Origin of the sequence: Geobacter anodireducens, assembly GCA_001628815.1 — a bacterium.
GTDB lineage: Bacteria > Desulfobacterota > Desulfuromonadia > Geobacterales > Geobacteraceae > Geobacter > Geobacter anodireducens.
On record CP014963.1, the window covers coordinates 3,345,245 to 3,402,915 of the forward strand.

General features: G+C 61.9%; 42 protein-coding genes, 2 tRNA genes, 10 pseudogenes and 3 other annotated features (2 of these 57 running past the window's edge). Of the genes and pseudogenes, 34 read left to right on the plus strand and 20 right to left on the minus strand.

The genetic code is table 11. The annotated features are described in order from the left end of the window. Positions 1–671 (plus strand): annotated as a pseudogene (locus A2G06_15370) (tRNA threonylcarbamoyladenosine dehydratase) (it extends 96 nt beyond the left edge of the window). Between the two features lie 88 nt (positions 672–759). Then, positions 760–1,257, plus strand: a complete 498-nt coding sequence (locus A2G06_15375; GenBank protein ID ANA41390.1) for a ferritin — start codon at positions 760–762, stop codon at positions 1,255–1,257. A gap of 117 nt (positions 1,258–1,374) precedes the next feature. On the opposite strand, the gene A2G06_15380 is transcribed toward A2G06_15375, so the two are convergent. Both A2G06_15380 and hppA read right to left on the minus strand, forming a co-directional pair. Further along, positions 1,375–1,575 (minus strand): hypothetical protein, encoded by a 201-nt coding sequence (locus A2G06_15380; protein ID ANA41391.1) that lies wholly within the window; start codon positions 1,573–1,575, stop codon positions 1,375–1,377. Positions 1,576–1,740: 165 nt separating this feature from the next. After that, positions 1,741–3,783 carry a sodium-translocating pyrophosphatase gene (gene hppA / locus A2G06_15385; protein ANA41392.1) on the minus strand — a complete coding sequence of 681 codons (2,043 nt, stop codon included), beginning with the start codon at positions 3,781–3,783 and terminating at the stop codon, positions 1,741–1,743. A 238-nt stretch (positions 3,784–4,021) separates the two neighbouring features. Between hppA and A2G06_15390 the strand changes: the two genes are divergently transcribed. The 28 genes and pseudogenes from A2G06_15390 to A2G06_15525 all read left to right on the plus strand — a co-directional run bounded on the left by A2G06_15390 (position 4,022) and on the right by A2G06_15525 (position 36,144). After that, the gene (locus A2G06_15390) at positions 4,022–4,462 is read left to right on the plus strand and encodes a transcriptional repressor (protein ANA41393.1); all 441 of its coding nucleotides are present in this window, start codon (positions 4,022–4,024) and stop codon (positions 4,460–4,462) included. A 28-nt stretch (positions 4,463–4,490) separates the two neighbouring features. Continuing rightward, positions 4,491–4,601, plus strand: a complete 111-nt coding sequence (locus A2G06_15395; protein ID ANA41394.1) for a rubredoxin — start codon at positions 4,491–4,493, stop codon at positions 4,599–4,601. Between the two features lie 58 nt (positions 4,602–4,659). Continuing rightward, complete coding sequence (locus A2G06_15400) at positions 4,660–5,112, plus strand: ferritin (GenBank protein ANA41395.1); 453 nt, start codon at positions 4,660–4,662, stop codon at positions 5,110–5,112. A 128-nt stretch (positions 5,113–5,240) separates the two neighbouring features. Next, entirely contained in the window at positions 5,241–6,455 is a 1,215-nt protein-coding gene (locus A2G06_15405; protein ANA41396.1) for an MBL fold metallo-hydrolase, read from the plus strand. Positions 6,456–6,560: 105 nt separating this feature from the next. Next, positions 6,561–7,819, plus strand: a pseudogene (locus A2G06_15410) (hypothetical protein). Positions 7,820–7,887: 68 nt separating this feature from the next. Next, positions 7,888–9,273, plus strand: a complete 1,386-nt coding sequence (locus A2G06_15415; protein ANA41397.1) for a glycolate oxidase subunit GlcD — start codon at positions 7,888–7,890, stop codon at positions 9,271–9,273. A 97-nt stretch (positions 9,274–9,370) separates the two neighbouring features. Then, entirely contained in the window at positions 9,371–10,657 is a 1,287-nt protein-coding gene (locus tag A2G06_15420; protein ID ANA41398.1) for a lactate dehydrogenase, read from the plus strand. A 310-nt stretch (positions 10,658–10,967) separates the two neighbouring features. After that, a complete protein-coding gene (locus A2G06_15425; GenBank protein ID ANA41399.1) occupies positions 10,968–11,531 on the plus strand; it encodes a Cro/Cl family transcriptional regulator in 564 nt (187 codons plus the stop codon). Positions 11,532–11,756: 225 nt separating this feature from the next. Continuing rightward, positions 11,757–13,481 (plus strand): acetyl-CoA carboxylase carboxyltransferase subunit, encoded by a 1,725-nt coding sequence (locus A2G06_15430; GenBank protein ANA41400.1) that lies wholly within the window; start codon positions 11,757–11,759, stop codon positions 13,479–13,481. Between the two features lie 164 nt (positions 13,482–13,645). Then, positions 13,646–16,522: pseudogene (locus tag A2G06_15435) on the plus strand (biotin carboxylase). Positions 16,523–16,723: 201 nt separating this feature from the next. Further along, the gene (locus tag A2G06_15440; GenBank protein ID ANA41401.1) at positions 16,724–17,359 is read left to right on the plus strand and encodes a thymidylate kinase; all 636 of its coding nucleotides are present in this window, start codon (positions 16,724–16,726) and stop codon (positions 17,357–17,359) included. Positions 17,360–17,474: 115 nt separating this feature from the next. Beyond that, a pseudogene (locus tag A2G06_15445) lies at positions 17,475–19,132 on the plus strand (methylmalonyl-CoA mutase). Positions 19,133–19,186: 54 nt separating this feature from the next. Further along, positions 19,187–19,591, plus strand: a complete 405-nt coding sequence (locus tag A2G06_15450; GenBank protein ID ANA41402.1) for a methylmalonyl-CoA epimerase — start codon at positions 19,187–19,189, stop codon at positions 19,589–19,591. Positions 19,592–20,068: 477 nt separating this feature from the next. Beyond that, positions 20,069–21,390 (plus strand): annotated as a pseudogene (locus A2G06_15455) (hypothetical protein). 110 nt (positions 21,391–21,500) lie between these two features. Beyond that, on the plus strand, positions 21,501–21,788 hold the full coding sequence (locus A2G06_15460; protein ANA41403.1) for a hypothetical protein: 288 nt from the start codon (positions 21,501–21,503) through the stop codon (positions 21,786–21,788). 178 nt (positions 21,789–21,966) lie between these two features. Beyond that, positions 21,967–23,483 (plus strand): annotated as a pseudogene (locus A2G06_15465) (hypothetical protein). Positions 23,484–23,642: 159 nt separating this feature from the next. Next, complete coding sequence (locus tag A2G06_15470; protein ANA41404.1) at positions 23,643–24,959, plus strand: ATP phosphoribosyltransferase regulatory subunit; 1,317 nt, start codon at positions 23,643–23,645, stop codon at positions 24,957–24,959. Further along, positions 24,960–26,260: pseudogene (locus A2G06_15475) on the plus strand (adenylosuccinate synthase). A 51-nt stretch (positions 26,261–26,311) separates the two neighbouring features. Further along, positions 26,312–26,387: transfer RNA gene (locus tag A2G06_15480), tRNA-Lys, on the plus strand. Between the two features lie 50 nt (positions 26,388–26,437). Further along, a tRNA-Glu gene (locus A2G06_15485) sits at positions 26,438–26,515 on the plus strand. A gap of 360 nt (positions 26,516–26,875) precedes the next feature. Then, positions 26,876–27,070 (plus strand) — a binding site (cobalamin riboswitch). Between the two features lie 175 nt (positions 27,071–27,245). After that, positions 27,246–29,273, plus strand: coding sequence for an anaerobic ribonucleoside triphosphate reductase (locus A2G06_15490; protein ID ANA41405.1), 2,028 nt, complete (start codon positions 27,246–27,248; stop codon positions 29,271–29,273). A gap of 301 nt (positions 29,274–29,574) precedes the next feature. After that, complete coding sequence (locus tag A2G06_15495) at positions 29,575–30,168, plus strand: anaerobic ribonucleoside-triphosphate reductase activating protein (GenBank protein ID ANA41406.1); 594 nt, start codon at positions 29,575–29,577, stop codon at positions 30,166–30,168. A 197-nt stretch (positions 30,169–30,365) separates the two neighbouring features. Then, positions 30,366–31,349: an ADP-L-glycero-D-mannoheptose-6-epimerase gene (locus A2G06_15500; protein ID ANA41407.1), complete on the plus strand. Its 984-nt coding sequence runs from the start codon at positions 30,366–30,368 to the stop codon at positions 31,347–31,349. 203 nt (positions 31,350–31,552) lie between these two features. After that, positions 31,553–31,745, plus strand: a binding site (cobalamin riboswitch). Between the two features lie 169 nt (positions 31,746–31,914). After that, positions 31,915–32,092: a binding site (cobalamin riboswitch), on the plus strand. A 15-nt stretch (positions 32,093–32,107) separates the two neighbouring features. Further along, positions 32,108–33,511, plus strand: coding sequence for a hypothetical protein (locus A2G06_15505; GenBank protein ID ANA41713.1), 1,404 nt, complete (start codon positions 32,108–32,110; stop codon positions 33,509–33,511). Positions 33,512–33,564: 53 nt separating this feature from the next. Beyond that, a complete protein-coding gene (locus tag A2G06_15510; protein ID ANA41408.1) occupies positions 33,565–34,236 on the plus strand; it encodes a cobalamin biosynthesis protein CbiM in 672 nt (223 codons plus the stop codon). Next, complete coding sequence (locus A2G06_15515; GenBank protein ANA41409.1) at positions 34,233–34,562, plus strand: cobalt ABC transporter substrate-binding protein CbiN; 330 nt, start codon at positions 34,233–34,235, stop codon at positions 34,560–34,562. Before A2G06_15510 ends, A2G06_15515 begins: the two co-directional genes overlap by 4 nt. After that, positions 34,562–35,302: a cobalt ECF transporter T component CbiQ gene (locus A2G06_15520; GenBank protein ANA41714.1), complete on the plus strand. Its 741-nt coding sequence runs from the start codon at positions 34,562–34,564 to the stop codon at positions 35,300–35,302. Before A2G06_15515 ends, A2G06_15520 begins: the two co-directional genes overlap by 1 nt. Then, positions 35,299–36,144 (plus strand): cobalt ABC transporter ATP-binding protein, encoded by an 846-nt coding sequence (locus A2G06_15525; protein ID ANA41410.1) that lies wholly within the window; start codon positions 35,299–35,301, stop codon positions 36,142–36,144. Before A2G06_15520 ends, A2G06_15525 begins: the two co-directional genes overlap by 4 nt. 37 nt (positions 36,145–36,181) lie before the next feature. Here A2G06_15525 and A2G06_15530 read toward each other — a convergent pair whose 3' ends face one another. From A2G06_15530 to A2G06_15555, 6 genes and pseudogenes are all read right to left on the minus strand, one after another. Next, a complete protein-coding gene (locus A2G06_15530; GenBank protein ID ANA41411.1) occupies positions 36,182–37,000 on the minus strand; it encodes an ATPase in 819 nt (272 codons plus the stop codon). 8 nt (positions 37,001–37,008) lie between these two features. Further along, positions 37,009–37,194, minus strand: a complete 186-nt coding sequence (locus A2G06_15535) for a hypothetical protein (protein ANA41412.1) — start codon at positions 37,192–37,194, stop codon at positions 37,009–37,011. Beyond that, a pseudogene (locus A2G06_15540) lies at positions 37,187–38,148 on the minus strand (ferrochelatase). The gene A2G06_15535 and the pseudogene A2G06_15540 overlap by 8 nt, the downstream one beginning before the upstream one ends. Positions 38,149–38,240: 92 nt before the next feature. After that, on the minus strand, positions 38,241–39,860 hold the full coding sequence (locus tag A2G06_15545) for a thiolase (GenBank protein ID ANA41413.1): 1,620 nt from the start codon (positions 39,858–39,860) through the stop codon (positions 38,241–38,243). A gap of 137 nt (positions 39,861–39,997) precedes the next feature. Further along, complete coding sequence (locus A2G06_15550) at positions 39,998–41,014, minus strand: hypothetical protein (protein ID ANA41414.1); 1,017 nt, start codon at positions 41,012–41,014, stop codon at positions 39,998–40,000. Positions 41,015–41,103: 89 nt separating this feature from the next. After that, positions 41,104–42,347, minus strand: a pseudogene (locus A2G06_15555) (MFS transporter). Between the two features lie 128 nt (positions 42,348–42,475). Between A2G06_15555 and A2G06_15560 the strand changes: the two are divergent. The 3 genes from A2G06_15560 (at position 42,476) to A2G06_15570 (ending at position 45,122) form a co-directional block, all read left to right on the plus strand. Continuing rightward, the gene (locus tag A2G06_15560) at positions 42,476–43,195 is read left to right on the plus strand and encodes a cytochrome C biogenesis protein ResC (GenBank protein ID ANA41415.1); all 720 of its coding nucleotides are present in this window, start codon (positions 42,476–42,478) and stop codon (positions 43,193–43,195) included. Between the two features lie 18 nt (positions 43,196–43,213). Then, positions 43,214–43,918 carry a cytochrome C biogenesis protein ResB gene (locus A2G06_15565; GenBank protein ANA41416.1) on the plus strand — a complete coding sequence of 235 codons (705 nt, stop codon included), beginning with the start codon at positions 43,214–43,216 and terminating at the stop codon, positions 43,916–43,918. 94 nt (positions 43,919–44,012) lie between these two features. Beyond that, positions 44,013–45,122, plus strand: a complete 1,110-nt coding sequence (locus A2G06_15570; protein ANA41417.1) for a hypothetical protein — start codon at positions 44,013–44,015, stop codon at positions 45,120–45,122. A gap of 143 nt (positions 45,123–45,265) precedes the next feature. Here the strand turns inward: A2G06_15570 and A2G06_15575 are convergent, their stop codons facing one another. The 3 genes from A2G06_15575 to A2G06_15585 form a co-directional block, all read right to left on the minus strand. Further along, positions 45,266–46,669 (minus strand): hypothetical protein, encoded by a 1,404-nt coding sequence (locus A2G06_15575; protein ANA41418.1) that lies wholly within the window; start codon positions 46,667–46,669, stop codon positions 45,266–45,268. Positions 46,670–46,799: 130 nt separating this feature from the next. Further along, positions 46,800–47,324 (minus strand): acetyltransferase, encoded by a 525-nt coding sequence (locus tag A2G06_15580; protein ID ANA41419.1) that lies wholly within the window; start codon positions 47,322–47,324, stop codon positions 46,800–46,802. 105 nt (positions 47,325–47,429) lie between these two features. After that, positions 47,430–48,041, minus strand: a complete 612-nt coding sequence (locus A2G06_15585; GenBank protein ANA41420.1) for a TetR family transcriptional regulator — start codon at positions 48,039–48,041, stop codon at positions 47,430–47,432. A 232-nt stretch (positions 48,042–48,273) separates the two neighbouring features. Here A2G06_15585 and A2G06_15590 point away from each other — a divergent pair, with 232 nt between their 5' ends. Continuing rightward, complete coding sequence (locus tag A2G06_15590; protein ANA41421.1) at positions 48,274–49,836, plus strand: acetyl-CoA hydrolase; 1,563 nt, start codon at positions 48,274–48,276, stop codon at positions 49,834–49,836. Between the two features lie 219 nt (positions 49,837–50,055). Here the strand turns inward: A2G06_15590 and A2G06_15595 are convergent, their stop codons facing one another. The 9 genes and pseudogenes from A2G06_15595 to A2G06_15635 form a co-directional block, all read right to left on the minus strand. Beyond that, positions 50,056–50,787, minus strand: a complete 732-nt coding sequence (locus A2G06_15595) for a cupin (GenBank protein ANA41422.1) — start codon at positions 50,785–50,787, stop codon at positions 50,056–50,058. 256 nt (positions 50,788–51,043) lie between these two features. Then, the gene (locus tag A2G06_15600) at positions 51,044–51,499 is read right to left on the minus strand and encodes a hypothetical protein (protein ANA41423.1); all 456 of its coding nucleotides are present in this window, start codon (positions 51,497–51,499) and stop codon (positions 51,044–51,046) included. 20 nt (positions 51,500–51,519) lie between these two features. Further along, a complete protein-coding gene (locus A2G06_15605) occupies positions 51,520–52,002 on the minus strand; it encodes a transcription elongation factor GreAB (protein ID ANA41424.1) in 483 nt (160 codons plus the stop codon). A 248-nt stretch (positions 52,003–52,250) separates the two neighbouring features. Continuing rightward, positions 52,251–53,888 carry an ABC transporter ATP-binding protein gene (locus A2G06_15610; GenBank protein ID ANA41425.1) on the minus strand — a complete coding sequence of 546 codons (1,638 nt, stop codon included), beginning with the start codon at positions 53,886–53,888 and terminating at the stop codon, positions 52,251–52,253. Positions 53,889–54,009: 121 nt separating this feature from the next. Continuing rightward, positions 54,010–54,834 (minus strand): annotated as a pseudogene (locus A2G06_15615) (cell filamentation protein Fic). 55 nt (positions 54,835–54,889) lie between these two features. Next, on the minus strand, positions 54,890–55,252 hold the full coding sequence (locus A2G06_15620) for a hypothetical protein (GenBank protein ID ANA41426.1): 363 nt from the start codon (positions 55,250–55,252) through the stop codon (positions 54,890–54,892). Continuing rightward, on the minus strand, positions 55,249–55,536 hold the full coding sequence (locus tag A2G06_15625) for a hypothetical protein (GenBank protein ID ANA41427.1): 288 nt from the start codon (positions 55,534–55,536) through the stop codon (positions 55,249–55,251). Before A2G06_15625 ends, A2G06_15620 begins: the two co-directional genes overlap by 4 nt. A 121-nt stretch (positions 55,537–55,657) precedes the next feature. Continuing rightward, on the minus strand, positions 55,658–56,890 hold the full coding sequence (locus A2G06_15630) for an LL-diaminopimelate aminotransferase (protein ANA41428.1): 1,233 nt from the start codon (positions 56,888–56,890) through the stop codon (positions 55,658–55,660). Positions 56,891–57,045: 155 nt separating this feature from the next. After that, positions 57,046–57,671, minus strand: the 3' portion of a protein-coding gene (locus A2G06_15635; protein ID ANA41429.1) for a 4-hydroxy-tetrahydrodipicolinate reductase. 175 nt of this gene lie beyond the right edge of the window; the window shows 626 of its 801 coding nt (coding positions 176–801); the start codon falls outside the window, past its right edge — the gene reads right to left on this strand; the stop codon is at positions 57,046–57,048.

The following is a 57,671-nucleotide window of genomic DNA, read 5'->3' on the forward strand; positions in this document are numbered from 1 at the left end:
GGGTCGGCAGCTTCGCGGCAGAGGCCCTCTGCCGTGCCGGGATCGGCCGGCTGGTCCTCGTCGATTTCGACGATATCTGCCTCACCAACGTCAACCGGCAGCTCCACGCCCTGGACGGGACCGTGGGGCGCGCCAAGGTGCAGGTCATGGCCGAACGCCTCCGCCTCATCAATCCCCGGACGGACATTGTCCCCCACAAGGACTTCTACGAGGCGGGGAACAGCGACTTCCTCCTTTCGGGGGGTCATGACTACGTGGTGGACGCCATCGACCACATCACGAGCAAGCTCCACCTGATCAGAAGCTGCAAGGAGCGGGGGCTGCCCATCGTCTCAAGCATGGGGGCCGCCAACAAGCTCGACCCCACCAGGATCCGGGCGGCGGATATTGCCCAGACGAGCACCTGCCGCATGGCCAAGGTGGTGCGAAAGCTCCTCCGCAAGCAGGGGATCACAAACGGTGTCAAAGTGGTCTACTCCACCGAAGAGTATCGCGAACAGGCCATGCCTGATGCCGGGTGCAGATCCGACTGCATCTGCCCCAACAAAGAGGAACAACGGTTCTCCTGTGAGCACCGCCGGACGATCCTCGGCAGCATCTCCTTCATCCCCAGCATATTCGGACTCACCATGGCCGGCATCGTGGTGAACGACCTGCTGGAGCCCCGTTGAAAATTGCGTTGACCGGTTGAACGGCGCATAACTGCCGCTATACTGTGTTTACACAATCGATATGATGGGATGAAAGGAGGAATACTTCATGGGCAAGGAATATTCGGTACAGGAAGCTCTTAAGCTGGCAATCAAGGGTGAAAAGGACAGCATGGACTTCTACCGCAAGGCAGCGACCGTTACCAAGAATGAACGGGCCAGGAAAGTCTTCGACCTGCTCGCCAATGAAGAAGTCGGCCACCTCAAGGCATTCTTCGACCACTACAAGGGGGGCGATTTCGGCGACATCGCTGCCTACATGGCCCAGCCGGTCGACACCAAGAATCCGACCTACATGGCGCTCGTGAAGGCCATCGATGAGGAAACCCACGAGCAGAAAGCGCTCGAAATAGCCCTGAAAGAAGAGAAGGCCTGCATCGACCAGTACACCGTCCTTGCCAAGGACATTATCGATCCCCTGGTCAAGGGAATTTTCCAACAGGTCATCAAGGAGACGGAAAAGCATCTGGCGCTGATCGAGGAGGAGTATCGGCACGTCATGACCATGGTCCACGAGTCGGACCAGGACACATACGTGCGGGAATAATCGGAAAACTCACGGGATTTCTTCACCCCCATGAACAAGAGCGGCCCAGCGTCAGGGGCCGCTCTTTTCGCGTCATGGAGTCGTGCGGGCCGAGCTCACGGCTCAGCGGAGCGGGCCTCAGCCGCCGCCAATGGAACAGGCGTGGCCGACCGCCGGCGCACCGCCGGCCGAGCTGCCCACGGCGGGGGCGGAGATGAGTTTTCTGACCCGGTCGGAACCGCACGCAGGGCAGGATGTCTCGCGCTCGCCCGTGCCCATCTTCTGGAGCAGGGAAAACGTCCCGCCACAGTCCTCACAGCGATATTCGTATATCGGCATCTGCAACCTCCTATCTGCTCTATTTATATTCAAAATGTCATATATTGCGTGGTTTAATCAATGCGATTCTGGCCCTGCCACGGGACGAATAACCGGCGCGCTGGACGGAAAAAGGGCGGCCCCTTCAGAGGCCGCCCTTTTTTCAGCAGAAGATAGTGCCGCTCGTTAGCCCATCTTGGCCAGAAGCGGCACAATGAGAAGCGACACGATGTTGATGATCTTGATCATGGGGTTGACGGCCGGGCCGGCGGTATCCTTGTAGGGGTCGCCCACGGTGTCGCCCGTGACGGCAGCCTTGTGGGCTTCACCACCCTTGCCGCCGTGATAGCCGTCCTCGATGTACTTTTTGGCGTTGTCCCAGGCACCGCCGCCGGTGGTCATGGAAATGGCGACGAAAATGCCCGTGACGATGGTGCCGACGATCACGCCCCCCAGGGCCTTGGGGCCGAGGGTAAAGCCGATGATGACCGGTGCGGCGATGGGAATGATGCCCGGGATCACCATTTCCTTGAGGGCGCTCTTGGTGACGATGTCGACGCAGGCGGCATAGTCGGGCTTGCCGGTGCCTTCCATGATCCCCTTGATCTCGCGGAACTGGCGGCGGACCTCTTCAACGACCGAGCCGCCGGCCTTGCCGACCGCCTCCATGCAGAGGGCGGCAAAGTAGTAGGGCAGCATGCCGCCCAGGAAGAGACCAACGATGATGTAGGGGTCGGCCAGGCTGAACTCGATGTTCTGCCCCGCCAGCTTCAGCTCGTCCACGTAGGAGGTGAAGAGAATGACCGCGGCCAGACCGGCGGAACCGATGGCGTAGCCCTTGGTGACGGCCTTGGTGGTGTTGCCCACGGCGTCCAGGGGGTCGGTGACGGCGCGGACCGAATCGTCCAGTTCGGCCATCTCGGCGATGCCGCCGGCGTTATCGGTGATGGGGCCGTAGGCGTCCATGGCAACGACGATACCCGTCAGCGACAGCATGGACACGGCGGCAATGGCGATGCCGTACACGCCGGCGCACTGGAACGCCACGATGATGCCGGCGGCGATGACGATGATCGGCATGGCCGTGGACTTCATGGAAACGCCGAGGCCTGCGATGATGTTGGTGGCGTGGCCCGTGGTGGAGGCCTGGGCAATGTGCTTCACCGGGGCGTACTCGGTGGCGGTGTAGTATTCGGTGATCCAGAAGATGGCACCGGTGACCACCAGGCCGACGATGGCGGAGATGAAGATGCTGGTGGCGGAGTAGCCCGTGGGGTTCCCTTCGGGGAACATCTGAACCGTGACGAAGTAGAAGGCGATACAGGCGATGACGCCGGAGGCGATCAGACCCTTGTAGAGGGCGGGCATGATCTTCTGGCTGGCGCCGAGCTTGACGAAGAAGGTGCCGATGATGGAGGCGATGATGGAGATGCCGCCGAGGATCAGCGGATAGGTCACCGCGCCGGAGAAGTTGTTGAAGGCAATGGCGCCCAGCAGCATGGCGGCGATGAGGGTAACGGCATAGGTTTCGAACAGGTCGGCGGCCATGCCGGCGCAGTCGCCCACGTTGTCGCCCACGTTGTCGGCGATGACCGCCGGGTTGCGCGGATCGTCCTCGGGAATGCCGGCTTCAACCTTGCCAACCAGGTCGGCACCCACGTCGGCCCCTTTGGTGAAAATACCGCCGCCGAGACGGGCGAAGATCGAGATCAGGGAGCCGCCGAAGCCGAGGCCCACCAGTTGGCTCACGATATCCTTGACCGGAGCGCCGGGCATCAGTTGCTGCAGCACCAGATAGTAACCGGCCACACCCAGGAGCCCGAGGCCGACCACCAGCATGCCGGTGATTGCCCCGCCCTTGAAGGCCACGTTGAGAGCCTTGTGGATGCCGGACTTGGCGGCTTCAGTGGTCCGGATATTGGCGCGGACCGAAACGAACATGCCGATGAAGCCGGTCAGGCCGGAGAAAACGGCGCCGATGGCGAAACCGACCGCGGTTTTCATCCCCAGCGTGGCGAACAGGGCAATGAACATGACCACGCCGACCACGGCGATGATGGTGTACTGGCGCTTCATGTAAGCGCCGGCACCCTCCTGGACCGCTGCGGCGATCTGGCGCATCCGCTCGTTCCCCTGGGGGAGCCCCAGGATCCACTGGGCCGAGGCGAGGCCGTAGACAACGGCCGCCGCAGCACAGGCCAAGGCGAAATAGACTGCATACTGTTCCATGAACCAACCTCCTATGATAGATAGCCGAACAGGCCGTGTTTCCGCAAAAAAAGCCCCGCGTCCGCAGAGCGAAAAACGAAAAATTGTTATAGGAAACCATGCGAATTGTCAATGTTAAAATGCCTTATGCGCCCCCTGTGGCGGCAATAGTGCAAAGAGGCTTGTTGACTCGTGCAAAGCCTGATAGTATTGAACAATTATTGACGTAGACTCCCAAATGCAATAAAATACCAATCACATGGAACAGAAAATTCAATTCAAAGAATCAAAGCTTCAGGCCCTCGAAACGGGGTGCCGCCAAAACGGGTTCGCCATGACCGTCCAGCGCCGGGTCATCATGGAGGCACTGGCGGAACGGACCGACCACCCCACGGCCGATCAATTGTATGATACGGTCAAGGGCCGTCTGCGCGGCATCTCCCGGACAACGGTGTATCGTGTCCTGGAGACCCTGGTGGGCATCGGGGTCGCGCAAAAGATCAGCAATCCGGAGGCAAAGGCCCGATTCGATGCAGACACCGAGCGTCACCATCACGCGGTCTGTTCCCGGTGCCAGCGGGTAAGCGACATTCACGACCCCCAGCTCAACGCGCTTCCGATGCCGACCGGCGAGATCGGGGGGTTCACCATCACCGACTACTCCATCAACTTCAGCGGGCTGTGCGCCGACTGTCGTTAGATCAGTCTCTGACAAAAGGAGGGATTTCATGAAAAAATGGCGTTGCGTTGTCTGCGACTACATCCACGAAGGCCCCGAACCGCCCGACACCTGTCCCGTGTGCGGCGTCGGTCCTGATCAATTCGAAGAAATAACCTGAGAAGACCCGGTTTCACTGCATGACATCAAGGATCCGTTGCGCCAGGGAGGGTTGATAGATGGAGTTCGCAACACTGGAAGACATTATCCGCTTCGCCGTTCAACGGGAAGAAACCGCCTACCGCCTGTACAAGACGGCGGCAGAGAAGGCCACAAGCATAGCGGCACGCAAGATGTTCGAAGAGATGGCCCATGAGGAGGCGGGTCACAAGCACGCCTTTGAGAACCTGAACATCGAAGGTGCCGAGCGCTACACCTTTGCAGAACGGCCTGACATGAAGCTGGCCGAGTACATGGTCGACCTTCCGTTCAGGGAGGACATGGACTACCCGGAGATTCTCCGCTATGCCATGAAGACCGAGGAATCGGCCTACAAACTCTACATGGCCGCGTCCGAAATGACCGACGACCCGAAACTCAAGCGGATGCTCATGGTGCTCGCCGATGTGGAAAAGGGCCACAAGCTGAAGGTCGAAGCCCTGTACGACGAGAAAGTACTCACCGAGATGTAGCAGGAACCGGCGGCCTGGATGCAGAGACGCCTCCACGCCCCTCCGGCCCTCCCCCTTTGGTGAGGGCCGTTCATGTTTCAAGAGCACGGAATCATCACTCCCAACCGACACAGAAGGAGGTTACGCCAGTGAAAGCTGTTGAAATAAGACAAGGTGTGTTCTGGGTGGGCGCCGTTGACTGGGCGGTGCGCGACTTCCACGGTTATGAAACCCCGCGCGGCACCACCTACAACAACTTCCTCATCATGGACGAGGAAATCACCCTCATCGATACGGTGAAGTACGATTTCGCCGACCTGACCATCAAGAACATCGCCGGAATTGTCGATCCGGCACGGATCAAGAACATCATCATCAACCACATCGAAAACGACCACGCGTCCAGCCTTGACCGGATCATGGCCCTGGCTCCCCAGGCGACAATCTACATATCCGAAAAGGGTCGTAAAGGCCTTGAGCGGTTCTTCGACCTTTCAAACTGGAGCGTCAAAACGGTCAAGACCGGCGACACCCTCTCCATCGGCTCCCGCACCCTGGAGTTCCTGGAAACCCCCATGCTCCACTGGCCCGACTCCATGGTGACCTATTCGCGCCAGGACCGTATCCTGTTCACCCAGGATGCGTTCGGCCAGCACGTGGCCTCGGCCAGCCGGTTCGACGACGAATTCGAGAAGAGCGATTCGGCCGCTGAACTCGAAGACGCCGTCGTCGACTACTACGCCAACATCCTGATGCCTTTCGGCCAGATGATCAAAACCAAGATAGCGGAAATCCAGGCAAAGGGATTCGACATCGACATCATCGCACCGGACCACGGCCTCATCTGGCGTGCCAACCCGGGCAAGGTCCTCAATATGTACCTGGACATGGCCAATGGAAAAGCGAACGAATCGGTCGCCATCATCTACGACACCATGTGGCAGAGCACCGAGAAGATGGCGGTCCCCATTGCCGAGGGAATCAGGGCCGAAGGGCTCGACTGCCGCGTCGTAAAGCTGCGGGCCACCCCCATGAGCGTCGCCATCAAGGAGTTCTGGAAATCGCGCGGCGCCCTCATCGGCTCGCCGACCCTGAACAACATCCTCTACCCCTCCGTGGCCGAATTCCTGACCCACCTGCGGGGACTGCGGCCCAAGAACCGGCTCGTGGGCGCCTTCGGCAGCTACGGTTGGGGCGGAGGCGCGGTGCGGGACGCCTATGAAGAATTCAAGAAAATGGGACTGCAGGCCGTCGAGCCGGGATACCAGATACCCTATCGTCCTTCCCGGGCCGACGAGGAGGGCGCCTTCGAATTCGGTCGCACCTTTGCCCGGCAGGTCATCGAGTACCACAAGGGATTCTGACCCCCGTGGCCCCGTAAATTCGCACCGGAACGGGCGCGGCCCCGCGTGCCCCGCCTGTTCCGGCTTTCTTGCGCTTTGCTGCACGAACCTGTATCATCGAACCCCATGGACCTGAAGTACGGCGACACTTCATTCCCCCTGGCAATCCCCCCCGAGCGTCTCATGGGCGTCATCCGCCCGTCGGCGCCCGACCCGGACGGCGACCCGGCAGCCATCATCTCCGAAGCCCTGGACCGCTGCGCCGACACCATCGCCACCTTCAGGCCGGGCGAACGTGTCGTCATCGTCACCTCGGACATCACCCGCTACACCGGGAGCGAGATCTACCTCCCGCTCCTGGTGGAGCGTCTTGCGGCCGCAGGTATCCGGGAGCGCGACATGGAAATCGTCGTGGCCCTCGGCATCCACCGCAAGCAGATGAAACACGAACATCGGCGGATCGCGGGCCCCCTCTACGGCCGGATTCGCATCACGGACCACGAGTGTGACGACCCCGGCAAGCTCGTCATGGTCGGCCGCACATCCACCGGCATCGACGTGGTGGTGAACCGCACGGTGGCGGAGGCCGACCGGGTGATCCTCACCGGAGCCATCGGCTTCCACTACTTTGCCGGCTTCGGCGGAGGACGCAAGAGCATCCTGCCAGGCGTGGCAGGCCGTGCCAGTTGCATGGCGAGCCATTTCGCCGTTCTGAATCCCGGCGAAGGCACCGGCAGAAACCCTCTGGCCACCACCGGCAACCTGGAAGGCAACCCGGTCCACCGGGCCATGGTCGAGGCCTGTGCCATGGTGGCCCCCGAATTCATCCTGAACACGGTCCTGTCCCCCGCCAAGCGAATCATCGCCGCCTTTGCCGGCCACTGGCGCGAGGCACACGAAGAGGGGTGCCGTTTCTATGCCGAACGGTTCTCCTTTCCCCTGGAGAAGCAGGCTGACCTGGTGGTCGTTTCCTGCGGCGGCTACCCCAAGGACATCAACGTCATCCAGTCCCACAAGTCCATGGAGTACGGCTGTCAGGCCCTCCGCAGGGGAGGCGTCATGATCCTGCTGGCCCAGTGCCGGGACGGCTACGGCAATGCAACGTTCTTCGACTGGTTCCGGTTCCGGGACTGGATGCCTTTGAAGCGCGGCTGCGAAGCCACTACGAAATCAACGGCCAGACCGCTTACTCGCTGCTGCAAAAGGCCCGAACCTTCAGCATCATCCTGGTTTCTGACCTTCCCCCGGAGGAGGTGCGGGCCATGGGAATGACCCCCGCCAGGACCCTCGACGAGGCCATGGCAACGGCGACGGGCCTGCTCCCGGCCGACTATGCCGCCTACGTCATCCCCGAGGGGGGGACGGTGCTGCCGATAACGATGTAGGGGCAAACCTCGTGTTTGCCCGATCTTGGGCGATCACAAGGATCGCCCCTACAAAGGACATTGCAACAATGATTGATTCCCGCATCATTCAAGAATTGAAACTAATCGTCGGCACCGACAACGTGGCGACCGACCGCCAGGATCTGCTCTGCTACGGCTATGACGCCACCCAGATGGAATTTCTCCCCGACGCCGTGGTCCACCCGGGCTCGCCGGAGGAGATCGCCGCCATCCTGAAGCTGGCCAATGCGGAGCGCTTTCCGGTCTTTCCCCGGGGCGCCGGCAGCGGCTTCACCGGCGGCGCGCTCCCCAAGGGGGGCGGCATCGTCCTGGTCGTTACCCGGCTGAACCGCATCCTCCGCATCGACACCGAGAACCTGGTCGCCGAGGTGGAGCCGGGTGTCGTCACGGAGCAGTTCCAACAGGAGGTGGAAAAGCTGGGGCTCTTCTACCCCCCCGATCCGGCCTCCCTCAAGTTTTCCACCTTGGGCGGCAACGTGGCCGAGAACGCCGGCGGCCCCCGCTGCGTCAAGTACGGCGTCACCCGCGACTTCGTCATGGGTCTGGAAGTGGTGCTTCCCACCGGCGAGATCATCCGCACCGGCGGCGAAACCTACAAGGGAGTGGTCGGATACGACCTGACCCGCCTCCTGTGCGGCAGCGAGGGAACCCTCGGGATCATCACCAAGATCATCTTCAAGCTGTTGCCGCTGCCCGAGGCCAAGAAGACCATGCTGACCATCTTCGATTCCATCGACGGCGCGGCAAAGGCGGTCTCCACGATAATCGGCAACAAGATCATTCCCACGACCCTCGAGTTCATGGACCACGCCACCCTTCAGTGCGTGGAGAAGCGCTTCAATCTGGGGATTCCGGCAGAGGGGCGGGCGGTGCTCCTGATCGAGGTGGACGGAGACCGGGACCTGATCGAAAAGCAGGCGGCACGCATCCAGGACCTGATCAGGCCCCTGGGCCTCGTGGAATGCAAGATCGCCCGGGACGCGGCCGAATCCGAGGCCCTCTGGAAGGTGCGGCGCCTGGTGTCGCCATCGTTGCGGGACGTGAATCCGGACAAGTTCAACGAGGACATCGTGGTCCCGCGCTCGAAAGTACCGGACGTCATCCGCGCCATCGACAGGATCCGGCAGAAGTACGACATTCCCATCGTCAACTTCGGCCATGCGGGCGACGGCAACATCCACGTCAACGTCATGGTCGACAAATCCGTGGCCGGGCAGGAGGAAAAGGCCCATCAAGCCATCGGTGAAATCTTCCAGGCCGCCCTGGACCTGAACGGTACCATGTCCGGCGAACACGGTGTTGGCCTGGCCAAGCAGCCTTACATCCACCTGGAGCTGAAGCCGGCCCAGGTGGCGGCCATGCAGGCCGTCAAGAAGGCTTTGGACCCGAACGACATCCTCAATCCTGGGAAGATGTTCCCGAGAGAAGATTGAAGGATAAATTCTTCTTTTCAACACAGAGCAACAGAGAAACCTTTTTCCCGAACATAGCTCAGTTGCTCGGCTGCTCTGTGTTTCATAAGGGCTTTTTATGATTCAGAAGGACTCAAACGTGTCTGCCTTGCAGCGAGTCGAAAACGAATTGAAGAAATGCGTCAAGTGCGGCGCCTGCCGCGCCCATTGCCCGGCCTTTGCAGCCTGGCAGCGTGAGCCGGCCGTGGCCCGCGGCAAGGTGGCCGTTGCCCAGCACATCCTCAAGGGGGACGTGGGGCTGGACGACCAGACCTACGCGATCATGTCCAAGTGCCTGCTCTGCGGCAGTTGCGTGGAAAAGTGCCCCAATGACGTGCCCACCGACGAGATCGTCGTCACCGCCCGGGAAGTCCTGGCCCGGCGCCGCGGGCTCACCACCTTCCACAAGGCCGTGGGGCAGGTCATTAAGAACCGCCGGCTGATGTCCTTCGGAGCCCTTGCCGCCGCAATCCTGGGGCCGCTCTTTTTCCGCAAGGTCCCCCAGACCTCGGGGCTGCGGCTCCGTTTCCCCCTTCCCTTTGTGGGAAACCGTCGCCACATTCCCCAGATCGCCCGCAAGCCCTTCATGGACCGCCATCCGGAGGTCATTCAGGGCGAGCCGGGCAAACCCCGCGTTGTCTTCTACGTGGGCTGCATGACCAACTTCGTCTACACCGAAGTGGGCGAGGCAGCCCTGGCCCTGTTCCGCCACCTGGGATGCACCGTCATCATCCCCAAGGGACAGGGATGCTGTGGTCTTCCGGGCATGTCCGGCGGCGACCTGGACACTGTCCGCGGCCTTGCCGAACAGAACCTGGCGGCCCTCGAGAAGTATGAGGCCGACTATGTCATGACTGCCTGCGCCACCTGCGGCGGGGCGCTCCACAAATTCTACCCCGCCCTCATCGGCAAGCGGCACCCGGAGCTGGCAACGCGGATCAGGGCCATTGCCGACAAAACGGTCGACGCGGCCCAACTCCTCCAGCAGCTCGGGCTGCATCCGGAGGAAACGGGGGTGGGCGAGCGCCTGAAGATCACCTACCACGACCCCTGCCACCTGCGGACCAGGAACATCACCCGCCAGCCCCGCGAACTACTGAAAGGCTCTCCCGGGGTCGAACTCGCGGAGATGGAGGGTGCCGACAAATGTTGCGGACTTGGCGGCACCTTCAATGTCTATCACTATGACGCGTCCCTGAAGATCAATGAGGGAAAGAGCGCGGCCATCGAAAAGACCGGTGCCGACGCGGTCGTCACCGGTTGTCCCGGCTGCATGATGCAGCTCTCCGACGGGCTCAAGCAGCGGGGTAACCGCACCCGTGTCATGCATACCCTTGAAGTGCTCGCCCGGGCGCTCGGAAAGTAATCGATTCAGGGGAGCGGGGGTGCACGCCCCGCTCCCCTATCCACATGCTCCCGAAAAAATCGTTCTAGTTCTCCCAATGCCCCGTTGAGACGCTCTCCCTCCCCCCCGTGCCATCGCTCACCCGCCATAAACTCTTAAGCCAAGATAAAAATTCTTTTATTGACATTACACGGTTGATTGAGGTATTACACAATCGAATAAAAACCAGTTCTATTTCTTAAAACACAACGGCGTAAAATAAAAACAAGGAACCGGTGCGCCGACACCGCTTCCGTCTGCCGACGACGTTGTGGGTGTTCCGGAGAGGTGGATGACCGAGTATAATATCGGGGCAAAAATCAAAAAGCTCCGTCTCGCCAAAAAGCTGACGCTCCAGGCGGTGGCGCGCGAAACCGGTTTTTCCCCGGCCCTCATCTCCCAAATCGAGAACAACAACGTTTCTCCGCCCATTGCCACCCTTTCGAAGATCGCCAAGTTCTTCGATGTGAAGATCAGCCTTTTCTTCTCAGAGGATGAGGAGGAGCACCGCTACGAAGTGGTGCGCCGGGGTGAACGCAAGGTCATCCCGCGCGTTATCTCCCGGGCCGGAACCAGCCAGGGCTACTCCTACGAATCACTCTCCTTCCGCAAGCAAAACAAAAAAATGGAGCCGTTTCTGCTGACGGTCACTGAAAAGGCCGCAGAAGAAAACACCTACAGCCATGACGGCGAGGAGTTTCTGTTCGTCATGAAGGGAACGGCTGAGCTTTTGCTTGAGGATGAGCGCGTCGTCCTGGAAGAGGGTGACTGCGTCTACTTTGATTCCTCCCTGAAACATCGCCTCCTTTCCAAGGACGGCAGTGAAGTACAGGTCCTCGCCGTAGTCACCCGTTGAACGGGTACCATCCGAACAGGTTCATGGGGCCGGTCCGCTACACGTGCCCCTTTTTTTATACAACTCACCGTATACGGCAGATGCATTTACGGGTCACGGCCCGCACGGGACGGGTACCCCGGGCTACTTATGTTGGAATCCATTACGCAGAGGAGGATGTGTGAATGAAGTGTGAAGCACGGCAGTCGCATGCAGCTAAATCCACGTACCGGAAGGATTGCGGAGATGTCCATGAAAGCAACTAAACCGTCATTGAACAACCCCTTTGACCCGCCCGAGAAAGTGGAGTTCACCATCCCGGGGGAGATTTCACGCACGACCGGTCCCTATGAAGAAGCCATGAAGGAAGGGTACGACCTGATCCAGCGCCCTATCAAATCGGTCAGCATCGATCAGATCGAAAAGCAGCACTTCAAAAAGCGGATGACCGTATGGGAGCGGATCAAGGTGCTCACCGACAAGGAGCCCAACGTCCTCTACCAGAACTGGGGCAAAAACCTGGACGGCGCCTCGCTGGTAACCGCCATCCTCAACATCGGCGGCCGTGATGTGGCGGTATACGGCCACGACTTTACCGTACGCGCCGGTTCCATCGACGCCACCAACGGCAGCAAACTGGCCCGTCTCTTCAACATGGCCGGCGAAAAGGGGATTCCCCTCATCGGCATGAACGACTCCGCAGGCGCCTTCGTCCCGGCCGGAGTCGGCGGTCTCGACGGCTACGCCGAGGCGTTCACGGCGCTGCGCAAGATCAGCGGCGTAGTCCCCTCCATCATGTGCATGTTCGGCTTTAATGCCGGCGGCGGCTCCTACCTGCCGCGGCAGGGGAGCTTCGTCATCCAGCCCGCCGACACCTTCTTCGGCCTCACCGGGCCCGGCGTCGTCAAATCGGTTCTCGGCGAGGACATCACTCCCGATGAGCTCGGCGGTCCCAAGGTCCACGGCAGATCGGGCGTGGCCGACCTGACCGTCTCCGACGAGGTGGCTGCCCTCCGGACAGCGGTCCGGCTCCTGTCCTACATTCCGGACAACAACAGCGTGGGCGCCCCGCTCCAGGAGACCAGCGATCCCCTGAACCGCAAGACCTGGGAGATCAACACCCTCCTGAAAAAGGCCTTCAACTCGCCGACCGGCTTCAACACGCCGTTCGACGTGTCCATCATCATCCAGCAGATCTGCGACCATGGCGACTACTTCGAACTGCAGCCCGAGCGGGCACGGGAGGCGGTAACCGCCTTCGGCCGCCTGGGGGGTCAGGTCGTGGGCTTCGTGGCCAACAACTCGGCCGTGGCCTCGGGTCAGATCGACTGCGACTCGGCGGTGAAGATCGCCCGGTTTGTCCGGTTCTGCAACATCTACAATATTCCCATCATTTTCATGGAGGACACCACCGGCTTCCTGCCGGGCCGCGAGCAGGAAAGCCGCGGCATCGTCCAGGCCGGCCGCTCCATGCTCGACGCCATCGTCGACGTCCGCACCCCGCGGATCCTGCTGATTCTCCGCAACGCCTTCGGCGGTGCCTACGCCTCCTACAACAACTACCCCACAGGCGCAGACCTGGTACTGGCCCTTCCCACAACCCGCCTCGCCGTCATGGGGCCGGCCGGCAAGGAATTCGTCTACAAGGACGAAATCCGCAAGATCCGCGGTGCCGTTGCCGACATGATCAAGAAGGGGGTTGAAGAGCGCACCAAGGCCGGCATGGAGGCCGGAGCCGCCAAAAAAGATGCGGAGAAAGAAGCGGCCGAGTGGCTGAAGGGCCAGGAAACCGCCCTGAACCAGCGATACGAAAAAGAACTGATGAATCCGAAGGAAGGTCTGGCCTTGGGCTCAATCTCCTCCATCGTGATGCCGACCGATCTGCGCCAGGTACTCGGCGAAAACATCGCCTTCCTGATGCGGCACTACAAGCCGTCGCCCATGTGCGGCCCGCAGCGCGAGTTCCACTAAGCCAATAATCACCTTCACCAACATAGAGCAACCGAGGATTACAGAGCCGACAAAAAAGTGCTGACACCCCATCGCTAACCTGTGAAATCTGTTTGATTTTCTCAGTTGCTCAGTTGCTCGGTGCTTCAAAAAGTTTTTTTATCTTAATCTGGAGATAGAAACCAATGACCGACCTGTACAATAACAACCCCCTCATTCACCGGGACCGCCGGCTGAGCACGTCCGTTTCCGAGTGGGTGCGCTCCTTTGCCTGTGAAGACCTGAAGCCGCTCATCGTCTGCCGCGGTCCCATCCGCAAGGAGGCCATGGATGTCTTTGAGGAGATGGGAATCTCCCACTACGGCATCCTCCTCTCCGAGAAGGACTCCATAGTCTACGCCAATGCCCTGGCCCCGGAACTGCGCCAGTTGACCGATTCCAACCGGGTCCACCGAGTGCCCGACTATACCGGCGCCACCAAGGAGGAGCGGGTCGAGCGGATCGGCCAGATCATCCAGATCGCCAAGGACAACGGCTACGACTCCATCTTCGCCGGTTACGGCTTCATGGCCGAAGACGAGGAGTTCGTGGCAGCCATCGAAAACGCCGGTCTCTCCTTCATGGGCCCCAACTCCTGCACCCAGGCGGACGCCGGCAAGAAGGACGAGGCCAAGCGGACCGCCCTGCAGGTAGGGGTCAGCGTTACCCCCGGCATCAACAACGTTACCGCCCGGACCCTGGTCGCGAAGCACCCGACCCGCGAGGCACTCCTGGCCCTGGCAAAGGCCAATGGCCTCGACGTGGATGTCAAGGTACTTGGAGACGCGAAGCTTTCCCTGGAAGAGCTTGCCGACGAGATCCTCTACGCCTCCTACGCCAAGGGGATCGACCTCTACTCCATTGAGGAACTCTCCGCCCAGGTGCAGGTGGAAGTGGAGAACATGTTCCGGGAGTACCCCGGCAGCCGGATCCGCCTCAAGGCCATCGGCGGTGGCGGCGGCAAGGGACAGCGGATTCTCGGCGCCTCCCTCCTCAACATCAAGAAGCCCACCGACGCCCGGATCAAGGAAGCGGCCGCCGAGGCCCCGGGCCTGGTCCGGGAGGTCCTGAACGAGGTCAAGGCCAACGGCGTGGGCGACAACAAAAACGTCCTGATCGAGCTCAACATCGAGCAGACCCGCCATAACGAAATCCAGCTCCTGGGCAATGGCGAGTGGTGCATCTCCATGGGGGGCCGCGACTGCTCCCTCCAGATGCACGAGCAGAAACTCCTGGAAATCTCCGTCACCCAGGAAGGGCTGGCAGCTGCCATCGACAAGGCCAAGAATGCCGGGCGCACCGCCGAGGTGAAGGCCCTGGAGAGCGATCTCAAGGTCCTCAAGCGGATGGAGGAGGATGCCGCCAAATTCGGTGTTGCCGTAGGGCTCGACTCCGCCTCAACCTTCGAGTGCATCGTGGACCGGGACCGCTACTACTTCATGGAGGTGAACACCCGCATCCAGGTGGAGCACCGGGTCTCGGAGCTCTGCTACTCCCTCAAGTTCACCAACCCCAAGGACAAGAACGACTTTTTCATCGTCGAATCCCTGGTTGAGGCCATGGCGCTTCTGGTGCGCCACAAGAAGCGGCTCCCCAAGCCGGAACGGATTCCCCGGTTCGCGCCGGCGCCGAGGCGCGCCTCAACGCCACCGACGCCTCCCTCTCCCCCCACGCCGGCGGCATGATTCGCTACTGGTCGGCCCCCATCGAAGGGGAAATCCGCGATGATCAGGGAATCTGCCTGGTCAACCCCGACACCGGCATGTTCATGCGCTACAAGGTTGCCGGAGCCTACGACTCCAACATCGCCCTCCTCCTCACCAAGGGGGAGGACCGCCTCGACAGCTACCTGAAACTCTCCGAGGTGCTGGGCAAGACCACCCTGCGGGGAACCGACCTGGCCACCAACCTGGAGTTCCACTACGGCCTGGTCAACTGGTTCCTCGGCCAGAACGTCATGGCCAAGCCGACCACCCGCTTCGTGGTTCCCTACCTGACCCTGGTGGGCTTGTTGAAGGAAGAGGCCAACAAGCTCGATACCCTCTTTGCCTTCATCCAGATGAAAAAAGCCTATGCCAAGAAAATGGCCGAGCAGTTCCCCGATGACCCGAAGATCGCCAAGGAGATGTCCGCGATCCTCGATCGCAAGGGGACCCTCGTCACCCGTCCCATGGACCGGCTCCTGGCCGATCCCCACCTCCTCTCGGGGTGGCTCTCCGTCAACCGGAAGAACTTCGCCATGGAAAACGGAAGGTGGTCTGGCACGACAACCCCTTCGTGATCCTGGGGGACACCTACGAGTACCTCAACATGTCCTATGACCCGGCAGCACCGGCCGCCGACGTCATCTGGAGCCACGATAACGACCTGCTCCAGAGGGGGCTGCGTTTTTACACCACCCTGGCCGGGAAGTTCAACCTCGGGCTCCACGAGTTCGATGCCCTCTCGGCCCTCCTGGCCAACGAGAAGCCCCAGGGCGGGTTCTCTGCCGGGGAGTGGCTTGAAATCCAGTCGGCTCACATGGGCTTCGAGGCGGGCCTCGAACTTCTCGGCATGCTCTTCATCATCGCCGAGACCGTGAAGTTCTGGGACTTCAAGGTGGAGGAAGACCTGGAGGTCACCATCCCCGACTACCTGAACGATCCGGAGTTACAGGCCAGGATGAAGAAGGTGCTGGTCCCCCCTCCGGCCACCAAGCCGACGAGGTCGTTGCCATGTGCGGCGGCATGTACTACGGCCAGGAAGCCCCGGGCATGCCCCCCTTCGTAACCGAGGGGATGCATTTCGAGAAGGGGCAGCCCCTCTACATCATCGAAGTCATGAAGATGTTCAACACCGTCCGGGCCACCTTCTCGGGCACCATCGACAAGATCATCATGCAGGGGGCCGACGGCAGCATCGTCCAGAAGGGGCAGCCCCTCTTCAAAGTAACGCCTGACGAGAAATTCGTGGAAGTGAACCCGGAAGAACTGGAGCAGATCAAGCGCGAACGGACCGCAGCCTATCTCAAGGCTGTTCTCTAGGCGCGGGGCGGACTGATACGCAGAGGGCTCCGTGCCACATCCGGAAGCCCTCACCGTACCCGCCGACCCTGCCCGAAAAGGCGGGGTCGGCTTTTATGGGGCGCAGGACGTCAGCGGCACCCTGCGCCACAGAACCCGCAGACAGGGCGTAGCGCAGCACAGCCCCGACGAATACCACTTACCGCCATAGAGGAGGATACCGTGAAAAAAGGGAAACTGATCGTTATCGAGGGAATCAGCGGCTCCGGCCAGCAGGTCAAGGCAGGCATCGTGGCGCTCCACAGCACCCTCGTGGAGAACAAGTACGATGTCGTCGAATGCGCCAATCCCGATTCAGGCCGGGCAAAGGAACTGGGAATCGCCAACCTGCTCAACTGGCCCTTCGGCAGAACCCCCCGGGCCGACTTCTTGTTCGAGAGCGCGGTCCGGACCGAAGTATTCAAGAACGTCGTCGAGCCAGCCCTGGAGCAGGACAAGATAGTTCTCTGCAAGCAATCGAGCATTTCATCCCTGGCAAACGCCTGGGTCAGCGGCTACACCAAGCATTTCGACGTATTGCGCCATATTGACAAGATTTCCAGGGGATTTCTCTTCGAGGACGAGATCTATCCGGATCTGACCATCTTCATCGACGTACCGGCCCAGGAGGCCTTCGAGCGGGTCGAGGACGTCCTTCAGATCCACCACGAAGGGGGTATCGACTACTACAATCAGATGCGCGAGTTCTATCTCAAGGAGATTTCCCGGTGGCGCGGGGTCAGAATCGACGCCTCCGCCGACAGGCATCCTGAAATAATCAATGCCGAAATCTGGGACGTGGTCAAGAAAATCCTCTAGGCCACGCCCGTGCACCACACCGCAGCTCTGACGCCCCGGATGGGGCGTCTCTGCGTACGGTGCCATGACTCTGCAGAAAACTCAGAGACTCCCAACGCATCAGAAGGAGATATCCATGAGCATCAGCGAAAAGAAACAGGCTTGGCAGGATACTGTCGTAGCCAAGAATATTGCCAAGGCGCCCGAGCGGAAGGCCGAGTTCCGGACCACCTCCGGCATCGAGATGGAGCGCTGCTTCACCCCGGCGTTCGAAGACTACCCGGGTTACGGGGAAACCCTCGGCTTCCCGGGCCAGTACCCCTTTACCCGGGGCGTACAGCCCACCATGTACCGGGGGCGTTTCTGGACCATGCGGCAGTACGCCGGCTTCGGCACGGCGAAAGAGTCCAACGAGCGCTACAAATACCTCCTCCAGGCGGGTCAGACCGGTCTTTCCGTCGCCTTCGACCTTCCCACTCAGATGGGCTACGATTCCGATGCCGCCATGGCCGCCGGCGAGGTGGGCAAGGTGGGGGTCGCCATCGACTCCCTGGCCGACATGGAAGTGCTCTTCGACGGCATCCCCCTTGACCAGGTCTCCACCTCCATGACCATCAACTCAACGGCCGCCATCCTCCTTGCCATGTATATTGCCGTGGCCGAGAAACAGGGGGTGCCGGCCGACAAGATTTCCGGCACCATCCAGAACGACATCCTCAAGGAATACATGGCACGCGGCACCTACATCTACCCCCCTCGCGAGTCCATGCGGATCATCACCGACATCTTCGCCTACTGCAAAGACTGCGTTCCCAAATGGAACACCATCTCCATCTCCGGCTACCATATCCGCGAGGCCGGCTCCAGCGCGGTGCAGGAAGTGGCGTTCACCCTGGCCGACGGCATCGCCTACGTGGATGCCGCCATCAAGGCAGGCCTGTCGGTTGATGAATTCGCCCCCCGTCTTGCCTTCTTCTTCAACGCGCACAACAACCTGCTGGAGGAAGTGGCGAAATTCAGGGCCGCCCGTCGCATGTGGGCCACCATCATGAAGGAACGCTTCGGCGCCAAGGACCCCCGGTCCATGATGCTGCGTTTCCACACCCAGACCGCCGGCTGCACCCTCACCGCCCAGCAGCCCGACAACAACATCATGCGGGTCACCATCCAGGCGCTGGCAGCGGTGCTTGGCGGCACCCAGTCGCTCCACACCAACTCCCGCGACGAGGCATTGGCGCTGCCCACCGAGGATTCGGTCCGTATCGCGCTCCGCACCCAGCAGGTCATCGCCTATGAATCGGGCGCCGCCGACTCCATTGACCCGCTGGCCGGCAGTTTCCTCGTGGAATCCCTCACCGACCAGATCGAACGGGCCGCGTTCGACTACATCGAGAAGATCGACCGCCTCGGCGGAGCAGTGGAGGCCATCTCGCGCGGCTTCCAGCAGAAGGAGATCCAGGACTCGGCCTATGCCTACCAGCGTGCCATCGAAACCGATGACATGATCATCGTCGGGGTCAACCGGTTCACCATCCAGAACGAGCCCCAGCCCGAACTCCTCAGAATCAAGGAAGAGGTGGAGATCGCCCAGAGGAAAGCGCTCGCCGAGATGAAAACCAAGCGGGACAGCGCGAAGATCCAGGAGGCTCTCAAGGCCCTCGAAGCCGCTGCGCGGGGCACCGACAACCTGATGCCCCCCATCCTGCAGGCCGTCAAGACCTATGCTACCCTTGGCGAGATTGCGACGTACTGAGGGGTGTCTTCGGTGTGCACCGGGAGACGGTGGTTCTGTAGCTCCATCAAGGGACGGCTCAAACGAGCCGTCCCTTCAGTGAAAAGGACACGCAAATGCTCAGTAAAATCAACCACATCGGCATCGCCGTCAAATCCCTCGACGAAGCAGCCCCCTTTTACCGCGACCATCTCGGCATGGCCTTCACGGGAACCGAAGAAGTGGCAGAGCAGAAGGTCCGGGTTGCCTTCTTCCAGATCGGTGAAACCAAGATCGAACTCCTGGAGCCCACGGCCGAAGACAGCCCCATCGCCAAATTCCTGGAAAAGAACGGCAACGGAATTCATCATATCGCCTATGAGGTGGATGATATTGAAGCGGCCATCGCGAAACTGGTCGCGGACGGAACCCGGATGATCGACAGCGCGCCCCGCGCCGGCGCGCACGGGGCGCGCATCGCCTTTGTTCATCCGAAGAGCAGCGGCGGCGTTCTCACGGAACTGTGCCAGGCAGGGCACTGAGCGTCAACCTGTGGCGGGAGGGTCTGCCGATGCAGTCTGCCACTGAATTTTCTCTTGACTTTTGTCCTGCATTGACTATAGTGGCGTAAATTTTAAAACACCATTTTGTTTCGAGGTGATGGCAACGAAACACGGCTGCAACATGGGAACAGCAGAGAGCTGCGGATGCACGTCCATGAATTACGACTATTTTGGCATTGACAGACAAGCCCTTAATGGGCGATAGTTAATCGGCTTGAGGACCTTGATGCGAATGTATCCGGATAATCGTGCGATCCTGCATATATGTAACAAGAGAAAACCCTTTCCGCGCCTGATGCATCAGGTGGTGTAAAGGGTTTGTCTTTTGGAGGGGGTACCATCGGGATACGTATCCGATACTTGATCTGAAAGGTGGTGATCAACGGGGCTTCTTACGCATTCAAGGCAGGCTTCACCAGCAACCATGCTGTCTTATCACCAATGAAGGAGGCAATGATGAAAAAGAAGATTTTTGCAGTGGCTGCCGCCGGTGCCATGACCGCTGCGACGGCAGTTCCGGCCCTGGCGCTGGAGAACGAGTTCCACGGGATGTTCCGGGTGTTCGGGACCATTTCCAACTATGGTTCCACTAATGCTTCTGGCAGCACCATCGCTGGCGTCCTCACGCCGGACCTGTCCAGCGACGCCCCCACGCGGGGTTACATGGAGCAGCGGGCACGCCTCATGTACATCGCCAAGGCCAACGACGACCTGAAACTGGTCACTCACTTCGAGATCGACTCCCGCTGGGGCGACAACGCGTACAACAGCAACAATACCACCCGCAATAACGGTGGCGCGATCGGCGCCGACCAGACAAACCTGGAAACGAAGAACGTTTACCTGGACTTCAACATTCCGTCCACGCCCCTCAACTTCAAGGTCGGTATCCAGCCCTGGGTCGACTCCTACGGCGGCATACTCGTGAACGCCGACATGGCCGGCGCCTTGGCGACCGCAAAGTACGCCGGGTTCACCAATTCACTCGGCTGGTTCCGGTTCAACGAAGATGCAGGTTCCCTGCCCGGCAAGGCAACCCGCGACTTCATGATCCTCGACACCAAGTACAACCTCTCCAAGGACATCAGAATCGGTGGGTCCTACTACCTCCTCACTGACGACCGCGCTGCCAGCGACAACACCTATACCCACATGATCGGCGTCAACGCCGACATGAAGTTCGATCCGGTGACCGTCGGAGCGTTCGGTATGTACCAGTTCGGCGACACCCCCTCCACTGTCAACAGTGACCTGAGCGCCTTCCTCGTCGGCACTACCGCCAAGGCCAAGGTCGGCATCGGCACCGTAAAGCTTGCCGCCCTCTACGTGTCTGGTGAGCAAAACGCCAACACCGACAGCAGCGCCTTCCAGCCGATCAACTCCGAGAGCAGCTTCTACGCCGCCGACATGCAGATCATGCTCCGCAACAAGTGGAACGTCAACAATGATCGCTCGCTCGTCCAGAACATCTCCAACTTCTACGGCGCCTTTGTCGCTACGACGCCAACATCACCGACAAGCTCTTTGCCAACGTGAACGCAGGCTTCGGCTTCGCCGCACAGACCGCCGGAAAGGGCACTGCCGCTGAACCCGACAGCAGCTATCGCGGCACTGAACTCAACGCCGAAGTCGGCTACAAACTCTTCGACAACATGACCGTCATGGCCCAGGGCGCTTACTTCATCCTCGGCGACTTCTATCAGAAGACGAAGGGTGGCGTCGACAACAATCTGGATGACCCCTATCAGGCACGCCTGATGGTGAACTACGCGTTCTAAGCGATGTGCCGCATCGGGAACTGCTTGTTCCCGATGCAGCGCTTGCAAATTTTCAACTGCCTGCTTTACTGGGCAGTACCAGTTCCATTACTTGAATCGGAGGTTAATTCATGAAAAAGATGGCAATCATGGTTATGGCCGCCTTCATGATGTCGGCCACGGTGCCGGCTCTCGCGGCAGAAATGACCAAGGAAGAGAAGGACATGTGCCTCCTGGCGTCCAAGAACTGCGGCATGGAGGTCGATTCGCTCCAGAAGAAGATCAAGAAGCTTAACGCCGAAATCAAGAAGGGCAAGAAGGTCTACTCGGCCGATGAGATCAAGAAGCTCCAGCAAAAGCTGGATGAGGCCAACAGCCTGCTCGACCAGATCCTCACCGGCACTGGCGGCGGCAACTAAGCCCAGCGCGACATGGCAGTTCCCCGAGGGAGAGGAAACTCTCCCCTCTTTTCGTTCAACGCCTTGCATTGCCTGCATTTTCGCCACTATTGCTTTGACATGGCTGGTGCGGTTTGCAATAATCTGCCGGTCACGGCTTCAGCCTGCGCATCCAATTACAGAGCCTTCGGGGGCCACGATGAAAAAGCTTGCCATTTTTGCCTGTTCCTTGCTGCTGCTCATCCTTGCTGCCGGCATCGCATCCGCAGCCCAGATCAAGGTGTACGTCTCGGAGTTTGCCATAACCGGGGCCGCCAACAAGGATGAACTGAAGACGACCCTTCAGACGCTCCTCGCTTCTCGCCTGAGCGGTGACTCGCTGCTGTCGGTGGATTCTCCGGCCGGGGCCGATGTCCTGGTAAAAGGGAGCTACATCGCCTTCGGCAAAATCTTCAGCATCGATGCAGTGGCACGGGACGCGGGGGGCAGGGTCATCGCCCGCTCCTTCCAGCAGGGCGAGAGCAGGATGAGTTGATCCCCGCAGTGGGCAAGCTCGGGCAAGGACTGGCAACAGAGATCGCTGCCAAGGCGGCCGCCGCACCATCCACGCCGGCGCAGCCCCTGCGCAGCATGCCGGCACCTGTCGCGCAGGACATCGAAAAACCGGAGCAGGCGAGCGGCGGCGACATCGTGCGCACCCCATTGGCCAGCGATATCGTAAAGCCCCAGGATGTTACCAGAACAGCCAGTGGCGGTTGGCTGAGTCAACGGCTCACCGGCGAACTCATGGCCATCGCCCCCGGCAAGCTCATGGCCGATGGCTCCCAGGACTTCTACATTGCCGGCGACAAGTCCCTTCGGCTGTACCGCAAGAGCGACAGCCTCAAGCTCCTGGCCGAGGTAACCTTCGGGGCGCGGGAAAAAGTGCTCGGCATCGATTCGGCCGATCTGGACAAAGACGGTATGCCCGAGGCGTATGTAACCATCATGGACGGCGAATCCCTCGCCTCCCAGGTCTGGGTCGCCGACGGCAACAACCTCAAGCGGGTTGCGGCCAAGCTTCCCTACTATTTCCGCGGCATTGCCCTGGATGGCGGGGAGCGGAAAATCTACGTGCAGCAGATGAGCAGCGACCGGGATTTTTACGGCGACATCTTTGAGCTTGCCACGTCGGGCAAATCCTACGAGGCAAAAAACCCCTTCAAACTTCCCCGGTTCGGATATCTCTATAACTTCAACCGCTTCCGTGACAGCACCGGCGCCGGAAATTGGGTGGTGATCAATGACGATGGCTACCTCATCGTCTATTCCCCGGCCGGCGAAGAGCTATGGCGCAGCAGCGACAAATTCGGCGGCAGCGAAACGTATTTCCTTCGTGAGGACCTGGCCAACGTGCGCACCACAGGCGATCCCAACCGCTGGGTATTCCTGGAGCAGCGCATCACCGTGACCCCGACGGGCGACGTAATCGTCCCCAAGAACGACGGCATGTTCGTGGTCGGCAACAACCGGGCCTACAAGAAGAGTTCCGTCTACTGCTTCGCCTGGAACGGCTCGTCGCTGGACGAAAAGTGGCATACCAAGCAAAGCCAGAACTATTTGCCCGACTACTTCTACGATCACAGCCGGCGGGAGCTGGTCAATCTCGAGATCGTCAAGAAGGAAGGTCTCCTGACCGGCGGCGCCAGCATGGTGGCGGTGCGCAAGGTTGAATGACCGCGTCCGACTGGAATGCACGCTCAAGGGGCCCTGCGGCCCCTTTTCCGCCTGTGGGCGCGGGGATATAATCATTGACATACCCCCGCTCAACTGCTAGGATTTTCGGGTTTTTCGTCCACTTACCCCTCACGGGCCCCTACAGACAGGTCAACACACGTGACTCCGATACCCCCCATAGAAGCCCCCCTTCCCAAGGGGGTGACAGATTTTCTCCCTGAAAAGGCCGACAAGATCGGCTACATCGAGGGCAAAATCCGCAAAGTCTTCGAGCTCTGGGGGTTCCGGCGGATCATCACGCCGCTCCTGGAGTTCGAGGACGTGATTGCAGCCGGCCTCGGCGACGACCTGAAGGCGAAGACATTTCGCTTCGATGACCGCCAAAGCGGCAAACTGATTGCCGTTCCTTCCGACATTACGCCCCAGATCGCCCGCATCGTGGCAACCCGCCTGAGGGGTTATCCCCTGCCCCACCGTATTTGCTACAGCGGGAGGGTGCTGCGCCATGCGGAGCTCCAGTCGGGTCGGAGCCGCGAGATCTTCCAGTCGGGCGTAGAGCTCATCGGCCTCGACTCGCCCGAAGCGGATGCCGAAATGGTTGCCATGGCAGTGGAAGCCCTCAAGGGGCTCGGTTTCGAGGACTTCAAGATCGACCTGGGACACGTGGGATTCATTCGGGGAATCATGACGGCGTCGGGGCTCGAAGTGGCGGTGCGCTGCCGGCTTCAGGAGGCCATCGGCAAGAAGGACCTGTCCGCGGTCAAGTCGATCCTGGCGGAGTCGCCCCTCCCTGATGCGGCAAAGGATGAACTGGCCGCCCTTCCCCGCCTGTTCGGCGGCCGCGAGGTGCTGGACGAAGCCGGGCGCGTGGCGACCAACGACACCTCGCGCCGGGCCCTGGACAACATCTCGCAGGTTCTGGACTTACTCGATATTCATGGAGTTTCAGACCATTTAACCATTGATCTGGGCGAAGTTCGCGGGCTTGACTACCATACCGGCCTCACCTTCGAAGGCTTCGTGACCGGCATGGGCGAGGCCGTCTGCAGCGGCGGCCGCTACGACACGCTCACGGCGCGCTACGGTTTTCCGGCACCGGCCACGGGCTTCACCTTCAACGTACTGGCGCTTCTGTCGGCCCTTGAGAAGAGGCCCGACGTGGAAGCGAGCAAGACCCGGGACATCCTCATCTTCAATCAGCAGGACGACCGGCGCGAGGCGCTCGAAATCGCCCAGCAGTTGCGGCGCCGGGGATATACCACCGCCCGCGACATCATACGCAGAAATCTCGACGATTCGCTCGACTACGCGCGCCGCATGAACATCCTCCGCATGATGGTGGTCGGCGGTGACCAGTGCGGACCGGACGAGGTCTACCTCGTCCGCGTTGCAGACGGACAGGGACAACGGATAAAGAAGGCAGAGGTGTTCAGCGAACGGTTTTCGCTGGACGCCGGACCTGACAAGGAGTCTTAAATGGCTAACGTGGTTGTGGTTGGTGCCCAGTGGGGCGACGAAGGCAAGGGAAAGGTCGTTGACATCTATACCGAGCATGCGGACGACGTGGTCCGTTTCCAGGGGGGAAACAACGCCGGTCACACCCTGGTCGTAGGGGAGGAAAAGGTGGTTCTCCACCTGATCCCCTCGGGCATTCTCCACGAGGGTAAACGGTGCATCATCGGCAACGGCGTGGTTCTCGACCCCGAGGTCTTCATCCAGGAGATCACCCGCCTCAAGGACAAGGGCCGCCTCAAGGACGACAGGGCGCTCCTGGTCAGCGAATCGATCCACATCATCATGCCCTACCACAAGCGGATCGACATCGCCCGCGAAGCCAAGAGCGGCGAAAAGAAAATCGGCACCACCGGCCGGGGGATCGGCCCCACCTATGAGGACAAGATCGGCCGGCGCGGCATCCGGCTCATGGACCTCCTCGATCGCGACGTGTTTGCGCGCAAGCTAAAGGAAAACCTTGAGGAGAAGAACGTCATTCTCGAAAAACTCCTGGGCGACAAGCCTTCACCTTCGAGGAGATTTACGAGCAGTACTGCGGCTATGCCGACATCCTCAGAAACTACGTGGCCGACACGAGCCTCATCCTTTACAACGACAGCAAGGCCGGCAAGAAGCTCCTCTTCGAGGGAGCCCAGGGCACGCTCCTGGACGTGGACCACGGCACCTACCCCTTTGTTACCTCCTCATCCACCTGCGCGGGCGGTGCCTGCACCGGCACTGGCATGAGCCCCCGGGACATCCATGAGATCATCGGCATATCCAAGGCCTATGTCACGCGGGTCGGCAGCGGCCCGTTCCCCACGGAGCTTCTTGACGCCGATGGCGAGAAACTGCGCCAGGTCGGCCATGAATTCGGCGCAACCACCGGACGGCCGCGCCGCTGCGGCTGGTTCGACGCCATGGTGGTCCGCTACGCGGTACGGGTCAACGGCCTCACCGGCGTGGCACTGACAAAGCTCGACGTCCTGAACGATTTCGAGACCATCAAAGTCTGCACCGGCTACACCTTCGAAGGCAAGCCCCTGACCGACCTCCCCGCCAACCTCGCCGTGTTCGAAAAGTGCGAACCGGTCTACGAGGAACTGCCGGGCTGGATGAGCGACATCAGCGGGGCGCGCACCTTCGAGGAACTGCCCGAGAAGGCGAAAAGCTACGTGAAGCGACTCGAGCAACTGATTGGCTGCCCCATCGTCCTCGTCTCCATCGGGCCGCGACGGGACCAGACCATCATCATCAGCAACCCGTTTCTGGATAAAGCATAAAAAATGCTTGACCGGCAACAAGGAGTCTGATAAAAGTTGTCTTCTCTTTGCGAGCCGCTAGCTCAGATGGTAGAGCACCTGACTTTTAATCAGGTGGTCGTTGGTTCGATCCCAACGCGGCTCACCAACCACACACAAAGAACCCGGCCGAACATTCGACCGGGTTCTTTTCCCTTCGTCCCCTTCGTCTAGCCCGGCCCAGGACACCGCCCTTTCACGGCGGCGACGGGGGTTCAAATCCCCCAGGGGACGCCAACATGATGAAAGCCCTTCCACTCCGCGCGGAAGGGCTTTTTTCTTAACTGTAGTCCATGGCGATCCAGCGTCGGCAGCACTCCCAGCTCCACCTTGCACTCCCTTCTCCTGGCAGTTATGCCGTCCTCGTCCAAGGTGCGAAAGGATGACCCTTCATCCGTTGAAAAGCCTGTGGCTAGTGCAAGTTCCGACCTGTTTATCACCAGATGATCATCATACAGCTCCTGACGCCGCAAGGATTCTGAGCGGGCGATACGGTAGCTCGTTGCCCCGCGCGCATGACAGCAACTTACATTATGCCTTGACTCCACATATGGGCCCATGATATTAATCCGACACAACATCTGGTAACCTTATAACAATTGAATAGCCAATCACGGTGCCCGCACGGGCTTGATAGGGAAGAGGGGTGTAGCTCGGTGAACGAGCGATTCCCCCGCGGACCCGCCGCTGTAAGCGAGGACGAAGGGCGACATGCCACTGGCCGAATGGCCGGGAAGGCGCCCGGAGGATGATTCGCAAGCCAGAAGACCTGCCGTCGATTTCAACCACAGTACCTGCCGATTGTTATCGGCAGCAGCTCCCCGGGAACCGGGAGTGCGTGGACTATGGAACAGAAGGGCTTTGAACACGGAAAGTCCGCATGGTGCTTCGGCACGTGCGGACTTTTTTTGTCCCTTCTCGCCTCTTTCACTACTCACCGGACCCCTGGAGCAAGGGAGTCCCCACAATGCACCATACCTCAGTTTCCTCACTTCCCACCGCTGTCATCAAGCGTGACGGAACCCGCGCCTCCTTCGACGAATCCAGGATCCAAGCCGCCATTCTCAAGGCCGGACGAGCCAGTGGTGAACTCGACGGGGACGAGGCCGGGCTCCTCAGCCGACAGGTGATCAAAGTGCTGCGGCACCGTTTCCCCGAAACCCCGCCCCACGTTGAGCACATCCAGGACGTGGTGGAACAGGCCCTGATCTCGGCCAACCACTTCGCCACCATGCGGGCCTATGCGGTCTACCGGGAGCAGCGCACCAAGCTCCGTCAGGACAAGAAAACCGTGGTGGATGTCTCCGCATCGGTCAACGAATACCTGGACCAGTCCGACTGGCGGGTCAGCGCCAACGCCAACCAGGGGTATTCCCTTGGCGGATTGATCCTCAACGTTGCCGGCAAGGTGACGGCCAATTACTGGCTCAATCACGTCTATCCTCCGGAAATCGGCGAGGCCCATCGGGACGGGAGCATCCACATCCACGACCTGGATATGCTCTCCGGCTACTGCGCCGGTTGGTCCCTGCGCATGCTCCTCGCCGAAGGGTTCAACGGCGTACCGGGCAAGGTCGAGGCATCTCCTCCAAAACATATGTCCAGCGCCATCGGACAGATCGTCAACTTTCTCGGCACCCTGCAAAACGAATGGGCCGGCGCCCAGGCCTTCAGCTCCTTCGACACCTACATGGCTCCCTTCATCCGCAAGGACCGGCTCTCCTACGAAGAGGTCAGGCAGCACATCCAGGAACTGATCTTCAACCTGAACGTTCCGTCCCGCTGGGGAACCCAGACCCCCTTCACAAATCTCACCTTCGACTGGACCTGCCCGGAGGACCTGAAGGGTCAGGTGCCGATAATCGGCGGCGCGGAGATGCCCTTCACCTACGGCGAACTGCAGGCGGAAACGGACCTGATCAACCGGGCCTATATCGAAGTGATGACCAGCGGTGATGCAAAGGGCAGGGTCTTCACCTTCCCGATTCCAACCTACAACATTACCCCCGATTTCCCATGGGAAAGCGAGAATGCCGGGTTCTTGTTCGCCATGACCGCCCGTTACGGCCTGCCTTACTTCCAGAACTTCATCAACTCGGAGCTCACGCCCAGCATGGTCCGTTCCATGTGCTGCCGCCTTCAGCTTGACCTGCGGGAACTGCTGAAACGGGGCAATGGCCTCTTCGGCTCTGCCGAGCAGACCGGCTCCATCGGTGTAGCCACCATCAACTGTGCCCGGCTGGGGTACCAGCATCGGGGAGATGAAACGGGACTTTTCAGGCGGCTGGACCAGTTGCTTGAAATCAGTTGCACAAGCCTGGAGATCAAGCGCAAGGTAATCCAGCGCCACATGGATAATGGTCTGTTCCCCTACACCAAGCGCTACCTGGGTACCCTGCGCAATCACTTTTCCACCATCGGGGTCAACGGCATCAATGAGATGATCCGCAATTTCACCTCAGATTCCGAGGATATCGCCACGCCAGCGGGACACGCGCTGGCGGTGCGGTTGCTCGATCACCTGAGGCAGCGGATGGTCGAGTTCCAGGAAGAGACCGGCCATATGTACAACCTGGAGGCCACCCCTGCGGAAGGGACCACCTACCGCTTTGCCCGGGAGGACAAAAAGCGCTTTCCCGGCATTATCCAGGCCGGCACGTCTGATGCGCCTTACTACACCAACTCGTCCCAACTGCCGGCAGGATTCACCGATGACCCGTTCGAGGCGCTGAAGCGCCAGGAAGAGCTGCAGGGCAAGTATACCGGCGGCACAGTGCTGCACCTTTACCTGGCAGAGCGGGTTTCCAGTGCGGAAGCCTGCAAGACGCTGGTTCGGCGTTCGCTGGAGCGGTTCAGGCTGCCGTATCTCACTGTTACCCCAACCTTCTCCATCTGCCCCAGACACGGTTACCTCAGCGGCGAACACCAGTTTTGCCCCCTCTGCGATCAGGACCTGATCCGCAGACGAGCCAACCACCAAGGAGGTTCAGCATGAACAGCCACCAGCAACAGCATACGGACATTCCCCAGGAGCAGCGTCAACCGTGCGAGGTCTGGACCAGGGTGATGGGGTATCATCGCCCGGTCGCCTCCTTCAACACCGGCAAACAGGCTGAATATGCTGAACGCCGGTTTTTCAGGGAGACGGAGGTGACCAAGCCGTAGAGCCTATGATTTCTCGGCTGCGACAACAAAACCCGATAAAACTGCGGCCGTGCGTTCCAGGCGAAGGCTGGCGGCCACGGCGTGCATCGCCCGGGCTGCACCGATCCGATCAGACGTGAACAGGAGCACCCATGCTTGCCATTGGCGGCCTTACCCCCTTTACCACCATCGACTATCCCGGCAAACTGGCGGCGGTGCTCTTCTGCCAGGGCTGCCCCTGGCGTTGCGGCTACTGTCACAACCGCCACCTGTTAACGTGTGGCCAACCTGGAACGGTGCCGTGGGGAGATGTGCTCCGTTTCCTCGAACAGCGGCACGGCCTGCTGGATGCCGTGGTCTTCAGCGGCGGCGAGCCGACCATGCAGCACGGGCTGAGATCGGCTCTTGCCGAAGTACGGCACATGGGCTTTTCAACTGGGCTGCATACGGCCGGGCCTTTCCCCGAGCGTCTCCACTCCTGCCTGCCATATCTGGACTGGGTCGGCATGGATATCAAGGCATCCTTTGACGAGTATCACCTGATAACAGCCATGCCGGGAAGCGGCGACGCCGCCCGACAGAGCGCGGAACTGTTGTGCCGGAGCGGCGTACCACACCAATTCCGCACCACCCTCGATCCGTTCCTCCTGAACGGCGGCAGGATCGAAACGATGCGGCAGCGAGTGAGGGAGAAATGGGGAGAAGAATTGATCGTGCAGCCGTGCCAGGTTCATGCCCGGACCTGAGCTACTGAGCGGCATATCCGCCTGGAGCATCCGGACAGGGACGCAGAGCGTATCGGCTCCTCTTTTCAAGTTAGCCAATAGCCCCCTTGTTCGGCGGGCTCTTCTGTGATATAGACGGTGGCACGATTTCAATATTAGTAACACCAAGCGGAATTTTTCCGCAGGACACCTGTCGACTGACGGAAAGGCACCTTTACATGCTCATCGTAACCGGCGGCGCCGGCATGATAGGCAGCGCCGTTGTCCATGAACTGAATCAACGCGGCCAGGACGATATCCTGGTGGTTGATCATCTCGGTACCGGAAATAAATGGAAAAACCTTCGGGCACTCCGGTTTCGGGATTACCTGGAGAAGGATGTCTTTCTCCGGCAGATTGTCGCAGATGGGGCTTTCGGCGGGGAACGGATCGATGCGATCCTGCACCTGGGGGCCTGTTCCGCCACCACGGAGCGGGACGCCTCCTATCTGATCGAAAACAATTTTGCCTATTCCAAGCAGCTTGCCCTGTATGCGGCGGCGAACGGCATCCGCTTCATCTATGCCTCCAGCGCCGCCACCTACGGTGACGGCAGCCACGGCTTCCTGGACGACGAGACAGCGCTGTGCTCATTGCGGCCACTCAATATGTACGGCTACTCCAAACATCTCTTTGATCTCTGGGCCAGGGCCAACGGGCTGCTGGAGAAGATGGTGGGGTTGAAATACTTCAATGTCTTCGGTCCTAACGAGCATCACAAGGGGGATATGCGCTCACTGGTTCTCAAGGCGTATGAACAGATCCTTGCCACCGGTACGTTGCGTCTCTTCAGGTCCCATCGCTCCGATTACGCCGATGGCGAGCAGCAACGCGACTTCATCTACGTGAAAGACGCCGCCGCCATGACACTGCACTTTCTGGACAAGCCGCACATCAACGGTATCTTCAACATCGGCGGCGGCGAAGCCACCAGTTGGAACCGGCTGGCCGCCGCAATCTTCAACGCACTGAACAGACCACCCCGCATCGAATATATCGATATGCCGGAGGAGATCCGTGACACCTATCAGTACCATACCTGCGCCGACATCAACAGGCTGCGCCAATCCGGTTACGACCGGAAAATAACGCAGCTCGAATCATCCGTAGAGGACTATGTGACAAATTATCTGCTGCCTGGCAAGCACCTCGGCGAGCGGTAACCGTCATGTCGGCCCCTCTTCTGGGCAGAGGCAGCTCCTTTATGGGGACGACGGCATTGGACCTTATGTTGTTCAGCGGCTGAAGCGAGAGAAGCGAGCACCTCCCCGGATAGCCGCGATGGCGGGACATGCGCCTTTAAATCAGATGGTTCGCCACAACTATCTGTGCTACCGGCATAGATCTTTGTGACGAACCCCATGACAACCTAATATCGGATCACGGTGCCCGCAAGGGCTTGATAGGGAAGAGGGGTGTATTTCCGCCAGGAAAGAGTCCCCCGCGGACCCGCCGCTGTAAGCGAGGACAAAGGGCAGCACGTCACTGGTCACATGACCGGGAAGACGCCCGGAGGATGATTCGCGAGCCAGAAGACCTGCCTGATCTCAGCACTCGCCAGTCCCGACGGTAAAGGGAGAGTGGAACCATGAACAGGCTTTGAATACGGAAAGTCCGTCTGCTGCTTCGGCACAGACGGACTTTTTCATTTCAGGGTTCGGGGCAAGCCGGTCTGCCGGATTGTCCGGAAGGGGGGTGGGATAAGAGGCAACATAACTCGAAACCACGTAATCCATTCAGCACCAGGGCCCGGTCAAGGGAAGTGGAGTGCGATTCTCCCGCTGCCCCGCAGCCGTAAAGGGAACGAACGCCCAAAAGAGCCACTGTCAGGAGCAATACTCGATGGGAAGGCGGGCACGTAGGCAGCCCTCAAGCCGGAAGACCTGTCCGGGCCGAACACTATTTCCCGAGGGAGGAAAAGATGAAACGTAACTGGAAAAAACTGATGGCCCGGCTTGCCGTGATGACAGTCGGTCTTGTTTCGCCCGCTTTTGCCCTTAACCCCGACCTTGCCGTGCCGGAACAAGTCGAGATCAAGCACAAGGCCTGCCAGGAGATGTTACGGCTCGCCGCCACGTATCAGGTGGAGGGGCTGTTCTCCAAGGAATTCGAGGCGGGCCAGGTGTGCTACACCCGCACGGACCTGGCGGTGGTGCTGGAGCTGCTGACCGAGAAGCTGGCCGAGAAAGTGGTGAAGGAAGGCTCGGCAGCAGTGGCCAAGGAAGACCTCCTGCTCCTGGCGGAGCTCCAGGACGAACTGCGCGGGGAGATGCTCCTGGCCCGCACCCGCACCTTCCAGCAGCGCCGGGATGACCTGGGCACCAGGCTCACCGCCATCACCAGGAACATCTCCCTCAGCGGGGGACTCGTGGGGGTCCTCCAGGGCTCCATCGGCAACGGGCCCTCCGACCACGCGGATGCGGTCGGCAGGGGAGACCTGGTCTTCAGCTTCACGGTGGGGGAGAACACCATCGCGGTGATCGACGTGGAGGCGACCGGCGGCAACGGAATCGACACCAGGGTGCCCAGCTTCTCGCTGCTGAACGCCGTGGCCGGCAGCACCGGCGATACGGTCCGCTTCCGGGAGGCATGGGTGGAGCATGCCGCCTTTGATGACCGCCTGATCCTCACCGCAGGCAAGATCGACCTGACCAACTACTTTGACGCCAACGGCGTGGCAAACGACGAGAACAGCCAGTTCCTGGCCGGGGCCTTCGTGAACTCGGCGGTCCTGGGTGCGCCCGGCAACGGACCGGGAGCCAGGCTCCAGGCAAAACTGGGCGAATCGCTCACCTTCGGGCTCGGCTACGGCAGCGGCGACACCGACACGGAGGATATGTTCTCACACGGCTACGGCATAGCCGAGCTGGACTACACCATCAAGGTCGGCGAACTGGAAGGGACCTACCGCGTCTATGGCAGCCTGGACGGGGCGCGTGCCGATGGGGAGGTGAAGCTGCAGGAGAAAAACGCCTTCGGGTTCGGGATCAGCGCCGACCAGCAGGTGACCGACAAACTGACCCTGTTCGTGCGCTACGGCCGGCGTGACGGGGACGTCTACGCCACGACGACGGCCTGGAGCGCCGGCGGTCAGTACGCCGGGCTGCTGCCCGAGCGCAAGGACGACGTCCTCGGCGTTGCCTACGGGCAGGTGAAGGCCGTGGGCGCGGACACCCGGGAGAAGCTGGCGGAGCTCTACTACAAGGTCCAGGTGAACGAGCAGATCGGCATCGCGCCTGTGGTTCAGTACCTGATCGATCCCCTGGGGGACAGCAGCAGGGATGACGTGGTGGCCCTGGGTCTGCGCTCGCTGATCAGTTTCTAGACGACGAGGATCGGGCACCACCAGCGAACACACCACTTACAAGGAGACACGTCATGCACATCATGGAAGGATTTCTGCCGGTCAAACACGCCGTTGGCTGGAGCATTGCCTCGGCCCCCTTCGTGGCCTACGGGCTGCGCACCGTCAACAAACGGATCAAGGAGAACCCGGAGCAACGCATGCTGCTGGGGGTGGCCACGGCCTTCACCTTTGTGCTGTCGGCCCTCAAGATGCCCTCGGTCACCGGCAGTTGCTCCCACCCCACCGGCACCGGCCTGGGAGCCGTGCTGTTCGGGCCAGCGGCCATGGCCCCCATCGGCGGCGTGGTGCTGCTGTTCCAGGCCCTGCTGCTGGCCCACGGCGGCCTCACCACCCTGGGGGCCAACATCTTCTCCATGGCCATTGTGGGCCCCTTTACCGCCTTTGCCGTCTACCGCCTCGCCCGGGCGGCACGCCTCCCCTTTGGCGTGGGCATTTTCCTGGCAGCCGCCCTGGGGGACATCCTGACCTATGTCACCACCTCGGTGCAACTGGCCCTGGCCTTTCCCGACCCGGCAGGCGGATTCGCCGCCTCCTTCGTCAAGTTCGCCGGCATCTTCGCCGTGACCCAGATCCCCCTGGCCATCAGCGAGGGGCTGCTGACGGTGATCGTCTCCAATGCCCTGGCCCGCTTCACCCCCCGGGAGTTGCAGGCCCTGAAGGTGGTCGAGGAGGTGCGGGCATGAAACGGTTTCAGAATCTCATCCTGCTGGCCCTGGTGGTTATCCTGGTTGTTCTGCCGCTGTTGTTGGTGAGGGCACCGAAACCGGGACCCGATGGCAAGACCGTGGAAATCTTTACCGGAGCCGATGGCCAGGCAGAGGATATGATTGGAAAAATTGTTCCTGATTACCAGCCGTGGGCTGAACCGCTGCTGGAACCGCCAAGCGGCGAGATAGAATCGCTGCTCTTCGTCCTCCAGGCGGCTCTGGGGGCGGGCTTTATCGGTTACTGGTACGGCAGCGCCGCCACCCGTACCCGACTGCGGCAGGAACAGGATAAACGGGCATGATGCTCCTGGAGCGATATGCCTACACCAATCGCTGGCGGCGGGTCGACCCCGCCGCCAAGGGGCTCTTCTCCCTGTGCGGGCTGACGGCAGTGTTCATGGCAACGGGCCCTGCCGCCGCTGTGCCGGCAGTGGCGCTGGTTGCGACCACCCTGGTCGGGACCGGCATGCCGCTGAAGAGCTACCTGCGGGTGGCTGCCCCGGCCCTGCTCTTCCTCGCGACCAGCGCCCTGACCCTGCTCGTGTCCCTGCGCCCGGGCGGTCCGTCCGGGATTGTCCTGTCCCTGGTCCCGGCGGAGCTGCCCCACGCGGCCCTGGTCTGCACCCGCTCCCTGGGAGGGCTGGCTGCCCTGCTCTTCCTGGCCCTGACCACGCCGATGAACGACATCATCGCCCTGCTGCGTCGTCTGAAAACCCCGGAGGTACTGCTGGACCTGATGACCCTCTGCTACCGGATGCTGTTCGTCCTGTCCGAGGCAATGCACGACATGCACACGGCCCAGGCGGCCCGCCTGGGGCACGCCGGGCCGCGGCGGACCCTCCGCTCCCTGGGCATCCTGGCGGCCAACCTGACGGTGCAGGTCTGGCAGCGCTCCCTTGCCCTGCACCACGGGGCCCTGGCCCGCACCAGCGATGGCCCCTTGCGTTTTCTGGAGCCGGAGTATCCCCACAGCCGCGCCAGCCTGGCCACCGCGGCCCTGGGGGGCGGCGGGCTAATCGTGCTGGCGGTGGTGACCATATGAGACAGCCTACACCGGAACCGATTCTGGAACTGAGGAATGTCAGCTTCCGCTATCCGGACGCCAGTCCGGGACTGGACGACTGCTCCCTGCCGTTCCGGCGCGGCAGCCGCACCGTGCTGCTGGGCCCCAACGGCGCCGGCAAGACCACCCTGTTTCTGCACTGCAACGGCATCCTGCGCCCCTGCCGCGGCCAGGTGCTGTTCGACGGCTCGCCTCTGGACTACGACCGCACGGGGCTGCGGGAGCTGCGCTCCCGGGTGGGGCTGGTATTCCAGAACCCGGACAGCCAGCTCTTTTCCGCCAGCGTGCGGGAAGATGTCTCATTCGGCCCCATGAACCTGGGGCTGGCGAGGCACGAAGTCCGGAAGCGGGTGGAGCGGGCACTGGAAGCGGTGGGCATGACCGGCTGCGCTGACAAGCCGGTGCACAACCTGAGCTACGGTCAGAAGAAACGGGTCTGCATCGCCGGGGTCCTGGCCATGGAACCCCAAGTGATGCTCTTGGACGAGCCGACCGCCGGGCTGGATCTGCGGATGCAGGGCGAGTTGCTGGAGGTGCTGGCCCGGCTGCACGCCGGGGGGATGACCATTGTCATGGCCACTCACGACCTGGACCTGGCCTGTGCCTGGGCCGACGAGGCCTGCCTGCTGGACAACGGCCGGTTGATGACCCGGTTTGACGTGGACCACTTCCCGCAGCAGACGGGACTGCTGGAGCAGCACGGCCTGGGCGTCCCCCAGGTGGCCCTGCTCCATCCCCTGCTGATCAAGCGAAACGTGCTGCCGTCCGGAGGGCCGGCGCCCCGCTCCTGTGCCGAACTGGCGCGGATGCTGGAGGAATGATCTCCACGGGGTCGCACCCATTCTTGCCGCACCGGTGTTATTTCAGGTAGCGCAACGCCTCATCCCCAAGGACACGTTCCACGGCGAGGGGGAGCAGTTCCACCGGGTCCCGCTCGGTTGCGGCCACCATCTTGAGGGCATAGCGGGCGATATTGATGCCGTCCCTGACCGAGTAGAGTTCGTCTGCCGCGTGGGCGCGCTGGAGAAAATCGACGACATACGCAAGGATGCGGCTCGGAGCGAAGGGAAGGTTTTCCTTGAGGATCAGGAGTTCCTCGTCGGCCTCGGGGAAGTCGATGAATATCTGGGGCTGGAGGCGCGAATGGATGTATTCGGGAACTTCGAAGGTCGAGGAATCCTCGTTCATGGTCACCACGATCCGGAAATCCCGGTGGGCCGGCACCCGCAGGCCGGTGACGATCGACTCCACGTAGCGCCGGTCGTCGAGCAGCGGGGCCAGCGACGCCCATGCCTTCTCGCTCATGCGGTTTCCCTCGTCGAGGATGAGAACCCCGCCCTTGAGCATGGCCGACACCAGGGAGGACGCGGCATACTGGATCTTCCCGTCGGGGCCGATGACCGGCGTGATGATCAGGTCTTCGGGCCGGGTGTCCATGGTTGCCTGAAAGAGGTACACCGGCCGGCCCAGGCGCCGGGCGGCCGCATAGGCCAGCGTGGTTTTTCCCACCCCCGGCTTGCCGATCAGGCGCGGATTGAAGGGGATGTCCTTCTCGTCGATCACCATCCAGGCGGCGAGCAGTTGTTTCAGGAGTTCATCCTGACCGACCCAGCGCAGCGTCAATTCCACGGGGCCGGCGAGCGAAAGGGATATGCCGTCGATCGTTGTCTGTTCCATGGGTGTGTTCACCTGTCAATAACGTACATCATGGCAAGTTTGGCCCGGTTCTCCAGGCAGAGGGAGCAGAGGGAGCCGGCATCGTTCCAGAGTTCGGCCGCAAGCCATTCGCCAGCCTCCTCGTACGGAGACTGCTGTGCGCCCGGAGCGAATGACTCACCGCAAACCGTGCAGGTTTTCATTGCTTCATCCATGGTCTTCCGTCGCCTTTCGCACCAGATCCGCCAGACAGGAGATAAACGTGGGCGACGCGTTGAGGGAAGGGCTCCGCCGGAACCGGGAATAGCCCAGCTTGTGCGCCTCCTGGGCATACTCGATGTCGATCTCGTGAAGGGTTTCGATATGGTCCGAGACAAAGGAAAGCGGAACGATGAGCAGGTTTTTCACCTGATGGGCCGCCAGGTGCTCAAGCATCTCGTCGGTTGAGGCTCCAGCCACTTGACCGGCCCCGCCCGGGACTGGAAGGCCAGGTGGTGGGTGACCCCCTCGAACCGCTCCATGACGAGACGTACCGTCTCCCGGATGTGGTCCAGGTAGGGGTCGCCCTCGTCGATGAAGGATTGGGGGAGCGAGTGGGCCGAGAACAGGATCTGCACCTCGGCCAGGGGGTGGAAGTCGTCAAGCCCCTCCTGGACTTTCTCAGCCAGGGCGTCGATGTAGAGGGGGTGGTCGAAGAACCGGTCCACGTACGTCATCTGGAACTGCACGCCCGATTGAGACAGCACCCGCTTCAGCTCGTTCACGCTCGACCCGGTGGTGGCGCGGGAGTAGTGGGGGTAGAGGGAAAGCGCGATCACCCGCGAAATCCCCTCCCGCCTGATGGCCGCCAGCGCCTCCATGGTTGAGGGCTTCCAGTAGCGCATGGCCACGAAGCAGCGATACCCGTCCCCCAGCACCTCTTCCAGTGCCCGGGCTTGGCTCTCGGTCAGCTCTCGGATGGGTGATTTGCCGCCGATCTCCTCATACTTGCGTTCCACGCCCGGCGAGCGCCGCTTGGCGATGAGCCGGGCAATGAACGGCTGGAGAAAGGCGGGACCGATCCGGATGATGTCCCGGTCGGAGAAAAGATTCAGCAGGAACGGCTCCACGGCGTCGAGGGAGTCGGGGCCTCCCATCTGGAGGAGCAGGACAGCGGCTTTGTCGGACATGGTCACCTCTGGCACGGACGATTTCGTGACATCCGCATCTGTCCTCCCTGATACCCTAATGAACGACCGCGGTCAAGGCGGAAACGGAGCGCCTACCCCCCCAGTCCCTTCCCCGTGAGGACCTTCCACCCGCTGGAGGCCAGATCCACCAAGCCGTCCATGGTCCGCTGGTAGAACTTCCTGACCGGCATCCGGTTGACGAGGATATGCCCCTCGCTCCGCTCCAGCCTGACCCGGTCTCCCGGCGCCAGGGCGATGAAGCTCTCGTGATTTTCGCCGCCAATGCCGAACAGAAAGCGATACTGGCGCCCATCGGCCGCACGGCAGGCAACGATCAGGATGATCAGTTCGGGCTCGCCCGTCTTGAAGTGGAAGCGCACGGTGCCGCTGACGAAAGTCCCCTCGGCCGACCCGGTGGCGGCCAGGAGGCTTTCGACCGTCACCTGCCGGGGCTTGAGGTGCCCCAGGGAGGGGAGCCCCCAGGGCTTGAACGGTTCGTGGGGCCGCTGCCCGTAGTGGTCGCTCCGTTCCAGCAGAATGACGATGTTGTTGTTGATGGGGCCGCCGATGGAGTGGGAAAGACCGGCCCTAAAACGCCCCTCCCTGATCATGCGGTGATTCTCCACCACCTGGATCATGCCGGTGGCGCCGAGGGGGTGCCCCCGCCCCTTGAGTCCACCGGTGAGGTTGGTGGGGAACAGGCCGTTCTCGCCGGTATAGCCGTCATCCAGCAGGGCATCCAGGAGGCGCCCCCGGGGAACGAAGCCCAGGTCCACCAGGTTGATGGGGCCGAAGCCGTTGAAGGGGTCATGCATGTTCACGTGGATCTTGCCGGCAAACTGCCGGATGTCCCTGATCCCGGCCATGCCGTACGCCTCGGCCGCGGCGGAGACGGTGGCGGGGAAGGAGTGGAAGTAGTTGCGGTCGGCAATGGTGGGGATGTCGGTGGCGCTTCCCACCCCGGACACCATCACGTCCTGAGGATCGCTGGTGAGGACCACGGCGGCCACCCCGTCGGACATGGGGCAGAAGTCGTGGTAGCGCAGGGGCCACCAGTAGGGATAGTTCTTGCCGGTGACGATCTGGCGGTAGTACTCCTCCAGGGGGATCTCCGCGTTCAGGTGGGCGTCGGGATTCAGGGCCGCATAGCGGTGGGCCCGCTGAGTCAGCAGGGCTGAAAAGGCGGTCCATTCCTCGAACGAAAGCCCGTACCGCTCCATCAGGGCGCGGGCCACCAGGGCTCCGCAGGCGGGCATGGTCAGACCGAACTCGGCCTCGTCCCGGTCGATGACTCCGGCCACGATGCGGGTCGCCTCGGCGGTGGGGGCATCGCTCATCTTCTGGATGCCGATGGCGAGCACGTGGTCGCAGCGGCCCGAGGCGATCTGGAGGCAGGCGTTCTCGAAGGCCGAGGCTCCCGACGAGGATGCGGTGTCGATCAGCACCGACTTGGCGCCGGAGACGCCCACCACTCCTGCGATCTTGGCCGCGGTATTGTCGACCCCGGAAAAGGCGACCGGGCTCTGGGAGCCGACCACCACGGCCTCGATGTCGCGCGGCCGCACGGGGCATCCTTCGAAAACCGCCCCGGCCAGCTCTGCCAGCTCCAGGAACGAAAGCCGGTCGCGGTGTCTGCCATCGTAGCGCCCCACCGGCGCCATCCAGGATGCGGCCACGTAGACCGGCCTCGGGCTGAAGGGGATATGTCGCATGGGAACTCCGTTTCTCCCGCCGGGGAATGGTGTGATCGTGCCCTTATTGTAAACGATGTTCCTGCCGGGGCAACCGAAATGCAAAAGGCCCGCGCCAGTGACGGCGCGGGCCTTTTGCGGAGTATCCGGACGGAGCGCTAGCGCGCGCCGCTTCCATCCAGGGGCACTTCCCGGATCGGTGCGGGCTCCGGGACCGCCACCACCGGCTCCGGGGCCGGTGCGGATTGAGGGGAGGCTGCCTGAACCGGCGCGGCAACGGGCTGCGATACGGGCCGCTCAACCGGCCGGACCGTCTGTACGGGCGGCGGGGCAGCAGCCGCGGGCGAGGCATCCTTCTTGTCCTTCCTGTTGAACAGGTCCATGGGCGGCTTGAGCAGCCCCACCATGTCGTCGAAGAGGTGGTAGTAGGGGGCCGTGGCCTTGCGCTCGCGGAAGAGAAGGTCCTTTTCCTTCTTCCCCAGGTAGCGGGTAATGCCCGGAATGGTCTTGAACTTGACCTCGACCCGCTCATCCATGTTGGCCGCTGCCTGGTCGAAGTCGGGATATTGAAGTTCCGCCAGCACCGGAGTGGACGGGCTGCCGACCCGGAAATTGGGATACTCCCAGAGAGCCGTGCCGTTGGCGTCCAGCACCTGGGCGGTCATGGTGAGAACGTTGTAATCGGTGTCCAGATACTTCACCAGGTTGCTGGCAAAGGTGCGGTCCCGCATGGTGAGACCGCTCACCACCACCAGGAGCACCGCATCGACACTGTTCTGGGTCACCAGGGTCCTGATTTCCTCGGGCTTATAGAAGTGTTTGTTATAGACCACCCCGGCGTCGTCCCGGCGCTCGGACCGGAAAAGAAGCGAGCGGAACAGCTCGTCAGGAGCGGCGGCCTCGATGGGGCGCACCATGAAGTAGGCGCCGGACTCCCGGAGCATGTTGACGAGTTCCTTCTCGTTCACCCGGTTGTATTCCCGCACCAGCGTCACCAGCGTATCCCGCTCCGGATGACGGATATCCGAATCGGCGTCCATGAAGATGGGCGCCACGCCGAGAACCTTGACCCGCTGCTCGTAGTCCTCACGGGGAATATTGAAGGGATTGTGGGCACACCCGGCAGCCACCAGTGCCACCAGCGCCACGAAAAACCACTGTCTGATCCGGCTCATCGATCTCCTCCCTGATGCATTCATATCACGGTCCGGTCGGTATCGTCCGTTCGATTTATAGCAGATGCTCCCGGCTATGACCACCCCTTTCACCGGGGCGAGGTGTCGCGGGCGAAGAGGAACAGGGTTACGGCCACGGCCAGCCCCGTCACCGGCACCAGGAAGGCTGCATGGTAGGCCTCGGCCGGATAGCCCGCCGGCCCGCGCGGGAAACGCCCGATGATGAGCCCCATCACTTGCTGTACTACGGCCGCGCCGGTCAGGACGAAGAAATTGAGAGCCGTGGTGGCCGTTGCCGACAGGGTGCTGGGAAACATCTCCCGGATCATGGGGTAGATGGCCACGCCCGATGATACCGCCAGCCCCGCTGCAAAGAAGAAGACGGCGAGAAGCCCGCGGGGCACCTGCTCCGCCGGGCCGAGGGTCAGAACCAGAAGCAGAAGCAGCAGAAGGCTCTGCCCCGCCACGAGGTCCATTTGCGGGACTTGAGCAGCCGGTCGGTCACCTGGCCGATGAAGAGGCAGCCGGTCATGAACCCGACCGAGGTAAGCAAGAGCAGGTTGCCGGCGCCCCCGCGCGAGAGGCCCATCACCTCCATGAGCCACGGCCCGCCCCAGAGTCCCTGGAGAGCCATGTAGCCGGCGTACCAGAAAAACGAAAGGAGGGCCAGGAGCCAGAAAGAGGGACGAGAGAACACGAGGCCCCACCCCGCCAGTGCCCCCACCGGCCGGTGGGTCGCGGCCAGAAGCGGCTCTTCCTCCACCCCCTCGCCGGCTGCCGGCCGATCCCGCACGACCCGGAAGAGGAGCAGGGTAAGCCCCAGTTGAAGGGCGCCCACCACCAGGAAGGGGGGGCGCCACCCCCCCAGGGAGACCGCCAGGGCCAGGGGGGCCGTGGCGCAGAGATTCCCCACGTTCCCCACGGCAATGATCAGGCCCGAGATGGTGGCATACTCCCGGGAGGAGAACCAGGTGGTGAACACCTTGAGCGCACCCATCAGGACGCAGGCGGTGCCCATGCCGATGAGGATGCGCCCCCCGAGCAGGGCGCCGTAGCCCGGGGCCAGGGCAAAGGTAAAGGAGCCCGCCACCGTAACGAGCCCGGCAAGGCTCACCACGATGCGGCCGCCGAAACGGTCCAGCAGCGGTCCGAGCGGTATCTGGGCCAGGGCGAAGGCGTAGAAGAGCGCCCCCGAGAGCATCCCGATCCGGGAGGCGTCCAGGGCGAGATCGGCTGCCAGGTCGCGGGCAATGACCGCCATGGATACCCGGTAGAAATAGGCGACCAGGTACATGACCGCAAATACGGCAAATATCCGCCAACGTTTCGTCATGGCATGCGCATCCTGAAGAGCATCAGTGCGTTCCCTCCCGCGAGACTATCCCGGATGGAGCCGCGACACAAGCCCTTATCCACGGCGCCCCTTCCCTTCTCCCGAGGGATGTGCTATAGCCGTTGGCCATGAAATGGCTCCTTGTTGCCTCGGCGGCACTCTATCTCTTCGGTTCGTTCCGACGCCCACTCTTTGCACTGGGTCTCGGCGCGGGGCTCGCCTATCTGGCCATCCGCGGCATCTCCCTGGGCCGGTTGCCCCTGGTGGGCCCCCACGACACCATTGCCTTCTTTTCCGCCTCCATCGGGCTCATGGCGCTCCCGTTCCTCTTTTCGCCCTCGCTGCGGAACTCTTCCGCCTTCCCCTGGGCAACGGGGGGAACCGCAGCGGTTTTCGCGCTGTTCTCCCTGGCATTTCCCGCCCTCGCCATGCCGCTGCCGCCGATACTCAACACCCTCTGGTTCGAGCTGCACGTGGCGCTGGCCTTCTTCGCCTATGCGCTCTTCACCATCGGGGCCATCATGGGCGTCCTCTTCCTGGCCGGCGGAGAGCGGCGGCTCCTGGATCTCCAGTACCGGGCGGCCCTCGTGGGATACTCCTTCTTTTCCGGCTCCATGGTTGCCGGCGGCATCTGGGGATACTATGCCTGGGGGACCTACTGGCTCTGGACGCCCAAGGAGCTCTGGACCTCCATCCTCTGGATCTTCTATACCTTCTGGCTCCATCTGCGCCTGAGAGGAGCCGGCGGAGACCGGTTCCTGGCCTGGACCGGCATCCTCGGCTTCGGGGTGATGCTCTTCACCTACCTGGGGGTGAGCATGCTCATGAAAAGTTCGCACAGCTTTTAAAGGGGATCGCGCCACGCCATGCTGACCAGAACCTATCAATCCCTCGCTTCCCTCTCCCTGGGCCTCTGGCTCATGGGGGGAGTCATGGTGCTTCTGGCCGTCGGCTCCTTCGGCGGCGAAGAGGCAGCGGCCCTGAACGCCATGCCCCTCTCCGTCTGGCTCACCCGTGCCCCCCTCGCCGCCTCCTGGTGGCTCTGGGGGACCCTGGCGCTCCTGACGCTTCTCACCATCAACACCATCCTCTGCAGCATAGAGGCAATCCGGCTGAGGCTCGGCAAAAGCACCCTGCCGGCGCTGGTGGCCCCGCAACTCATGCACCTGGGCTTCCTGCTCATCGTCCTGGCTCACCTGCTGAGCGCCACGGGGGGAGCCAAGGAGGCCATGCAGGTCTACCAGGGCTCCTCCATCGGGTTCCCGGACGGGAGTACCCTCCATGTGGGGCCCATTTCGGTGGCCACGGGCCCCATGGGGATGCCGACCGACTATCGCGCCCAGGTGCGCGCCGTGACCGGCAGCCGAGTGGAGGAAGGAACGGTGAGCCCCAACCATCCGTTCTTTCACGGCGGGTTCGGCGTCTATCTCAAGCACGCGGAGGAGTACCCCTTCCCCGTGGCCGTCATGGAAATCCACCGGGAACCGGGGGCCGGCTGGGCCCTGGCCGGCGCCCTCCTCTTCACGGCCGGTAACGGCATGCTCCTTGCGCTCCGACGGGAACGCCGCTGACGAGACTTCCTCTTGCATCGCCGCGCCGATGTGTTAGTATGAAACCTCTCATTTTTGCGGATAAAATGCATCGGCTGCACCCGAGGAGTCGTCCATGCCCAGACCATTGACTCGAACCGTCGTCGCGCTTGCGATCCTGGCGGCCTCATCAGCCGCCCACGCAGACGGCGGCCCTGCGGCAGGCGGTCTTGCCGAGGGTTCGGTCACCTATAGCGCAATCGCTCCAAACTCCATCACCAACAGCAAGATCGTGGACGGCGCCGTCACCGACGCCAAGCTCGGCTTCGGCGCCGTCACCACTCCGAAAATCGCCGACGGCGCCGTGACCGACGGCAAGATACGCGGCCCCATCGCCGGCTGGAAAATCGGGCCGCACGGCCATGACGCAACGGACATCGTCCAGGGGACCATCGATGCCGCGCGGCTTCCGGTGGGAACCGGGCCGGGCACCGTTGCCGCCGGCGACCACACCCACGAGTTCCTGCCGAAAAAACCGGCCACCCTGGTCGTGGTGGCCCCCACGGGCGGCGACTACGTCAGCCCCATCGACGCGCTCAATGCCATTACCGATGCGTCCGCCGAGAAGCCCTACCTGGTGAAGATCATGCCGGGGGTCTACGACCTGGGGATCGCCACCATGGTCATGAAAGAGTATGTGGACGTGGAGGGTTCCGGCGAGTTCGCCACCCGGCTCAGGGGAAGCGCCGCCGACGCCGGCGTGGTGGCCGGCGCCTCCCGGGCCGAACTGCGCGGCCTATCCATCGATGCGACCGGTACCGAGGGGAATATCGTGGGCATCTTCAACGGCAGCAGCGCACCCCGGATCAGAAACGTGAGCGTCACCGTGCAGGGGGGGAAGGGGACCTTCGGCATCTACAACCTGATGGCAGAGCCGTTCCTCGACTCGGTAACCGTAACGGCCCACGGGGGCGACGCGGGCTTCGGGATCTTCAACATCCACTCCTCCCCCGTGATCAGGAACGCCGCCATCTCTGCCGGCAACGGCGTGTACACCACGTCCTCCGGCAGCGCCACCGTGGAGGGGTCGGTCATCACCGCCACCCTCTTTTCCATCTTCAACGACACCTCCACCACCACCCGCGTCGCAAACACCCGGCTGGCGGGTGGGAGGATCGCCAACAGCGGCATCATGAAGTGCGCCGGGGTCTATGACGCGGAATTCGACCCGGTCCAGTGCCGCTAGCGTTTCGAGGGGCCCGTTCCCGGGACTAGCCGATCGAAACACTGGACGACATGCTTTCGAAACAGGGCACCACGAAAAACGGGGCGCCGGAATGCTGAATTCCGACGCCCCGTTCCCGTTTACCCCTCCCCGGTTCAACCGGATCAGTACCGCATCCTCACCCGGTAGACGAGTTTTGTCTCCCCATCCTTCGGCACCGGCACCAGGAACTCGGCGGCCCGGGCATCCCCGCCGGCCGGCGTGAGCGACGAGGTGAGAATCCGCCAGTCCCCCGGCACCGGTTCCACCACCCGAACGGTTATATCCTCAGCCTTGTGGTTGCGCAGCGTGACCTCAAAGGCAGCCTCATAGGTGTCGGACGCCGTCTTGCGCCATTCGGTCTGGCGCCGCTCAGCCACCACGTCGAAGGCGTCGCCCAGTTTCACCCGCACCGTTTCCTTCTCCGGGGTGTGGTCGATGCTGTCCTCGCCCACGAACTGAAGGCTCCCGTCCCCATCACGCTTGTAGACCCGCACCACCCCCCGGGGGAGCGGCATGCCGAGCCCGCTTTCCCGCCGGTTGCCGAACTCGGTGTAGACCGCCACCTTTTCCTTCCGGGGCTCGCCGGCCGGGCCGTGGAAAAAGTAGCTTTCGCCCCGCAGGAGGAATTCCTTGCGGACCGGAATCCCCGCAGCCGTGACGAGGCTGATCTGCTTGGTCTGGTTGTCCTTGATGGTGGAAGGGCGCTGGAGAGTGTAGAGATGGTATTCGAAGAAACTCTCCTCCCGGAAGGCGGGTGCGGCGGCCATGGCCTCGGCCCGCATCATCTTGGCACGCCCTTCGTCCTCCCGCACCCGGTTGATGTCGCCGGCCACGAGCTTCAGGGCGGCATTCCGGTAGGTGGCGCCGCTGCGGTTGTCAATGGTGACCCAGCCGGCCAGATCGGCCCGGTCGTCCTTCTCGGCCAGGGTCACCACGTAATCGGCCCGCCAGGTGATGCCGTTGGTCAGGTAGGTGGCCTCCACCTGCCGCGCCGCCTCCCGGCCGCTCTCCAGGAGCCAGACCAGGGTCGGCCGGGCAATGAGATCGTCGGGAACGCCGGGAAAGATGATTCGCCCCGGGTGGCCAAAAGTAATCTCGTCGCCGATCCGGAAGACCGGCCCCCCCGTGGTGGAGAGAAGCGTGGCCGCGACCACTTCTTCCCGCTCGGTGGTGGGATTCTTCTGGTAGAGCTTCACCTCCCGCCCCACGTACTTGTCCATGAGCTTCTGGGGGGACAGGAGATCATACTCGTAGTTCTGCTCCAGGACCCGGATTCCGTCGCCCTCAGGCGCAGCCATGGAAACGCTGGAGGGAATCACCTGGGCAGCCACGTCCATGAAGCGGAGCTCGCCGCTCCCCTTGGGGAGCCTGATCTCACGCCGATCCTTCACGAGACCCAGGTTCTGATTGTAGATGGTGAGAGAAACCCCGCGCTGGTCGGCTCCGGTGGAGACGACGGGAGCGGCTGCGCACGGAACGGCAAGGGAAAGGGCCGCGAACAGGACGGCAATACGGTGTGGTTTCATGACTTACCTCGCCCGGAGAACTGGCGGCAGGGCCGCACCTGGTAGGTATACCACAAAAAGGGCAGCCGCATGGCTTTCTTTTGATTCAGGTCAGACAACTGCGGGACCCCAAAGCTACCAATCCTAACGCTCACCGTTTCCCCCGTTTCTTGCTTTTGGGAGTACCGGTCGACGGTGCGACGGTGGTAAATTCGGGCTCATAACCCACCACGAAACTGTTGGTGGCCGTGTTGCGCATGCTCAGGAAGTGCTCGTTGTTCTTGTCAAAGGGACAGATGGGCGTGCTGCACGATTCGAAGCCGAACCGGCCGTAATAGGCGGGTTCGCCCAGAACGAAGAGGGTCTGGCTGTTGATGGCCTCCTGGCGCAGGGCGAACCTGAGCAGCTCCAGCCCCACCCCGCGTCCCTGGAATTCCGGGGCCACGGCCATGGGGGCCAGGTGCAGGCCGCAGACGTCGCGGCCATGGTAGGCATTGGTAAAGGCGATGTAGGCAATGACCTTGCCGCCGATGATGCAGGCCCATTCGTGGATGAACCTGTCGTTTTCGTGGAGCTTCTGCACCAGCGCGGCTTCGTAATCGCTGCCGGGAAAGGAGCTGCGCAGAAGCGCGTAAATCTTGGGACGGGCCTCGACGGCCGGTTTCTGAATCTTCATTTCTATCCTTTATTCGCCGCCGCGCTTTGCGGCGGCCTTGTCCCGGCATTCAAAACAGCAGGGGCGGGCCGGGTGCCGGATGACACGGCAGTGACGGCGGCGGGTCTATGCCGGCGCGACCCCGCCGTCGGCCATGATCCCCCGGGTAAAGATGGCAACGTACTGGCGGATCAGTTCCTCGTCCTGGTCCGGAGAGTGGCTGGTGAGCTCCTCCGTGGCCAGGGTGCTGAGGAAGAAATAGTTGACCATCCCCGCCAGGGCCAAGGCGCTGTTGACGGCGTGGAGGTCCCGGCGAAAGAGGCCGCGCGCCATCCCCGCCTCGATGCTCTCCGCCAGCAGGCGGATCACGGAGGCGATGGCGGGGGAAACGATGGCGGCGAAGCAGGGGGTTGGGTTGGTGAGCTCACTGGTGTAGAAGCGGAGGAGTTGGGGATTGTTCCGGTGGCGCTGGATGGTCCAGCGGAGGTAGGCCGCCATGACCGCCAGGGGATCCCCCGCCTGGCCCCGGATGTCGTTCAACTGGCCGAAGCAGGCGAACTGCTCCTGGAGAACCGCCGCGTAGAGCCCCTCCTTGCCGCCGAAGTGGTAGGAAATCATGGAGATGCTGGCGCCGGCGGCCTGGGCGAGCTCCCGGATGCTGACGCCGTAGAACCCCTTCTGGGCGAAGAGCTCCGTTGCCACCTCCATCAGCCTGCTGCGACAGTCCGCTCTGGTCATTCCGTTCCGCCCCCTTCCATTATCAGGAACAAAGAGTATCAAAGCCGCAGCCGAAAGCCAAACCCAATCCAACCATACATACCGTCTACCGAATATTGTTGCACCCTCGATAATGCTGTTGCTATGATACAATCGAACGAACGTTCGATCTTGTCGGGCGACTGCGTTCACCGGCGGCACCGCCGACGCGGCGCCACGGACAACACACTGCAGGGTGAGGAGGAAGGGAACCGTGTCGGAATTGCACAGAAGGATCAGGAAAACGAATCTCCATGAGCGGATCAGGACGGTAGAAGAGGTCATCCCCCTCTTCCGGGACGGCATGAACCTGGGCTGGTCGGGCTTCACCCCCGCCGGCTACCCCAAGGCGGTACCCATCGCCCTGGCGGACCATGTGGAGAAGAACGGGCTACAGGGAAAGCTGCGCTTCAACCTCTTCATCGGCGCCTCCGTGGGCGTCGAGACGGAAGACCGCTGGGCCTCCCTGGACATGATCGACCGCCGCTGGCCCTACCAGACCGGCAAGAACATCCAGGCCGGCATCAACTCCGGCCGCATCCGCATGGGTGACCGCCACCTCTCCATGTTCGCCCAGGATCTGGGGTACGGCTTCTACACCAAGGAGAACGGCGGCCGGCTGGATCTGGCCATCATCGAGTGCTCCGCCATCACCGAGAACGGCGGCCTGGTGCTGACCGCCTCCTGCGGCGCCGTGCCCGAGATCGTCCAGATCGCCGACAAGATCATCATCGAGATCAACACCGCCATCCCCAACTATGAAGGTCTGCACGACATCATCGAACCCGTCAGCCCCCCCAACCGGCTCCCCTACCTCATCAGCCGGGTGGATGACCGGGCCGGCTCCCCCTACGTCCGCGTCGATACCGACAAGATCGTCGCCATCGTCGAGTCCACCCATCCGGACAACGGCCGCGCCTTTGCCGAGCAGGACGACACCTCCGAGGCCATTGCCAACAACATCCTGGACTTCTTCCAGGCCGAGGTGAAGGCGGGGCGCCTCCCCAAGAACCTGCTGCCGCTCCAGTCCGGCGTCGGCTCCATTGCCAACGCCGTCATCGGCGGTCTGGCCAAGGGCCCCTTCTCGGGCCTGCGGGTCTGGACCGAGGTACTGCAGGACACCATGCTTGACCTCTTCGACTCCGGCAAGCTCGATTTCGCCTCCACCGTCTCCCTCTCCTTCTCCGTGGACGGCTTCAAGCGCTTCTACGGCGACTGGGACAAGTACAGCGACAAGGTCATCATGCGCCCCCTTTCCATCGCCAACCACCCGGAGCCGATCCGGCGACTGGGATGCATTGCCATGAACACCCCCGTGGAGTTCGACATCTACGCCCACGCCAACTCCACCCTGGTCGGCGGCACGCGCATGATCAACGGCATCGGCGGCTCCGGCGACTTCCTGCGCAACGCCTACCTCTCCATCATGCACACCCCGTCGGCGCGCCCCACCAAGACCGACCCCACCGGCATCACCTGCGTCGTGCCCCACGTCCCGCACGTGGACCATACCGAGCACGACCTTGACGTGCTGGTCACCGAGCAGGGCCTGGCCGATCTGCGGGGCCTGGCCCCCAAAGACCGCGCCCGTGAGATCATCGCCAAGTGCGCCCACCCGGACTACAAGCCCCTCCTCACCGAGTACCTGGAGATGGCCACCAGGGACTGCATGGCCCGCAAGGCGGGGCATGAGCCCCAGTTGCTGGACCGGGTGTTCAAGATGCAGGTGAACCTGGCCAAGAACGGAACAATGAAGATTGATAGCTGGGATATCTAGTTGGCTGAAAGCAGATATGGATGTGACAACGGCGGCCCCCGGGCCGCCGTTTGCGTATCACGGTGGCAGAAAACGGCGGGCCGGTTGCCGAGGACTTCGAAAGAACGTGCCGGAGATGTGGAGCGTGCCTCAGGTTTCCCTCGCGGCGGCTTCCGCGAAGAGCACTCCACCTCCCCCCCCTTTGGTTCTCGATGCCGTGCCCGGAATTTCGCAGCCCCTTCAGTCCCCGTCCCTGGTCAGCCGCCGGATGATGTCGGCATGGGCCGGGAATCGGCCGAGCAGATCGACGCGGTTCCCCATCTCGAAATCGGCAAAATCGAAACCAGGGGCCACGGTGCACCCCACCAGGGAATAATCGCCCGTGGTCTCGGCGCCGAACCAGCACCCCGCCGGCACCACCGCCTGAAACGCTTCCCCTGCCGCCGGATCGCTCCCCAACGTCAGGGCATAGCTGCTGCCCGCCGGGGTGATCACATGCACGATCAGGGGCGCCCCGGCATGGAAGTGCCACAATTCGTCGGACCTGATCCGGTGCAGGGCCGAGATATCGCCCCGCTCCAGCAAAAAGTAGATGGCGGTCGAAAAGGAGCGCTCGCCGCCGACCTGTCCCGGCAGAAGCGTGCCGGGAATGGTCCCGGCCGCCCGGTAGGTTTCCCGGTACCAGCCACCCTCCGGATGGCGCTCCAGGCCGAGGCCGGCAATCAGCTCCGTGGCTACCGGTCCGCCGGCGCGGTCGCGGGCCACAAGGCTGAAGCGGGGAAGTTCGGTGCCGTCCACGGCCACCGTTCCCAGGAACATCGCCAGCGGCCGTACCCAGAGGGAATCGTTGTCGTAGAGGCACCGGTAGACCACCATGGGCTCGTCCGTCTCGCTGTGGCGGGCCGTGCCGACCACCCGGTACTCACCCCCCTTGTAGTGCCGGTAGAGCCCCGGCGCCGGTTCTTGGTACATGGAAACGTCCTCCTCTCTGGGCGGCAGAAACGGTTGTAGTGTAATCGCGGTACGATCGAACGCATCATGCCATACTTTTGCAAAACCTGCTCAAGCAGTCGTACGCCTGTCCTCTGCATTCCCGAACAGTTGGAGCCTGGCTGCCCCCTTGAGGCCCTGTGCACGCCCCCCTTCGTCCGAAAACAACAACGGCGGCCCTTCGGCCGCCTTGTGAATGAAGCATGGAATTGTGAATCCCCTGAGACGTGGCAACAGACTAGCGTCTGAGCATGCGATGCAGCAGGCTGTCCAGGGCCGACGCAAAGCGGTTGCGGTCGCTCATGCTGAACGGCGCCGGGCCGCCCCCCTGGATCATGCCGGTGTCGCGCAGCTCGCTCAGCAGATCGCGCATGGCCAGCCGCTCGCCGATGGACTCCTCGCTGTACAGCTCGCCGCGCGGGTCGAGCGCCACGCCCCCCTTGGCCACGATCCGGGCGGCCAGCGGCACGTCGGCGGTGACCACCAGGTCGGTCGGGGCGGCGTGCTCAGCGATGTAATCGTCTGCCACGTCGAAGCCATCGGCCACCACCACGCTCTCCACCAGCGGGCCGGCATGCTTGGCGAGGCTCCTGTTGGCCACCAGGCAGAGCGGCACCCGCAGCCGGGTCGAGGCCCGGAAGAGGATTTCTTTCACTGCCCGCGGGCAGGCATCGGCATCGATCCAGATCTTCATACTGCTCCCAACGATTCTTCTCAGGTAACAGCCACGATGGTGTAAAGCTTCCCCTTGCCGGCGTCTACCCCCTGCACTTCATCGCCCGCCGCAAGACCGAGCAGCCTGTTCCCCAGGGGAGAAGCAGGGGTAATGACCACAATCTCGCCCGCCGGGTCGGCCAGCTTCATCCCGCCGGCCTGGGGGCCGATGAACAGCCGCCGCGTCCTGCCCGCCTCGTCCTCCAGAGTCACCAGGGCGCTCAAGCGCACCGGCGCACCGGCGTCGAACTCCTGCAGTTCCAGCGAGCGGTACGCCTCCAGGCTCTGGCGGATCTCCTGTGCCCGGTTGGCCTGGCCCTGGGCGACATAGGATGCCTCCAGCGCAGTGGTATCGTACTTGTTGTCCGGCTGACACTCTTCATGGGTAGCAGCGGCATGGGCATGGAGGGCCGCAGCGGTGAACAAGGCCAGATCGGCCTCTAGCCGGGCAATAATCGTGGCAACGAGGTGCTGTTTGGTCATATGCAGTGTGTTCCGCGGAAAGATGTACCGTCAAGCAGCGGCTTGGCGGCCAACCGGGGAGTTTGCCGGGTGGTTGGCCGCCGTTTGAATTCCCCCTGGATCCGCCTCGGAGGCTTTTGAAAACTCAGGCTGTTCAAACATAGTCAGATCGTCGCACCCACAGAAAGCCCCGCAGAGGAGTAGCAACGCTACGCCGCACAAGGCGGCTTTCGAGGACGGCGGCGAGCCGGCTGTTGTTCAACAACCTGCTAGAGCGTCAGGTCGCAGTGCCCCTGGCAGAGCCGATCCCGTTCCTCGGCCACCTCGGCGCTCTCCAGGTAGTCGTCGAAGGTCATCTTCCGGTCAATGATCCCGCCGGGGGTGAACTCCACGATCCGGTTGGCCAGGGTGTTGACGAACTCGTGGTCGTGGGAGGCAAAGAGCACCACCTCGCTGAAGGCGATCAGGCCGTTGTTCAGGGCGGTGATCGACTCCAGGTCCAGGTGGTTGGTGGGCTCGTCCAGCACCAGGGCATTGGCGCCCAACAGCATCATCCGCGCCAGCATGCAGCGGACCCGCTCGCCGCCGGAAAGGACCGACGCCTTCTTGGTGGCCTCGTCGCCGGAGAAGAGCATCCTACCGAGGAAGCCCCGGGCAAAGCTCTCCCCTTCCGTCGGCGGAGCAAACTGGCCCAGCCACTCGATCAGGTTCAGATCGTTGTCAAAATAGCTGCCGTTCTCCTTGGGGAAATAGGCGCTGGTGATGGTCACCCCCCAGCGGAACGTGCCCGCGTCCGGCTCCAGCTCGCCGGCCAGGATCTGGAACAGGGTGGTCTTGGCCAGGCTGTTGGCGCCCACAAAGGCGATCTTGTCCCCTTTCCCCACGATCAGGTCCAGGTCCTTGAACACCTGGACCCCGTCGATCTCCTTGGAGAGGCCGCTGATCTCCAGGATGACGTCGCCGCAGGGGCGCTCCGGCTTGAAAACCACGTAGGGGTACTTGCGGGACGACACCGGCATCTCCTCCACGGTCAGCTTCTCCAGCAGCTTCTTGCGGGAGGTGGCCTGCTTGGCCTTGGAGGCGTTGGAGCTGAAGCGCTGGATGAACTCCTTCAGCTCGGCCGCCTTGTCGGCGATTTTCCGGCTCTCGTCCTGCTTCTGCTTCAGGGTCAGCTGGCTGGCCTGGTACCAGAAATCGTAGTTGCCCACATAGACCTGGATGCGGCCGAAGTCGATGTCCGCCACATGGGTGCAGACCTGGTTGAGGAAATGCCGGTCGTGGGAGACCACGATCACCGTGTTGTTGAACCGGGCCAGGAAATCCTCCAGCCAGGCGATGGTCTTCAGGTCCAGGTGGTTGGTGGGCTCGTCCAGGAGCAGTACATCAGGGTTGCCGAACAGCGCCTGGGCCAGCAGCACCCGCACCTTCTCGCCCCCCTCCAGCTCCTTCATCTGCTTGTGGCGCAGCTCTTCCGGGATTCCCAGACCGTTCAGCAGCACCGCCGCCTCGGACTCCGCCTCGTAGCCGTCCATCTCGGCGAACTCGGCCTCCAGCTCGGCGGAGCGGATGCCGTCCTCCTCGGTGAACTCGGCCTTGGCGTAGATCGCCTCGCGCTCGTGCATCACCTCGTACAGCCGGGGATTGCCCATGATGACGGTGTTGAAGACCGTGTGCTCGTCAAAGGCGAACTGGTCCTGCTTCAGAAAGGAAATCCGCTCGCGCGGGCCGACGCTGACCGTGCCGGAATCGGGCTCGGACAGCCCCGCCAGAATCTTGAGGAAGGTGGACTTGCCGGCGCCGTTGGCGCCGATCAGGCCGTAGCAGTTGCCGGGCACGAACTTGATGTTCACGTCCTTGAAGATGACCCGCTTGCCGTAGGCCAAGCTGATGTTGTTGGTACTTATCATGATGAACTCTCTCTTTCTGCTGCCAAAAGAAAACCGCAGGGGGTCTCCCTGCGGTTCAGGTGCACTTTAGCTATAGCATACTATGCCTTGGCCGGGCAATGACTACCTTTTTTTCTTTCACCTACCGGTATAGCTCAGTCCCTTCCCGGATGATGGACAGGTAGGATTCGTGCAGGAACACCCGATCGCGCTTCTTGCCGCTCACCTCGGTCAGAATGCCGAGTGCCGCAAGATTGTTCACTGCCTTACCTGCTGCCGGGGAGCTGATTCTGAGTTCCCGCGCCACGTACGGAATGGTGACGTAGGGCTTGCGATAGAGCATCTCCAGAAGAGCCAACGCTGTTGGTGCTGCTTTGCCCAGGCCGGTTACCTTCTGTCTGTCCCGCGCCATCAGGTCCATGATCGCTTTGGCGGCATCGGTCGCCTGTTTCGATATCTCGTATACCCCCTGCAGGTAGTACTTGATCCACCCCTCCCAGTCGCCGTCTCGCCGGACCGCGTTGAGCCGCTCGTAGTACTCCTGGCGGTGCTTTTTGAAAAAGAGACTCAAGTAGAGCAGTGGCTTTTCCAGTACCTGATCATAGCAGAGAATAAAGGCTGTCAACAGCCGCCCCATTCTGCCGTTGCCGTCCAGAAACGGGTGGATGGTCTCAAACTGGGCATGGGCCAGGCCAGCCTTGAGCAGCGGCGGGACTGACTCATCGTGCAGAAAATTCTCCAAGTCGCCCAGACAGGTAACTACTTCATTGGCCGGCGGCGGCACGAAGGCGGCATTACCCGGCCTTGTGCCACCGATCCAGTTCTGGGACGTCCGGAACTCGCCAGGACTCTTGTGCCCCCCACTGATGCCGGCCATCAGCCGGGCATGAATCTCTTTGATCAGCCGCAGACTCAGGGGCAGCTCTTGCAACCGCTCCAGGCCGTAATTCATGGCATCCACATAATTGCGCGAGTTCCGGGGACAGTTTGCGCGAGTTCCGGGGACAGTTTACTTAATTCCCTTACGCCGCCAGACGAAAGGTAGCATCAATCTCGTCCCAAGGGACGAAGAACCGGCTCTCTTCATCCTTCTCCACCAGTCCCAGCCGCTCCAGGGTCTTCACGTCATCAAAGACGTTGCGGTACTGCCGGTGGAGTTTCTTCGCCAAGGCGTTGATGCTCACATGACCCATGGCGTGCAGGGTATTGAGCAGTTCGAACCGTTTCGGAGTGAGGTATTTGAGCAGCGTGGGGAGATCCTCGAAGTAGAGGCGTTCCACCGGCTGCTCCGGCCGCCATCCATTGTCGATGCTGCGAGCTAAATCCCGTGCCTCGGAAAAGAATTCGTCGTCGGACTTGATTCCTATCTTGATGTCCCGTTTCATTTTTTCAACACCTCCCTGACATCCCCTTCAAAGTCAGCGAACAACTTCTCCAGACTGGTAAAAACGTACGGCTGTTCGCCATCAACGACATGCCGGTGGTCGCCCTTTCCCCGTTCGTTGTCGTACCTGACCATACATGAACCGGTTTCCAGGACGCCGCAGAAAAGACGGTACTTAAATCGGTGGCTGCAACCATCTACGGGGGCATCGAGTATCCAGACCACCAATTCGATGATGAGCCCTTCTCTGACTTTCTTGTTCCTGAGAACAAGCGTTGCCCCCACAGTCTTACCTCCCGAAACATATGTTATTAGATAACACAATTCACATCCGCGTCAACAGGGGAATCTCACCGGCAAGAAGTAGAATAACGAAGGGCGACCTCATCGGCCGCCCTTCGTTATTCTACTTCAAATTCTTCTTTATCCTCTCCACCGCCTCAATCACATTCTCCCGGTGGCCGAAGGCCGACAGCCGGAAGAACCCTTCGCCGCTGGGGCCGAAACCGGAGCCGGGGGTGCCGACCACGTTGCACTCTTTCAGCAGCTTGTCGAAGAAGTCCCAGGAGCTCATGCCGCCCGGAGTCTTGAGCCAGATGTAGGGGGCGTTGACCCCGCCGTAGACGGTAAGGCCGGCGGCGGCGAGCCCTTCGCGGATGATCCGGGCATTCTCCATGTAGTAGTCGATGATCTCTTTGTTCTGCTGCCACCCCTCGTCGGAGTAGACCGCGGCGGCGGCCTTCTGGACCGGGTAGGAGGCGCCGTTGAACTTGGTGGTGGTGCGGCGCAGCCAGAGCTTGTTGAAGCTGTACCGCTCGCCCGTCGGCGTGGTCCCCATGACCTCTTCCGGCACGACCACGAGGCCGCAGCGGACGCCGGTGAAGCCGGCGGTCTTGGAGAAGGAGCGGAATTCGATGGCGCACTTCTTGGCCCCTTCGATCTCGTAGATGGAGTGGGGGATGGCGGGATCGGTGATAAAGGCCTCGTAGGCGGCGTCGAAGAAGATGACGGCGTCGCTGGCAATGGCGTAGTCGACCCACTTCTTCAGCTCGGCCTTGGTGGCCACGGTGCCGGTGGGGTTGTTGGGGAAGCAGAGGTAGATGATGTCCACCTTCTCCGTCGGGAGGGATGGGATGAAGCCGTTCTCCTCGGTGCAGGGCATGTAGACGATGCCCTTGTAGTAGCCCTTGTCGTCGGCCTCGCCGGTGCGGCCGATCATGACATTGGTGTCGTTGTAGACCGGGTAGACCGGGTCGCCGATGGCGACCACGTTGTCCAGGGCGAAGATGTCCAGGATGTTGGCGCAGTCGCACTTGGAGCCGTCGGAGATGAACATCTCCTCGGTCTTAAGGTCCACGCCCAGGGGCTTGTAGGACTTCTCGATGATGGCGTTGATCAGCCAGTCATACCCCTGCTCCGGACCGTACCCAGCGAAGTTCTCGGTGGTGGCCAGGTCGTCCACGGCCTCGTGGAACGCCTTGATCACGGCCGGGGCCAGGGGGCGGGTCACGTCGCCGATGCCGAGGCGGATGACCTTGGCGTCGGGGTTGGCGGCGGCAAACTCCCGCACGCGGCGACCGATCTCCGGGAAGAGGTAGCCGGCCTTGAGTTTCAGGTAGTTGTCGTTGATCTTTGCCACGGGAAAACCTCCAGGATGTAGTTCGTTTCGAACAGATAACGCAAAGACGCGAAGACGCAAAGAAAACAAGGGGCTAGACGGGTCGAGCCGGTGCTGATCTTCTTTGCGTCTTGGCGCCTTGAGTGAGTAAAGCGAACGGGCGTTGCCGCTGTCGTTTATTTAAGGCCCAGGACGTCCTGCATGTCGTAGAGGCCCGGCTGCTTCCCCACCACCCACTGGGCGGCCCGGACGGAGCCGCGGGAGAACATGTCGCGGGTCATGGCCCGGTGGGAGATCTCGATCCGCTCGCCCATGCCGATGAAGTAGACGGTGTGCTCGCCGACGATGTCGCCGCCGCGCACGGTCTGCATGCCGATCTCTTCCTTGGTCCGTTCGCCGCAGATTCCCTCGCGGTGGTAGGTGGCCACCTTGTTGTAGTCGCGGCCCAGGGCCTCGGCCACCACCTCGCCCATGCGGACGGCGGTGCCGCTGGGGGCGTCCTTTTTCTTGTTGTGGTGCAGCTCGACGATCTCCACGTCGAAGTCGTCGCCCAGGGTCTTGGCCACGTCCTTGAGAATCTTGAAGCAGACGTTGACCCCGACGCTCATGTTGGGGGCCAGCACCGCCGGGATATCCCGGGCCAGTTCCACGGCCAGGGCGCGCTCCTCGGGGGTGAAGCCGGTGGAGCCGATGACGATGGACTTTTTCTTGAGGGCGCAGACCTCCAGGTTCTTGAGGGAAACCTTGGGGGTGGTGAAGTCGATGAGGACGTCGCACCCTTCGACGACGGCGTTGAGGTCGT

What these genes read in the sequence shown, in the direction of transcription:
- A2G06_15375 (ANA41390.1), top strand. Translation starts at nt 760, where the DNA reads ATGGGCAAGGAATATTCGGTACAGGAAGCTCTTAAGCTGGCAATCAAG.
- A2G06_15380 (ANA41391.1), bottom strand. Translation starts at nt 1,575, where the DNA reads ATGCCGATATACGAATATCGCTGTGAGGACTGTGGCGGGACGTTTTCC.
- hppA (ANA41392.1), bottom strand. Translation starts at nt 3,783, where the DNA reads ATGGAACAGTATGCAGTCTATTTCGCCTTGGCCTGTGCTGCGGCGGCC.
- A2G06_15390 (ANA41393.1), top strand. Translation starts at nt 4,022, where the DNA reads ATGGAACAGAAAATTCAATTCAAAGAATCAAAGCTTCAGGCCCTCGAA.
- A2G06_15395 (ANA41394.1), top strand. Translation starts at nt 4,491, where the DNA reads ATGAAAAAATGGCGTTGCGTTGTCTGCGACTACATCCACGAAGGCCCC.
- A2G06_15400 (ANA41395.1), top strand. Translation starts at nt 4,660, where the DNA reads ATGGAGTTCGCAACACTGGAAGACATTATCCGCTTCGCCGTTCAACGG.
- A2G06_15415 (ANA41397.1), top strand. Translation starts at nt 7,888, where the DNA reads ATGATTGATTCCCGCATCATTCAAGAATTGAAACTAATCGTCGGCACC.
- A2G06_15420 (ANA41398.1), top strand. Translation starts at nt 9,371, where the DNA reads ATGATTCAGAAGGACTCAAACGTGTCTGCCTTGCAGCGAGTCGAAAAC.
- A2G06_15425 (ANA41399.1), top strand. Translation starts at nt 10,968, where the DNA reads ATGACCGAGTATAATATCGGGGCAAAAATCAAAAAGCTCCGTCTCGCC.
- A2G06_15430 (ANA41400.1), top strand. Translation starts at nt 11,757, where the DNA reads ATGTCCATGAAAGCAACTAAACCGTCATTGAACAACCCCTTTGACCCG.
- A2G06_15450 (ANA41402.1), top strand. Translation starts at nt 19,187, where the DNA reads ATGCTCAGTAAAATCAACCACATCGGCATCGCCGTCAAATCCCTCGAC.
- A2G06_15460 (ANA41403.1), top strand. Translation starts at nt 21,501, where the DNA reads ATGAAAAAGATGGCAATCATGGTTATGGCCGCCTTCATGATGTCGGCC.
- A2G06_15490 (ANA41405.1), top strand. Translation starts at nt 27,246, where the DNA reads ATGCACCATACCTCAGTTTCCTCACTTCCCACCGCTGTCATCAAGCGT.
- A2G06_15495 (ANA41406.1), top strand. Translation starts at nt 29,575, where the DNA reads ATGCTTGCCATTGGCGGCCTTACCCCCTTTACCACCATCGACTATCCC.
- A2G06_15500 (ANA41407.1), top strand. Translation starts at nt 30,366, where the DNA reads ATGCTCATCGTAACCGGCGGCGCCGGCATGATAGGCAGCGCCGTTGTC.
- A2G06_15505 (ANA41713.1), top strand. Translation starts at nt 32,108, where the DNA reads ATGAAACGTAACTGGAAAAAACTGATGGCCCGGCTTGCCGTGATGACA.
- A2G06_15510 (ANA41408.1), top strand. Translation starts at nt 33,565, where the DNA reads ATGCACATCATGGAAGGATTTCTGCCGGTCAAACACGCCGTTGGCTGG.
- A2G06_15515 (ANA41409.1), top strand. Translation starts at nt 34,233, where the DNA reads ATGAAACGGTTTCAGAATCTCATCCTGCTGGCCCTGGTGGTTATCCTG.
- A2G06_15520 (ANA41714.1), top strand. Translation starts at nt 34,562, where the DNA reads ATGCTCCTGGAGCGATATGCCTACACCAATCGCTGGCGGCGGGTCGAC.
- A2G06_15525 (ANA41410.1), top strand. Translation starts at nt 35,299, where the DNA reads ATGAGACAGCCTACACCGGAACCGATTCTGGAACTGAGGAATGTCAGC.
- A2G06_15530 (ANA41411.1), bottom strand. Translation starts at nt 37,000, where the DNA reads ATGGAACAGACAACGATCGACGGCATATCCCTTTCGCTCGCCGGCCCC.
- A2G06_15535 (ANA41412.1), bottom strand. Translation starts at nt 37,194, where the DNA reads ATGGATGAAGCAATGAAAACCTGCACGGTTTGCGGTGAGTCATTCGCT.
- A2G06_15545 (ANA41413.1), bottom strand. Translation starts at nt 39,860, where the DNA reads ATGCGACATATCCCCTTCAGCCCGAGGCCGGTCTACGTGGCCGCATCC.
- A2G06_15550 (ANA41414.1), bottom strand. Translation starts at nt 41,014, where the DNA reads ATGAGCCGGATCAGACAGTGGTTTTTCGTGGCGCTGGTGGCACTGGTG.
- A2G06_15560 (ANA41415.1), top strand. Translation starts at nt 42,476, where the DNA reads ATGAAATGGCTCCTTGTTGCCTCGGCGGCACTCTATCTCTTCGGTTCG.
- A2G06_15565 (ANA41416.1), top strand. Translation starts at nt 43,214, where the DNA reads ATGCTGACCAGAACCTATCAATCCCTCGCTTCCCTCTCCCTGGGCCTC.
- A2G06_15570 (ANA41417.1), top strand. Translation starts at nt 44,013, where the DNA reads ATGCCCAGACCATTGACTCGAACCGTCGTCGCGCTTGCGATCCTGGCG.
- A2G06_15575 (ANA41418.1), bottom strand. Translation starts at nt 46,669, where the DNA reads ATGAAACCACACCGTATTGCCGTCCTGTTCGCGGCCCTTTCCCTTGCC.
- A2G06_15580 (ANA41419.1), bottom strand. Translation starts at nt 47,324, where the DNA reads ATGAAGATTCAGAAACCGGCCGTCGAGGCCCGTCCCAAGATTTACGCG.
- A2G06_15585 (ANA41420.1), bottom strand. Translation starts at nt 48,041, where the DNA reads ATGACCAGAGCGGACTGTCGCAGCAGGCTGATGGAGGTGGCAACGGAG.
- A2G06_15595 (ANA41422.1), bottom strand. Translation starts at nt 50,787, where the DNA reads ATGTACCAAGAACCGGCGCCGGGGCTCTACCGGCACTACAAGGGGGGT.
- A2G06_15600 (ANA41423.1), bottom strand. Translation starts at nt 51,499, where the DNA reads ATGAAGATCTGGATCGATGCCGATGCCTGCCCGCGGGCAGTGAAAGAA.
- A2G06_15605 (ANA41424.1), bottom strand. Translation starts at nt 52,002, where the DNA reads ATGACCAAACAGCACCTCGTTGCCACGATTATTGCCCGGCTAGAGGCC.
- A2G06_15610 (ANA41425.1), bottom strand. Translation starts at nt 53,888, where the DNA reads ATGATAAGTACCAACAACATCAGCTTGGCCTACGGCAAGCGGGTCATC.
- A2G06_15620 (ANA41426.1), bottom strand. Translation starts at nt 55,252, where the DNA reads ATGAAACGGGACATCAAGATAGGAATCAAGTCCGACGACGAATTCTTT.